This window comes from Bacteroidota bacterium, from assembly GCA_039821555.1.
Lineage (GTDB): Bacteria > Bacteroidota > Rhodothermia > Rhodothermales > Rubricoccaceae > JBCBEX01.
The window spans coordinates 1-50,089 of sequence record JBCBNX010000025.1 but is presented as its reverse complement, the minus strand read 5'-3'; the positions used below and the strand labels follow the sequence as shown (position 1 = coordinate 50,089).

Below are 50,089 nucleotides of genomic sequence, written 5' to 3'. Positions count from 1 at the left end.
TCACCTGGCGTGCGCGGTGATCGTGTGGCGGCGTTGCCCTCTCACGTCCGACGACTACCTATTGGGATAGGCTCTAAGTCGCCTGTTGCGGGATGGCGAGCGGGTAATCGGCCTCGACGTCACCCTCGGCCATGCGGCGGAGGCGGCGCTTGAGGAGGCGCTTCTTGAGCGGCGAGAGGTGGTCCACGAACAGCACCCCGTCGAGGTGGTCGTTCTCGTGCTGCACGACGCGCGCGAGCATGCCGGTGGCGAGGACTTCCTGCTCGGCGAGGTGGCGGTCGAGGTAGCGCACGCGGACCGAGTCGGGGCGCGTCACGTCCTCGCGGAGGTCGGGGATCGAAAGGCAGCCTTCTTCGAACTCGCTCGTCACGTCCGGCTCGACGGGTTCGATCTCGGGATTGATGAACGCCTGCGGGCCGCGCGCCCAGGTCGGCAGGTCAGCGGGGTCGGTCAGGCCGAGGTCCTCCATCAGGTCGTCGGCGAGGTGGCTGAGGTCCACCACGAAGAGCCGCTCCGTACGCCCCACCTGCGGGGCTGCCAGTCCGATGCCGCTCGCGCCATGCATCGTCTCGATCATGTCGTCGATGAGCTGCTGCAGCTCGGGCGAGTCGGCCTCAACGAGCGCGGTTTCCTGGCGCAGGACGGGCTGGCCGAGCGTGTAGATGGAAAGCACCATGGGGTCGAAGTAGGAAGTGCGAGGTGAGAAGTTAGAAGTCGAGAGACTAGAGTGGCTTACGAGAACCACTTCTAGCTTCCTACTTCTACCCTCCCACTTCATCGAGGTAGTCTTGGAGGAGGACGGCGGCGGCGGCGGCGTTGAGGCGGGCCTTGTCGCGGCGGCCTTTCTTCGACGCGCCTGCGGCGAGCAGCGCACGCTGGGCGCGGCGCGACGTGGTCCGCTCGTCGTAGGGCTCCACGCGCACGCTGGGGAGCGCGTTCCGGAGGCGGTTGAGGTAGGGACGCACCTTCTCGACCATCGCGCCTTCCGTGCCGTCAGGCAGCAGCGGCCAGCCGACGAGCACGAGCGTGAGCTCCTCGGTGCCGGTGCCCTGTGCCAGCCGCCGCAGCTCGTCCACCGCGCCCTTCGCGTCGAACGTGCCGATGGGCTGCGCGAACAGGCCGAGCGGATCCGTCACGGCGAGGCCGACGCGCTTGGTGCCATAGTCAACAGCAGCGATACGGGGCATAAGATGGTCCGTTGTTCGTTCGCCTCCGGCTCGCTTGTGGGACGCGCGCTTTGCCCGCTGTGGTTCGTGGAGGAGGTTTACCACAGACGGTGACTTTGCTACCGAGGCGGTGCAGACCTCCGTCTGCTACGGACAGCACACGACAGACTACGGACACCCAACAAGAAAAGGCCGAGGTTGCCCCCGGCCTCTCCGTCGTAGTGCGATCCGTGTCGCCTAGTGCTTGCCGTTGAGGTGCGGCGAGTCGGCGCTGCCCTCGGGGATGGCATAGCCCAGGTCGGCGAGCGGGCGCTGGAGTTCTTCCTTGAGGCGCTTGCTCGGCTTGAAGTGGGTCTTGCGGCGGCTCGGGATGAAGACCGTCTCGTTGGTCTTCGGGTTGCGGGCCTTGGGCTTGGCTTTGGTCTTCTTGACCTCGAAGACGCCGAAGTCGCGCAGCTCGATGCGGACCTCCGGGTCGGCTTCGAGCATGAGCGCGCCCAGCGCTTCGATGACGGCGTTGACCCAGGGCTCGCTCTTGTAGATCGGCTCGTCCATCAACTGGGCGACCCGGCGGGAGACGTCTTTCTTGGTGAGCGTCTCGACACGCTTGGTTTCCATGGGGGATCTCAGTGTGGTGGTGGAAGGGAGATGCCAGCCGGAGAACCGGCGCGGCATATCAGCACGCCAGGGGCAGCTCAGCAGGCCCGCGTGGGGACGCGGTTCGGCATGCTCAGCCGTCGAGGGCGGCGGGAAGGTAACACCCCGGCTCTTGTCCTAAGCAATTGAGTTTGCTGACAGAGGCCGAAGCCCCGCCCCAACCGACGCCCCGGCTGTTGGTTCCAGAGATGCCACCCAGGTGAACGCCGTTCAGCGAAGTTTCACGACATGTGCAGGATATGGAACCAACGCGGCCGGCCTTCTACAGCCTCATGGGCCTTCGAGGCGTCGGGGTTGGATAGGTGAGGACGTGTGGCGCCGTGCGTGTTGGCCTCGCTCCGATACGCAACAGGCAACCCTTTCCGCTCCCGAGTGTGCCTCATCCCGAACCGGCCTCCTCCTCAAACCGCTGGCCTACTCTTCAAACCGCTGGCCTACTCTTCAAACCGATAGACGCCGAAGATGCCGTCGATCTGTCGCATGCGGTCCATCAGCCGCTGCAGGTGCTTGAGGTCGCTCACGAAGAGCACGAGGTTGCCCTCGAACATGCCGTCCTCGCTCTCGACCGTGATCGAGCGGATGTTGGTGCGCTGGTTCTTCGAGATCATCGTGGTGAGGTCGCTCACGATGCCGACGCGGTCCTCGCCGATGATGCGCAGGCCGACGATGAACTGCGCATCCTTTTGGCGGCTCCAGTCCACGGGCAGGATGCGCTCGGGCTGCTCGGCCATCAGGTGGAGCGCGTTGCGGCACGTGCCGCGGTGGATCGTGATGGCGCCCGTCTTGCTCGCGAACCCGACCACCTCGTCGCCGGGGATCGGGTTGCAGCAGTTGGCGTAGCGCGTGGCGAGGTCCGACATCGGCTCGCCGTCGACGATGAGCGCGGGGAGGTTGGCCTCGCGGGCCTGGCGCGTGACGCGCGTGGCCTCCTGGTCGAGGTAGCGCGCCTGCGCCTCGGCGGTCTCGGCGTTAGCCTGTTCGGTTTCGACCCGGGCTGCCTCGGCACCGCGGCGCAGCGCTGTGATAAACGTGTCGGCGTCGTACGCGCCGGTGCCGATCTCGTAGAAGACCTGCTGCGAGTCGGGAAACTTCAGCTTCGCCGCTGTGCGCGCGATGGCCTGCTGGTCGATCTCGACGCCCGCCTTCGCGAGGCGCTTCTCAAACACGGCGCGGCCCTGGTCGACGGCCTTGCGGCGCTTCTCGTTGATGTGCTGCCGGATGCGGGCCTTCGCCTTCGTCGTGACCACGAAGTTCGCCCAGTCTGGGTTGGGCGACTGCTTCTTCGACGTGAGGATCTCAACCTGGTCGCCGGAGGCCAGCTTGTGCGAAAGCGGGACCATCTTGCCGTTGACCTTAGCGCCGATGCAGCGGTTGCCGACCTCGGTGTGCACCTGGTAGGCGAAGTCGACGGGCGTAGCGCCGCGCGGGAGCGTGAGCAGGTCGCCAGCGGGCGTGAAGACGTAGATCTCCTCGGCGTAGAGGTTGAGCGAGAACTCCTGCACGAAGTCGCTCGCCGCGTCGGGCTGCGGGTTTTCGAGCATGTCGCGCACCCACGAGTAGAGCGAGTCGAGGCGCTCGTCGGCGCGCGGGCTGTTCCGGGAGCCGTCGGCGTTCTTCTCCTTGTACTTCCAGTGCGCCGCCACGCCGCGCTCGGCGATCTCGTGCATCTCCTGCGTGCGCACCTGGATCTCGATGCGCCGCCCCTTCGGCCCGATGACGGTCGTGTGGAGGCTCTGGTAGCCGTTCGACTTCGGCAGCGAGATAAAGTCGCGGAAGCGCTCGGGAATGGGCGGGTAGAGGTCCGTGAGGATCGAGTAGACGCGCCAGCAATCCTCGCGGCCCTGGCGGCCTTCGCTCTCCAGGATGATGCGAATGGCGAGCAGGTCGTAGATCTCGTCGAGGTCTTTATCCTGCGCCTTCATCTTCCGGTAGATCGAGTAGATCGACTTCGGGCGCCCGGTGATCTCGAACGTCAGACCCGCGCCTTCGAGCTCCTTCTGGACGGGCTCGATGAAGCGGCGGAGGTACGTCTCGCGCTGCCGCCGGTTGGCCTTCAGCCCCGTCGTGATGTGCTGGTAGCGCTCCGGGTCGATGTATTTCAGGCAGAGGTCCTCCAACTCCGTCTTGATGGCGTTGAGGCCGAAGCGGTGCGACAACGGCGCAAAGAGCGCGAGCGTGTCCGAAGCGATGCGGAGTTGCTTCGCCTGCGGGAGGCTCTCTAGCGTCCGCATGTTGTGCAGCCGGTCGGCGAACTTCACCAGGATGACACGGATGTCGCTCGCCATCGAGAGCATGAGCTTGCGCACGTTCTCGTCGCGGCCTAGCTTTTTGCTCTCGAAGACGTGGTCGATCTTGGTGACGCCGTCCACGACCTGCGCGAGCTCGGCTCCAAACTCAGCCTCCAAGAAGTCGAGCGAGATGTCGGTGTCCTCGACGGTGTCGTGCAGCAGCGCGGCGACCACGGTCACGTCGTCGAAGGCGATGTCCCGCGCGGCGATGGTGGCGACTTCGAGCGGGTGCGCGATGTAGAGCGAGCCGTCGGCGCGGCGGTCGTTTCGGTGCGCCCAGTAGGCCACCTGGAAGGCGCGGCGGAGCAGCTGCTCGTCCACGCTCGGCAGCCGCCGCCGGGCGTGCTCGATCAGTACCCGCAGCCCGCGCCGGTACTTCGCGTCGACTTTGAGTTCGCGAAGCTGCGCGTCGAGGTGGGCGGAGGCCTGGATCATAGCGGGACCTGGTGCAACGGGCTCGCCTAAACGCAAGAGCCGTCCGTCGGTTGCCCGGTGGAAAGTGCTATCCAGTCTGGGCGCACAGAGGCGTGCTACTTGGCGCGGCGGTAGACCTTCAAAAACTCGTCCCGCCCAATGCCACTTTGCCGGAGGATGGCGCGCAAGGTAGAACCTTTGATCGTGCGATGGTTGGGGAGCGTCAGCGGCGTCCGGGTGCCGTCCTCATCCTCATGCAGCATCGCGATGTGGTTGCCTTCGCGCACGATCCGGAAGCCGAGCGCTTCGAGCGACGCCAGTACGCGACGCAGCGGGGCATCCCGGGGAAAGCGCTCCGACATCAGGCGGCTACGGTCGCTTCAGCTACGAACACCTCCAAGACGGGACCGTCATCGCTATCGAGCACCTCCGGCCCGAACGTTTCGATGTGGAACGCCACCGCACTCCGCGCATCCGCAAGCGCCTCCTCATAGCTATCGCCCTGTCCCACGACGACGCCCTTCAACCCAACTGGGTAGGCAACGTACCCATCTGAGTGCTTCTCGACGATGATCTTGATGAGTCTGGACATGCAGTCGTAGGGCTAGAATGTGCTCGCCTAAACGCAAGAGCGGTCAGCGGGTTGCCACGCCGCTCCCATCGTAGCTCGCGAGAAAATCCAGACACCACTGCTTAACGTCACGCTCGTCGATATCCAAACATTCCTCTTCGTTGAGGTGCGTACCGTACCGCTTATAGAAGCGCGCTTTCGAGCGGGCGCAGCGAGCTTCGAGGATGTCTAGTGCTTGGCGGGCGATGGCGAGCGCACGCTCATGGTGCGCCGGATGCTGCGTCCAGTACACTGCTGGGAGCCGGAACGTTGCCTTCAGCAGATCGCCAGGGAAGAACGTCCCGCACACGAGGGGATTCAATTCGAGCACACCGAGCGCTCTGGGCATCAGGTGTTCTGTGCCCATGTTCTGCCCGATCATGAGCCGCAGGTCGCCCACGCTAAACTGATCGATAGGTGTGCCCATCAGCCGCTCAGCGTTGGCTATCAGGCCCTTCACCTCGGGTGGCATAGGCTGAGGCCCGCGCCCTTCAATCTGGTTAAGCGTCTTCGCCATGAGTGCGCTAGTCGTCACCGCGCGCCAGCACATCGCGGATGGCGGCGAGGCCGTCGGTGAGGGCGGCAAGCTGCGCGAGCACCTGCGCCACTTGGTCGCCGTCGGCGAGGCCCGCGAACGCCTGGTTCTTCTGGAACGTCGCCTGCATCTCGGCCCAGCGGGCGGCCTCGTCGGGCGTGAGCCAGCCCATCAGTTCCTTGAGCCGCAGCAGGTTGGCTTCGGCCCCGCTCGTGAGAAGCTGCGCCTCCTGCTCGTAGTGGCTGCGCACGAGCGTGTCGCGCTCGGCGTCGGTCATGGCGGGCAGGACCTTCTCGGCGAGCCGGTTCATGTTGCGGTAGGAGCCCTGGAGCAGGAACGGTGGGCGCGTACGGTAGGCATCGTTCTGCGCGGCGCTGGCGATGTACTCCTGGTTGACGCCCAGCACCACGTCGCGCAGCGCGATCAGGTGGCGCAGCACGGCGAGGATCTCGTCGAGTTCGTCGGGGGCATAGTTGCCCTGGAGGTCGAGTCCGTCGCGGCGGTCGGTCTCGGCAGCCTGGACGAGCGCGTGGAGGTCGTCGGGCGCGCGGCTCGCCACGGCGTCGAGGACGGGGTTGGCGCCCATCGCGTTTTCGAGGTAGGAGCTGGCGAAGGCGTCCGCCGTCTCGCCGATCACGTCGCCGAGGTTATAGGTGTCGGCGCGGTTGGCGAGCATATCCGGGACGCGGAAGCGGGCGCCGCTCTCGGTGTAGGGGTTGCCCGCCATCACCACGGCCACCTTCTTGCCGCGCAGGTCGTAGGTGCGCGGCTGCCCGCGCCACACGCCCTCGACGCGCCGCTGGGCGTCGCAGAGCGCGATGAACTTCTGCAAGAACTCCGGGTGGCAGTGCTGGATGTCGTCGACGTACAGCATCAGGTTGTCGCCAATCTCAAAGGCGAGGTTGAGCTTGACGAGCTCCTCGCGCGCGGCGGCGTTGGGTGCAGACTCCGGGTCGAGCGCCGTCACGTCGTGGCCGATGGCCGGGCCGTTGATCTTGACGAACGTGAGCCCCAGCCGGTCGGCGAGGTACTCCATGAGCGTCGTCTTGCCGTAGCCCGGCGGCGAGATCAGCAGCAGCAGACCTTGCCGGTCCGTGCGCGTCGTATCGCCCGCCGTGCCGAGCTGCTTGGCGAGGTTGTCGCCGATGAGCGGGAGGAAGACGCGGTCGATGAGGCGGTTGCGGACGAAGCCCGAGAAGACGCGCGGCTTGAGTTCGTCGAGGCGCAGTTCGGCCTTCCGCGCCTGGATGCGCTCATGCTTGCGCGCGGCAAACGCAGCGAACGCGGGCACGCGCTCCCTGGCGAACGCGCCGAGCCGGTCGAGGAAGGCCGCGAAGTCGAGGCGGTACGTGCCATCGTCCACGCGCGCATGGCTCCCGCGCAGGTCGGCCAACTCGACACGCGTCTCGGTCGCGCCTACATCCACGTTCTCGCGGAGATCGGCCAGGCGAATCGCGGCGGCTTCGTCGACGAGGTCGGAGTCAGTCCTGTCGGGTTTATGCCCGGCTCGATCCACCACCCCTGTCCCCTCCCCCGCCTGCGCGGGGGCAAGACTCTGTCCAGGAGGGGAACTCCTTTTCAACGTTGAGGCCGTGTGTTGCTGGTTCGCAAAGGTGGAAAGGGCATCGCGGAGGAGCGCGACCTGGCCGGCAGGATCATCAATAAGACGGTCGAGTGCGTCGCCAAACGCCTTCGTTGCCTTTGGCTTGGCGAGCGCCTTGGCGAAGCCGTCGAGCAACGTCACAGCCTCGGGGCTGGCGACGAAGCGGGTCGGGTCGTCCTGCGCGAGTTCGCGGGCGAGGTAGGCCGCAGCTTGCTCCGCGATGCTGACCTCGAACAGTCCGGTGTCGTTGACGAACGCCACGAGCGGTATGGCGAGAGCGGCGGTGGCGGCATCGAGATCGTGTTCGCCATTCGAAAACAGCCGCTGGACGGTGCCGAGGCCGCGCAGCCGCGCCTCGAAGCGGGTCCGCGTCGCGTCGTCGGCGAAGCAGTGCCACCAGACGAGCGCGCAAGCACGGGCGGCGGGGCCATAGCGCAGCAGCCCGGCATCGGCGTGGAGGCGTAGCAGCGCGCGGAGGATCGTCGCGGCGTCGTGGTCGTGCACACCCTTGACGTAGCCCTCGCCGTAGCGCGGAGCCATGAACCGCTGTACAGAGGCGAGCACGGCATCAGGTGCTTCGTCGTCCTCTGGCTCAGCGAGTAGCGCCGTGGGCGGCGGGATCTCCGACTGCCCGACGAGCGATGCCTGGTAGACGAGGTAGGCGAGGTACTCCGCGCGGTAGACGTCGTCCGTCTCGGAGACGACTTCCTGCGTCCAGAGGTAACGCGCGGCCTCAATGGCGGGGTCGTCGAGCGGCTCGAAGAAGCCGGTGCCAGTGAGGTGCAGGTGGAGGCGCTCGTCGCGGAGGACCGTTGTGAGGTCGAGCGGCTGCGTGTTGACGGCGAAGCGGTGCGTGCCGAGGCGCAGGATCGGCTGGCCGTCGACGAACAGCTCTTTCCGGTCCTTGAGCTGGCGGATCGCTTGCTCGCGTGCGGCCTTGAGCGCCGTCTGGAGGCCGTCGGCCTTGGTCGCGTCGCCGAGGTCGCGGAGCTGGGCTACGGTGTCGCGGACCTTCGCCACCATGAGGTCGGCGGCGAGGTAGCCGTTGATCTCCTCGACCGTGTCGAAGCGGTCGAGGCGGCTGCGGACGCCGTCGAGGATGCGCTCGGCGGCGCGTTCGAGCGCGGCGGTGCGCTGGCTGCGCGCCTCCACGAGCGCGAGCCGCTTCTGCTCGAACGCGGCGTAGACCTCCTCGCGGCGCTCGGACAGCACTTCGATGAAGCGGTCGGCCTCGGCGAAGCGGCTCTCCAATTCCGACACCTGCACCATCGCGCGGGTGAGGTATTGCTCGCACGCCTCGGGCGTCTCGGCCACGTCGAGGTAGCTCGTGACGGCCTGTTCGAGGAGCTTGAGCTGCGCGGCGAACTCGGCCGCGCCCTCGGTCTCGGCAAGCTGGTCGCGGCGGCGCTTCAGGCGGGCGCGCTCGGCGTTGAGCGTCGCGTAGAGCCCGGAGACCGCGTCGATGATGCGCGTCGTCTGCGTCGCGTCGTCGATCTGGAGGTTCGAGACGGTTTCGATGAGCAGGTCGAGCGCGCTGGCGGCGGTGTCGAACCGCTCAGCCACACCGCGCGCCTCAGCGACGGTGTCGAGCGCGTCGATGGCCGCGGCGGCCTCGGCGACCTGCGCCTCGTACGGCGCGAGGGCGTCGTCGCGGAGGAGGAACTCGACCATGCGGCGGGCCAGCCGCTCCGACGCCTCGGCGGCCTCGGTTTCGAGCGCCTCGGCGAGCGCCACGTCGGCGTAGCGCACCTCGCGCAGGGCGATCAGCCGCCCGCGCACCGCTCTTAATTCTGCGAGCGCATCGACAAACTGCTCTACTGACTCGAACGTCCGCCGCTCGACGGTTTGGAGGAGCGCTTGCGTCTCGGCCGCAGCGGCCTGCGTGCGCTCCCGAGCCGTCTGGCGGAGGCGGCGCACCTTGTCGAACTCGGCGAGGGCTCGCTGCGCCGTCTCGCGAATGCCGCGCAGCACCTCGGCCACGTTGCCCGCCTCCTCGTGGTCGAGCCAGAACGTCGCGTCGAGCAGACCCGTCGTCTCCTTGACGAGGTCGGCGTAGAGGCCCACGTAGCCGTCGTCGCGGCCGAGGAGGTTGAGGATCGCGTAGCCCTCGCTGAGCGCGCGGACGATGTCCTTGTTGCCCACCTTGAAGAGGTACGCGTCCTGTTGTCTGGGTGCCTCGCCAGCAAGAGGGGCGCCGTTGCGGCTGCGGTAGGGCGAGCGCCAGCGCTGGAGCGTGTGGTGCTTGCTCGGCTCGGGCTCGGGGCGCACGTAGACGAGTTCGCCGTCGGGGCGCAGCGCGTAGCCGCCGCAGCGGACCGGCGTGGCGACCTCCTGCGTGATGAGGTTGTACGACAGCAGGACGTACTCGCCCGTCTGGACGTCGTGGAAAACGAAGAGGAAGTCCTCGCCGTTGGGCGCGGCGATCTGCCGCTCGAAGCGGGTGGCGGCCGGGACGCCGTCGAAGCGCTTGACGCCGCCCGCTGCGAGCGCGAAGCCGTCGGGGTAGACGATGCCGTGGTCTTCGGGCAGCGCTACCGTCGCGTGTGCGAGCGCGTCGAGGCGATGAACGGCCTGCGTCTTCTCGTTGAAGAGTAGCTGCCGCGTCGTCTCCTCCTGGTAGGGCCGAATGCGCATCAGGATAAGCGGCCCCGCGGTGGCGTAGTGCACCTCCGCGTCGTCGAGTGTTTGGTCGGCGTGGTCGACGGGCTCCGCGTAGACGCCGAGGCCGCTGTCGGTGTTGTCCTCCACCTTCACCGTGAGGTCGCCGCCGACGGCCTCCACGAAGACGCGGTCCTCGATGGAGACGTGCGGGTGCGCGCCGTCGCGGTGCATGTCGCGCGTGGTGCGCTGCCAGCGGAAGGCCTGCTGCGTCGGGTAGACGAAGGTGTGCTCGGAGCGGTTGTCGAGGTACTGCAGCCCGTCGTCGCCGCGCAGCCACTTGAAGACCTTGATGTCGTCCGCGCGCTGTCCGACTTGGAAGACCATGAAGAGGTGCGGCCCGCGCTCGGCGAAGCGGGCAAAGCGCGCCTGCTTGTAGTAGCGATGGAGGTTGGCGAAGTCCTCCGCGAAGCGCTCGTCGGCGAGCACGTCGAGCGGGGCCTCGCGGTAGGTCGCCGTGTCGCCGTCGAAGGCATACGCCGCGAACACGTCGTCGAGCGTCGTCTCGGTTTTCAGACCGAGGTGCACGTGGCAGCCGACGAGCAGGCGCGGGCCGTCGGGGCCGGGCACCTCCACGAGGTCGCGCACGACGGCGTTGTGGTGCGTGGCGATCGCGGCCGTGCCGATCAGCGCGAGGTCGGTGCTGCCGAAGACGGCGCGGCGGGCCTCGTCGAGCGTCTGGAGGCGCGTCTGGAGCGTACGGGCGTGCTGTGCGAGGCGGTCGCGGAGCAACTCGTACGTGCCGCCTTCGAGCGCAGGCGTCGCGTTCGGCGCAGTGCCAGCCGGGGCGCCGTCGCCGGACGCGCCGCTGGGCGGCACGTCGTTGCCAGCGACGGGCGCGAGGTCGGGAGCGGAGGGGCGAGCCGGTTCCATACGGGGATGGGACGGAGTGTTGGAGATGGGCTAAGGCTGGCGGCAGCAAGACGCTCTGGACTAGTTCGAGCACCCAGCGCTGCTCGGCTCCCCCCGTTCTCATCGCCTCCGCGTCTGACGACGCTTCGCTCTTCGAACTGTCCCCCTCACGGGTGAGGGGGACAGCTTGACCGCCGTCGAGGCGCGTCAAGCGGGGGGAGCCGTCCGAGCACGCTGCGGCTCGGCGGCTACTTCAGCCCGAGCGTGCTGGCCTTCTGGTCGCCGAGACCGAGCTGGCGCACGGTGCGGAGCATCTGCTCTAGCGCCGTCGCGTCGGCGGCGTCCTCGGTCTGCGCCATCAGCTTCACGAGTAGCGCCGAGAGCGTGAGGTTCTTCACGTCGTCCGTGCCCAGGCCAGTCTGCGCCACGAGGCCGCGCACGCGGGCGATGAGCCCGTCGCCCAGCATCGGGACACCGCCGTCGGCGCCGTCGCCGAGCGCACCGCCGCCGAGCGCGCCCTCGCCGTAGAGGAACGCCTCCTTGACCTCGCTGAGCACGTCCGAGCCGTCCACGAGGCGGTCCACCGACCGGCCTTGCGTGATCGCCCCGACGATCTTCTCGAAGAACATCGACTCCCCACCGACGATGTCGATGTTGGCCGCTTCGAGGCCGGCGCGGAGCACCTCGGCCTGCGCCAGCGCGATGTCCTTCTGGACGGCGATCTGCGCCAGCTCGACCTCCTTGTCCTTCTCCAGGCGGAGCTTGAACTCCTCGTGCTCCTTGCCGACGCCGTCGAGCACCTTCATCGACTCGGCCTTCTGGCGGATGCCGTCGGCTTCGGCGGCGTACTTCCGGCTCATGACCTCCGCTTCGGCGGAGCCCTGCGCCTCCGTAGCATCGGCGAGGGCCTTCTTGCCCTCGGCCTCGGCGAGCGCTTTGGCCTGGATGGCCTCCGCCTCGGCGCTGGCTTTCAGCTTGAGCACGTCGGCCTCGGCGGTGCCCTCCTCGCGGACGGCGGCGGCGCGGGCCTCCATCACGCGGACCTCCGAGAGGCCCACGGTGGCTTCCTCCTCGGCGCGCGCGGCGGCGAGCGTCTTCATAGCGGCGGCCTCCTTCTCGGCGGCCTCCTGCTCAGCCTCGGCCTCGACGACGCGCTGCTGCGCGGCCTCGACGGCGGCGAGGCGCTTCGCCTCGGCGGCTTTCGTCTCCTGCACCTTCGCCTCTTCGGCGAGCTGCTCGGCATACGTCAGCGCGACCGACTTCGTGCGCTCGGCCTCGGCGGTGGCGCGGGTGTCCTTGATCTTTTCCTCCTCCTCGACGACCGACTTCTCGACCATCACGCGCTCGCGGATCACGGTCTGGATCGTCTTGCGCTCCTCTTCGAGCGCCTTCTCCTTCTCGATGCGGGCGAGCTCGACCACGCGCTCGCGCTCGGTGGCTTCGAGCTGGCGGTCCTTCTCCACGCGCTCCGTCTCGACGGCATCAGTGCGCAGGCGGTTCTTCTCCGCGACGAGCACCTGCCGCTGCTTGTTCTGCTCGGCAACCTCGACCTCCTCGTCGGTCTGGATGCGGGCGCGCTCAGCTTTGAGGCGCTCCTCCTGGCGTACGCGCTCCGTCTCGGCAGTCTCGCGCGCCTGTACGGTCTCGACTTCACGGCGCTGGCTCGCCTCTTTTTCCGCAAGCTGGCGTTCCAGTTCGAGGATGGCCTCGCGGGCCTCCACGTCCTGCTTCTTGAGCGTCTTCTCCTTCTCGCGGTTGATCTCGTTGGCGAGCACGGCCTGCCGCGCCGTCAGGTCGGTGATTTTCTTGATGCCCTCCGCGTCGAGGATGTTGTCCGGGTCGAGCGTCTCGACGGGCGTCTGCTCCAGGTAGTCGATGGCCGCGTCTTCGAGCGCGTAGCCGCTCAGGTCAGTGCCGATCACGTTGAGGATGTCCTCCTTGAACGTCTCGCGGCTGTTGTAGAGGTCGACGAAGTCGTAGTTCTTGCCGACCGTCTTGAGCGCCTCCGAGAACTTGGCGTCGAACAGCTCGATGAGCGCCTGCGGGTCCGAGGCACGCACGGTGCCAATGGACTCGGCGACGGTCTGCACGCTCTGCTCGTCCTTGTTGACCTTCACGAAGAAGGCCACCTGGATGTCGGCGCGCATGTTGTCCTTGCAGATGAGGCCGTTCTTGCCCGTGCGCGAGATCTCGACGCGCTTGAGCGAGATGTCCATCAGCTCGGAGCGGTGGACCACCGGGAAGACGTACATCCCCGAGAAGGCGACCTTCGTGCCGCCGACACCGGTGCGCACGAGGGCACGGCCTTGCTCGACCTTTTTGTAAAACTTGGCGACCAGGGCAATTAGCCCAAGGGATATAAGCGCGACAAAGCCGACAACGACCGCGGCGATGTTATAGAATGCTTCCATGACAGAGAGGGTGGGGCCAGAAAAACGTTGAAACTGGAGGGCGGCAGCGAGCCGCAAGGATCAGACCGTGGCCTGCTGGACGGCGACGGGATCTACGAGGTAGACCTGCCCGTCGTCGCTGCGGGCGACCACGAGGGCGCGTTCTCCGCGCGCGACCCGCTCGCCGGGCTGGGTGGTCTTGACGGTGAGCAGCAGCGGCGCGCCGTCGGTGGCGAGCTCGGCCTGCCCGAGCCGCTCGTGGTCGATGGCGGTGAGCGCCGTGCAGACGCGCCCGATAATCTGCACCGGAGCCTCTGCGGCTTTGAGCTTGCGGAAGAGGACCGCGAGCGGCCATGTGAGCACCTTCGTCGCGAGGATGGCCAGCAAAGCGCTGCCGCCTAGCCCGACGAGCGCACCGAGGCCGAGCACGAAGAACCCGATGGCGGCGGCCGTCCACCAGCTCAGCACGAACACGCTGAAGACGACCATGAACGGCACGATGCCGAGGTGCAGGAACGACAGCGCCTGCTGCCACCCCGAGAGTCCGGTATCCACATCCGCATCGACTTCGAAGTCGAGGTCCACGTCCGCGTCCGTCGCGTCGAAGTCCACGTCGAGGAAGTCGAGGTCGAGCGCGCCCAGGATGACGAACAGCCAGTAGACCCCGACGATGGCGAGGAGGACCGTGAGGGGCAGCAGCGGGCCCGAGGATAGAAACTCCAGCATGAGCGGCTCGGCTCGGCGCTACAGACCCTCATTCGGGCGCAGCGCCAGTGGGGGCGACGGCCCGCAAGGATAACGCGGACCCCCTCGTGGAGTCCAGCATCCGCGGGCGTTGCCGAAAGACACCGGTGGTATACGCAACCTACCCGTCTGGTTACGGGAGCGCTTCCGATTGTGCCCTATCCAAGCATTTTAAAGCGCCTAGCATAACCATGGTGTACATCGCCCAGGCGCTGGCTCTCCACCGGGTGCCCGTTGGTCACTGCACCGGGCAGTGTAGGGCGGAGGGTGCCGTCGCCCTCGTAGATGCGCCACGTCCCCACGAGCCGCTTTCGGGCGACGGCACACTCCTCCGCCAAAGTCGTTGCGTCAGCAAGTCGCTACGTCAACGCCGATGCGCCGATGGCATTTGTTACCTACAGGCGAGGGCGCACTCGCGTGCGCGCCAACCTTGCTGAGTAGACACCCACAGGGTAGCCGAGGCTGCGTGGGGCAACCGGCTGCCGTGACCGCGAGCGGTGTTTGTGGGTAGACGAGCGGTCGCCAGCGGCCCCGAGCGGCGACATGGAGGGCACCGATCTGTCTCCGTGAGCCTGCTTCCGTAGCCCCTCCGCACAGACGGCAGGATGTGACAACGACCGCATGCAACGGAGCCGCGCGAACCTGCGTAGTGCTCCGGTCGTCCACGGGCTGCGCGCACACTTCACGCAACCGACACCCCGGTGTGACACATAGAAGCACTGCAGGGTATACCCTTGGAGCTACGAACGTTGCCACGGGTCTCACCGCGCGCCGGTACGTGCCTGTCCACCAGGTGCTCCGCTCCCCTTCTCCTTCGCCCTTCTCCCCTTCGACTCCCCACCGCCATGCGCATCGGTACGCGCCTGCTCCTGCTGCTCCTCGTCGGAGCGCTCGCCCTCCCGGTCTTTGCCCAGCGCCCCGGCGGACGTCCCGGCGGCCCGCCCGGACAGATGCGCGGCGGCGCCATCACCGGCACCGTCATCGACGCCGACACGGGGCAACCCGTCGAGCTCGCCACGGCGACCGTGTGGAGCGCACGCGACTCGTCGCTCGTGACGGGCGCGCTCACCGACGCCGAGGGCGGCTTCGACATCCGCCCGCTGCGGCCGGGGCGCTACTACCTCACGCTCACCTACGTCGGCTACGTCAACCAGCGCATCGACGACCTCGCACTGCGACCCGGCAGCCTCGTCGCCGACCTCGGTACCCTCGAACTCGTCCCGGACGCGGCGCTCCTGGAGGGCGTCCAGGTGGAAGGCATCCGTGACGACATCGAGGTGCAGGTGGATCGCACCGTCTTCAACACCGCCGACCAGATCGCGGCCGACGTCGGCTCGGTGACGGATCTCCTGCGCAACGTCCCGGCCATCGAGGTCGACATCGACGGCAACATCAGCCTGCGCGGCAACCAGAACGTCGCCGTCCAGATCAACGGCCGGCCGGTCCCGATCACGGGTGCGTTCCTAGCGAGCTACCTCCAGCAGCTGCCCGCGTCGAGCGTCGAGCGCGTCGAGGTGATCCCCAACCCGAGCGCGAAGTACGAGCCGGAGGGCCTCGGCGGCATCATCAACATCATCCTGAAGGAGAACACCGACCTCGGCCTCTCGGGCGGCCTCACGGCGGCGGCCGAAACCATCGGCGGCTACAACGTCTCGGGCAACGTCGGCTACCAGCGCGGGCCGTGGACCACGTTCGTGACCTACGGGCTCCGCCGCAACGTCCGCGAGTCCGGCGGCATCAATGACGCCGACTTCACCCTCCCGCTCGCCGAAGACGGGACCCCGCGGCTCGACACCCGATTCACCGACGACGATGGCGAGAGCCAGAGCCTCGGCCACCTCCTGAGCGCCTCGGCGGACTACAAGCTCTCACCCAAGATGACGCTCTCGGCCTCGGGCCGCCTCAGCCTCGGGTTCGGCAGCGACGAAGAAGTCAACTTCCGCAACGAACTCTTCGACGACGGCAACCGCCTGCAGTCCTTCCGCCTCAGCGATGAGGACGAGGATGACCTCAACGGCGACCTGGCGCTCACGTTCTCACGCGTGCAGGCACGCTCTACGGACGAGCTCACCGTCGAGGCCCGCTACACCGCCGACGCCCGCGACGACTTCAGCGTGTTCACGGAAGGCTCAGCCCTTGTCGACGGCGCCGTCGCCTCGCCGACGGTGACCGAGCGCAACACGACCGACCGCTTCAAACAGGAGGGCTCGCTTCAACTCGACTGGGTGAAGCCTCTCGGCGATCTCAGCCTCGAAACCGGCTTCCGCAGCGAGTTCACCCGCACCGACGACGACTTCGTGGTCGACACCCTCGCGCTCGACGCCTTCCAGTCGGTCGGCGAACTCTCGAACAGCTTCGTGTTCGACGAGCAGGTCCACGCCGTCTACGGCCTCCTCAGCCGCAGCTTCGGCCCGCTCAGCCTCAAGGCCGGCGCGCGTCTGGAGCAGGCCTTCACCACGTTCGACCTCGCACAGCCCGCGCCGGGTCAGGACGATTCGGGTGCTTTCGACAACGACTACTTCAGCGTCTTCCCGAGCGCCTTCGCCACCTACCAGTTCACCGACGGCGTCTCCGCACAGGCCAGCTATAGTCGCCGCATCAACCGCCCGTCGACGCGCGCGCTCAATCCGTTCGAAAACCGCGAGGACCCCCTCAACGTGCGCGTCGGCAATCCGGGTCTGCAGCCCGAATACACGGACTCGTATGAGGTCGGCCTCACCTGGTTTACGCCGAAGACGACGCTCACCGTCACGCCGTTCTATCGCCGCACCACGGACGCCATCACGCGCTTCTCTACCCCGCCCGACGACAACGGCCGCACCGTGCGCACGTTCGTCAACTTCGACACGGAGGAGAACTACGGCGTCGAGACCGTCGGCAGCCTCCGCTTTGGCCAGCGCTTCAGCAGCTTCGTGACGCTGAGCGCCTACCAGTTCCAGACGGACGGGCAAAACGCCGACACCGACCTCGCGGCCAACGGCTTCCAGTGGAGCTTGCGCGGCAACCTGTCCTACAACTTCCCGACCGGGACGGCGGTGCAGTTCTTCGGCTTCTACCGCGCACCGCGCGACATCCCCAACGGCCTCATCGAGGCGTTCTCGTTCACGAACCTCTCGGTCCGCCAGAAGCTGCTCGACGACCGCGCGAGCCTCGCCGTGACGATGGGCGACGTGTTTGACACGGCCGGCTTCGAGTTCGCCATCCGTGACCGCTTCAGCGACCGGGTGGGCGAGCGGCGCTGGCAGGCACGCTTCCTGACGTTCACGTTCAACTACACGTTCGGCCAGCAACCACAGCGGCGTCCCGACCGCCAGCGCGGCGGTCGCGGACAAGGCGGCGGCGACGAGTCGACGGACTTCTAGGGCGCGCTGGAGCCCCAAGCGCCCGACCGCGACCAAGTTCCAGAATCGCGCATCGGGTCGACGCTCTCTGAAAATCTAACAGCGAGGCCTGCACGGTATGGCCCTGCAGGCCTGGGAGGCGGTTCTGGGTTTGGCATGGTCCTGGGAATGCCGGGTGGCACCAGGCTCTCCGCCCGCGGTGGAGTCTGCACCCACGCTCACCCACGCTTCCCCGCTCACCCATGCGCCGCTTGATCGCTCGCCTCCGCATCCTCTACGCCTCTCGCTGTCGCCTGCACACATGGGACGAACCGTACCACCCGTACACATCCCCTTCGTGAGAGCGCGGGTCTTTCTGAGTCGCCCCGCGCACACAGGGGCGCTCCTACCGCCGTTGCCCTCCGTGGAGACCGCCCTCTGCTGAGACGCAACGGCGGTATTTTTTCGGATGACCCGGCCCTGGATCCTGCTCGCCCTCCTGCTCCTGACGGGATGCACCCCCGATGGCGCGCGCGAGGGCCAGCGCGGCCTCGACGCCTACCTCGCGGGCGACCTCGAAACAGCGGCGGTCGCCTTCGGCGAGGGCCTGCAAGCCACAGACACGCCCGACGCCGACCTCGACGTGCGCGCGCGGCTGCTCTACGACCTCGGCCTCGTGCGCCACGAGGAAGGCGACGCCGAGGCTGCTATCGACCTCTTCGAGCAAGCGGCGCAGATCGCGCCGACGCGGCGGGCGCAGGCGCGGGCGCGCTACAACGCCGGGACCGCCGCCGCCCTCGCGCAGGACTTCGAGGCGGCACTCGACCACCTCCGCCAGGCGCTCCTGCTCGACCCGCGCTACGCCGAAGCGAAGGTCAACTACGAACTCGTAAAGCGGCAGCTGGACGGCGACCAGCCCGAGCCGCCGGAGGAGCAGCCTCCGCCCGAGCCGTCTGCCTTTGCCGAGGAGGTGAAGGCCCGTGCCGACTCCCTCATCGCGTCGCTCCGCTACGCTGACGCTCTTGAGGCCATGCAGGCGGGCTTGGCCGTGGATTCGACGGTGGAGGCCTATGCTGACTTCATCACGCGGCTCCAGGGCGTCGTCGGAATCGAAGAGACCGCGGAAGGTCAGCCTGCGCCATAGGCCCGATTCCTACAGCGAGGCCCGATCCATACGGCGCCACTTTAACCCAGGATATCCAGAGGCCTTGCCGACACAGGTGTGGCACAAAAGAATGGGGCCGCAGCTTCTCCCCCAAGAGCTGCGGCCCCAGGCGCACCGGCGGAACCGCCGGTGAACGCTAGAAGACCAATCGCACCAGGTGCGACGGGATAAAACATAGGAGGCCACCCTTAGGAATTCAAGGCATTGAGCCATATCGTTTCACCTCATTTATGCGAGCAACATCAGGATCTAAATAAAAAGCGCTTTCTTCTTCGATTTTCCCGTCGAAAAACTGAACATCCCCAACGTTTCTTCACATTACACGAGCCTACAGGAGCACGCCCCATTGAGTGACAGAGTGGTGTCACTCAATGGGGCGATCCTTGGTGGAGTACCTGTTCCATCGACGTGCCCAGCTTGTCCTATGGCTGTCTCTCCAGACGATCTCCGCCGCCTCAGCGCCCCCTTTCCCAACGACGACATTGAGTGGAAGCCCGGGGCGACCACGCGTGACCGCAAAAAAGGTCTAGCGATGGCCTACCTCACGAGTCGCGCCATCCAGGACCGCCTGGACGAGGTGTGCGGGCCAGGCAACTGGCGGAACGAATTCGCACCGGGGCCCGAGGGGGGCGTCCTGTGCGGCCTCTCCATTCTCGTGCACCGCGAGGGAGCTAACGCGCCAGAGTGGGTGACCAAGTGGGACGGCGCCGAGAACACCGAGTTCGAATCGGTCAAGGGTGGCCTATCCGGCGCGCTCAAGCGGGCCGCCGTGCAGTGGGGCATCGGCCGCTACCTCTATTCGATGCCAGCGCAGTGGGTGGCGCTCGACGAGCGCGGGCGGTTCGCATCTCCCCCACGGGTCCCGGCGAAGTACCTCCCCGAGCCCCAGCGCACGACGCGCCAGGGCCCCCACAACGAGCGCCCCCCAGCAGACCCGTTCGGTGGTGTGCACGGGGACGGTTCGCAGCGCGGTAGCGCCCCGAGCAATGGCTCTCAGGGCGACAGTGCACCGCGTAGCCGGGCTTCTAATACGCGCGTCATTCGCAAGGCCAACGGTCAGCGCCCCCGCTAGCCCTGCGCAGACGCTACTCGACGGCCGACGCGCAAGAACGGCGCAGGTAGTAGCCACAGACCGCCGGACGACGGTCGGAAGCCGTGAAGGTCGGAACGACCGACTTCCCATACGGTTTGACTCCTTCCGCAGCGCACGTCTACCTTGGCTGCCCTGTCGCCCCTGCTGACCCACCACCCGCGTTCTTGCGCCGACTGCTACCCCTCTGGCTCGGACTGCGTCTGCGCGCCCTGCTCTTTGGCATGGCGCTCCTCGTGGGCTTGGTTGCAGCGCCTGATGTCCAGGCGCAGTGGGAGGCGGTCGCCCCAGCAGAGCGCCTCAGTGCTGGGCAAGCCGCGACAGCGTTCTTCGACTGGACCGGTTCGCAGCCGTTCGCAGGAGTGCGCACGGAGCTTCCCGTCGGATGGGAACTCCGCGATGCCTGGGCCACCGGCCGCGATGGCGCTCAGATGCCCCTCGCACTCACCACCGATGAGCAAGGGCGCATCCTAGCCACGGCGGCCCGCCCGCTGCGAGGCCGGCTCCGCGTCGCGCTGCGCTTCGAGGTCGGAGTCACTCGCGGTCCCGAGCGCGTTCCCCTCGTACCGCTTGTCCAGGAGAGCGAGCGCGTGCGAGCCCTCGAAACACGGCGGCGCGTCTGGCAACCCTATGTCATCGAGACAAGTCGGCGCAACGCGGCGCTGCGTCCCGCCCGAGAACGCACCCCTCTGTCGCTGCGCCGAGACGCGCTCCCCGCACTCGATGCCGGCATGCCGTTCACGCTCGAACTCTGGATGCAGACGGTCAGCACCGACGAGGTCGTGCTCTCCACCTGGAATGGTCTCGACGGCGCACCCTACCCGCTCGAACTGACTGTGGCCGACGACGGTCACCTCCTCTTCTACAGCGGCGCCCGCGACCGCCATCACGGTATGCGCACCCCCGCGCCCGTCGCCGACGGGCAGTGGCACCACCTGGCCATCGTTCAAGACCCACGCGGAGGCTGGTCACGGCTCTACCTCGACGGAGCGTCGGCGGACTCGCTGCGCATCGCAGCACGCACCGACAACGACCACCCCCTCACGCTCGGCCAGCGCCTCCTAGCACAGGAAGCCAACGCCCAAGCGGCTGGCTACACAGGTCTCTTGGATGAGGTGCGCGTGTGGCCCCAGGCACGCACCGAGACGCAGCTTCGGCGCACCATGCGGCGCCAACTCACCGACGTCCCGCGCGGCGTGGTTCGCCTCGGCTTCGACGCCGTCCCGCCGCCCCGTCTGCTCGCACGCGACCTGGACGCGTGGCCCACCGAGCGCGGCGACCTGACGTTCTCGTTCCCCATCGAGCGCCTTGACGCTCAGGCGCAGGATGGCTTCGTCAATCTGTCGTGGGAAACGCAGGACCGCGAAAACGAAGCCTTCGTGGTCGAACGCTCGCCCGACGGCGAGACGTTCACCGCCGTCACGCGCCTTGAACTGAGCGACCGCATCGCGGAGGCAGCCAACGGCGCGATGCGCTTCGGCTACACGGACCTACCTCCCGCTGGGCAAGTGCTCTACTACCGCGTTCGGCAGGTCTTCGGCGAGGGTCCGGATCGCATCTCAGGAGCAGTCAAGCTAGGCCTCGGCGCGACCGATGGCGAGTTGCCCCTCACGCTCGTGAACTCGCCCAACCCCTTTCCCGACCGGACGCTCATCCGCTTCGAAGTCCCTTCGGCACAGCGCGCGGAGCTCTCGGTGTGGGACGTCTCGGGCCACCAGGTCGCGCTGCTGGTCGACCGCGAGGTGGCCGCAGGGGCGCATGAGATTCCATTCGACGCACGCGATCTGCCGAGCGGCGTCTACTTCGTGCGCCTCTCGACGCCGCAGACGAGCATCACGCACAAGATGACGCTGGCGCGGTAGCACGCAGGCCTCGCGTCGGTGCTGGCCGGACCCAGGCGGATCTGTGATCCTCGACGCGCACGGCTTGCGCGGATACGGGCAGCGGCGCTAGGATGCCGCTGGCCTTTCTCCTCCGTCCCCGCGCCCCAATGCTCCGTCGCCTCTCGCTTTTCGCCTTGCTGCTCACCGTTGTCGCGCTCAGCGTGCCGCCTGTGGTCGCACAAGACCTCGATGCCGCACTCGCCCGGCTGCGGCTGCTCGCGCCGCCCCTTGACGGGATGATGGCGCGGGTCGATGGATGCTCAGCCGCCACAGGCAACGGGGTGTGGAGCGCGCTCGCCCTCATCGAGGCGGAAGAGCGCCAGCAGCGCGCTCTCTCCGGTCGGGCCCGGGCCAGTTTCGCCAGCGACGCCACCGACGAGCGCTCCCTCTACCGGCTCGCCGTCGGCGTGAGCCTCGACCGCGGCGAATATCCCGGCGAGATCAACTTCAGCGCGGCCACCGACGTCACACTTCAGGATGGGACCGTCCAGGAGAATGTCTCGTCGCTCACGCTCTCCTACGACCACCACCTCTCGCCCAACTTCGAGACCTACGCCTTCGTCAAGCGCGACACCGACAACTTTCTCGGCATCGACCAGCGCTACGAAATCGGAGGGGGGCTGATCGGGCAGACGTACACGTGGGACACCCGCAAGCGGACGGCCCTGCGCAAGCGCCTGGACAACCTGCCGAGCTACGTCACGGCCGAGGGCGATAGCGCGCGGGCAGCCGCCGCCGCCGCCCTTGCCGAGACCGACTGGTTCCGCTGCCTTGCTGCCGCCCACGCCGACTCGACCACGCAGGGCGCGCTCCTGGCAGGCGTCCTCGCCGACCTCGATGCCCTTCGGCCCTATGCGACGTTTGCCGAGCGTGTGGTTCGGAAGCGCCACACCATCCTCCGGCTTGGCCTCCTCGCCGGGCCCTTCTTCGAGTTCGAGCAGTCGACCGTCACGGCTCGCCGCGTGCTCGGGATGGACACCACCAGCGTCGACGTGGAGTTAGGCGGCAGCACGATTCCACGCTTCGAGGTGCGCCCGACGCTCACGCTACGCGACGCCTTTGAGCGCGTCCGCTTCGACCTCCGGCCCTACTTCAAATTCCCACTCTACGACTTCGACGGCTGCGGCTCGGGCGAAGGGCGGTGCAACTATCGCATCGACGCGACCGCGCGCCTGACCTTCCGACTCGCCGACATCGGGTCGAGCGGCTCGGTGAGCATCGCGCCCGTCTACACGATCGCCTATGACAACGACCCCCCGCGCCTCCCCCAGAGCGTGATCGACGCAGCCATTGCCGAGGGCGCCCAGTTCGTCAACACGGCGATGCCCAAGACGCACCACATCTTCCGCTTTGCCCTCGTCGTCGGGTTCGATTGACGGCGATGGCTCCCTAGCAGTCCAGAGGCGTCTCTGGTCAGGCCGAAGAGTAGGCCATCTACAGGCCGCGCAACCCGGTCACGGATCGTCCGTTCCAGAACACGAACGATGTCACGAGCCTGCCTGCGTCCGCCATGCCCCGCGCCAAAGCCTTCGACGAAGCCGCTGTCCTGGAACGCGCCGCAGCCCTCTTCTGGGACCGGGGCTATGAGGCCGTGTCGATCCAGGACCTCGTGGACCACCTCGGCCTGAGCCGCAGCAGCCTCTACGACACGTTCGGCGGCAAGCAGGCACTCTACCTCGCCGCGCTCGACCGCTACCGTGGTACTGAGGTAGACCCGCTCCAGCAGTTGGGCGACGCACTCGGCTCGCCCCGCGCAGGCATTGAAGCCTACCTCCGCGCCGTCGTGGACGATGCTGCCGCAAACTGTCTCGGCTGCTTTGTAGTCAACGCCACCGCTGAGCGTGCCCCGCACGATCCGGAGACGGCCGAGCGGACGGCTGAGAGCCTCACGGTGCTCCAGGCCCGCTTCGAACGCGCCGTCCGGCAGGCGCAGGCGCAGGGCGAGATCGGCGCCGACCGCAACCCAACGGCGCTGGCGCGGCTCCTCGCCAACACGGTCTACGGCCTCCGGGTGACCGCTCGCGTGAGCCCCGACCGCGCGGTCCTCGACGACGTGGTGGACCAGACGATGCAGTTGCTCGGCTGAGGGGTCGAGGGTCGAGGGTCGAGGGTCGAGGGTCGAGGGTCGAGGGTCGAGGGTCGAAAAGGTGCAGCGCTGGGTGTGGTATGTCCAGTCAAAATGCCGTAGCTCCGGGCTGCCTCCGTAACCGCTCAGATTTTCTCCTGCTCCATTCTGGAACATTCGTTCCGATACATGTTTCAACGGGCCATCACGCTTTTCAATCAGCCCAACCCACTCCTCTCATGGCCTCCCTCTCTGGCAAAGTCGCCCTCGTCACCGGTGGCAGCCGCGGTATCGGCGCCGCGACCGCCCAGCGTCTCGCCGCCGACGGCGCGACCGTGGCGATCTCCTATAACTCCTCGCCCGACCGCGCTAACCAAGTCCTCGCGACCATCGAAGCGGCCGGTGGTACCGCCGCCGCATTCCAGGCCAACGCCGCCGATGCCGACGCGGCCAATGCCCTCGTCGCGCAGGTCGTCGAGCGCTTCGGCGGGCTCGACATCCTCGTCAACAACGCGGGCGTCTACCTCGTCGGCCCTATCGCCGAGTTCTCGGACGCCGAGTTTGACCAGAGCATCGACGTGAACGTGCGCGGCGTGTTCGCCACGCTCCGGGCTGCCGCGCCTCACCTCCGTGAGAACGGCCGCGTCATCAACATCGGCAGCGTCGTCGCCTTCGTCGGCTTCCCGGGCGCGTCGATCTACAGCGCCACGAAGGCCAGCGTCGGCGCGATCACAGCTTCGGCGGCGAAGGAGTTCGGCGCCAAGGGCATCACCGTTAACACAGTCCACCCCGGCCCCATCGACACGGAGATGAACCCCGGCGATCCCGACGTGAACCCGGCTGCGGGCATGATGGCCGGCGCGACCGCCCTCGGCCGCTACGGGACCGCCGAGGAAATCGCCAGCGTCGTCGCGTTCCTCGCCTCGCCCGAGGCCAGCTACGTCTCCGGCGCGCAGATTGCCGTCGACGGCGGGATGACCGCGTAGCGAAGTGCGACGGCTGAAGTGCGAAGGCTGAAGTAGCACGTCCGACACCGCACTGGTCTGAGCGGCGGGGTGATCTTAGGGTTGCTTCGCCGCTTCCCTTTCCTGTCAACCAACCGTCTCGCTGACCGATGCCGACTCCGTCTGATCCTGCTTTCTGGAACGTGCGCTTCGGCGCTGAGGCGTTCGCCTACGGGACCGCGCCCAACGCCTTCGTTGCCGAGGCCGTCCCGACGCACGTCGCTCCGGGCTCGACCGTCCTCGAACTTGCCGCAGGCGAAGGCCGCAATGCGGTGTGGATGGCAACCCGGGGCTATGGCGTCACCGCCCTCGACTTTGCCGCAGAGGGCCTCGCCAAAACCAACGCGTTAGCAGCTGAGCATGGCGTCACGGTCGCCACCGCACAGGCGGACGTGACGGCGTGGGACCCGCCTCAGGAGTGGGACGCCGTCGTGGCGACGTTTCTGCATCTTCCCGAGGCTGTTCGCCCGGCGGTCTATGCCCTTGCCCGTCGCGCGCTGCGGCCCAGCGGCCTGTTCATCGCGGAGTGGTACCGCCCCGAGCAAATCACTGGCGGCTACACGAGCGGCGGGCCAAGAGACGTGACGATGACGGTGTCCTCGGACGAGGTGCTCGCCCACTTCGGGCGCGATCCGCGCGACAATGCGGGGCTCCTCGTGCTCGATACGGTCGAGGCCGTGCTCGACGAGGGGCCGTATCACCAAGGTCTCGCCGCGCTCACGCGGGTGGTGTGGAAGAAGCCAGGGGCGTGACGGTCAGTCGTTCACTGTGCTCTCGCGAATCGGCACGTCGAAGAACGTGTCCGGGAACGGCTCGTCGCGGAGGGTGAAGTGCCACCACTCGCGGGCGTAGTTGCGGAAGCCGTGGCGGTCGAGCAGCGTACGCAGGAGCAGCCGGTTGCGCCGCGCCTCGGTGTTGGCCTCCGGGTTCTCGGTATGGGCGAGGGCGTCGAAGAAGTCGTAGCGTGTGCCCATCGGGAGCGGTTGGCCGGTAGCGGCGTCCGCGAGCGTGAGGTCGACGGTGCTGCCGCGACTGTGGCCCGAGCGCGCGGCGATGTAGCCGTAGGCGAAGAGCGAGTCCTTCGGCACGGCGGGGTAGTAGCGCGCCTTCATCAGCGTGTCGGCGGGCACGGACGCCCAGCGTACGAAGTGGTCCACGGCGCGCTGCGGGCGGTAGCAGTCGAACACGACCAGCGTGAGCCCGAACGCCGCTGCCTCGGCCTGCGCCGCTGCGAGCGCCTCGGCCGCCGGACGCGTCAGCCAGCACGACGGCGCCTCGTAGCCGTCTATGCGGGTGCCGACGAAATTCTCGCTGGTCGCATAGCGCACGTCTTGCACGATGCTCGGCGCGACCTGGGCGAGCGGCACGAGCGGCATGTCGTCTGATGCGTCGTCCTGCGCCCACGCTGGGACTGTGAGCAGAAGGGCAAGCAGGGGGCTAGGCAGACGCATCGGCTGTCATCGTCAGCCCTCCTTTGGATAGAGTAAGCGGATGCGACCTGACCTACCAGGAGCGCTAGGCCGCTGAATGCTAGCGATGAACGGGAGTTGGTGCTCAATGAGAAGCTGCTTCACCTTCGGATAGGAGTCAATAAACGCGCGAGCTAATTCGTCCGTCTTTGCGTTGGCGCTCAGCACGAAATACGCAAGCCTGGCCCGAAGTACTGCCTCGCGTTGTGCAGGCCGACGGTACACGTTGCGATCGTTGGAGAGAGCCACATAGCCATGCTCTGCTACCCACGCTAACCACTCCTCGTCGGGAGCTGTGTCTACGAAGTGGTCGCGATGACGCACTACGCGAATGCCTGCAGCTTCGAGCATGCTGGGAAAGCGCGCACCAAGGCATCGATCAATGAAAAAGGTCGGCTCAGTATCGCTCACCCTACGGCCTCTCGTAGAGGAGCGCGTCTTTGACCTGTTTGATCGAGACCTGGTAGTCCTCAGCTAACTCCTCTACGGTCTCCCCGATATCGATCCGGCGTTTAACCACCTCAGTACTAATGCCCGTCCCGGACAGCGTTGGATGTCCAAAGGCAACGCGGGGGTCAACTACCACTGACTTCGTAGCAACGCCTGCGTCTGGTAGCGGAAAGAAGCGAGTCGGCAGGTTGGTCTGTTCGTCCCATTCAATACGTTCGAGATAGCTTTCGAGAACGTGTCGAATGGCCAACTGGCCAGACTGCGACAGGTTAATGAGCTGCCCCAGCCGATCCCAGAACAGATCTCCGGACACACGCAACTCTCGGCGGAGCAGGAGGTGCTTTACGTCCAACTCAGCCTCTGCGTAGGCTACCGCCTGACGGATGGCCTTCATGGGAACACGGTAGCGCTCACGAAGCGCTCGGAGCACGAACGCTTCGACAAGGTTGCTGAACGAGAGACGCGAGTCTGCTTCATCGGGTCGACGAATTAGCGGAGGCATCATGCCTTCGGAGTCGGTCTGCTCCTGCACCCAGCTTCGAAGCGTAGAGTGTGATACGCCTACGATGTGAGCGGCCTCCCGCTGCGCGTAAAGCGGGATGTGCCGAGGGTCGCGGCCGCCGTATAGGTCAAAGGGAGGCATGGAGAAAAGCCGACTGTATGGAAGAGGCGAAACGTACCGAAGACTCGAAAGTGCCTCAACGTCAGCAAAATGAGGTAGACTATCTGACCTCAGCAACAATCAAACCTAGGCACAGTCGGTGTCATCTGTGCGTCGCTACGCAGCCACATCGGCCGTTGTTGTGTGCGTGCGCTTCATCACGATGGGCATGCGGCGACCGAGGCCGAACGCCTTCGTGGTGACGCGGAGGCCCGGCGCAGCCTGGCGGCGCTTGTACTCGTTGCGGTCCACCATGCGCAGGATGCGCCCGACGAGCGCGGCGTCGTAGCCCGTCTGCGCCACGATGGTGTCCAGCGGGAGGTGGTCCTCGATGTAGCAGCGTAGGATGTGGTCGAGGACGTCGTAGGGCGGGAGGCTGTCGGAGTCCTGCTGGCCCGGCTTGAGTTCGGCGGACGGCGGCTTCGTGATCGTGGTCGACGGGATGACCTCGCGGCCCGCGCGCTCGTTGATGTGCCGCGCGAGGGCATAGACCTCCTGCTTGAACACGTCCGAGAGCACGGCCAGCCCGCCCGACATATCGCCGTAGAGCGTCGCGTAGCCGACCGCCATCTCCGACTTGTTGCCGGTCGTGAGGAGGAGGTAGTTGAACTTGTTCGACACCGCCATCAGCGTCAGCCCGCGCGCGCGCGCCTGGATGTTCTCCTCGGCGACGTTCTCCTCCGTGCCCGCGAAGACGTCCGTGAGCATCGTCCCGAAAGCGTCCACGGCCGGGCGGATCGAGACCTCGTGGAACTCGATGCCGAGCGCGTCGGCGAGCGCCTGCGAATCAGAGACCGAGCCCGACGACGAGTAGGCCGACGGCATCGTGATCCCGACGACCCGCTCCGGCCCAAGCGCGTTCGCCGCGAGCGCGCACGTCACCGCCGAGTCGATGCCGCCGGAGAGCCCGATGAGCGTCTTAGCGAAGACCGGCGTCTTGGCGAAGTAGTCGCGGATGCCGAGCACGAGCGCGTCGTGGAGGTCGGCGATGGAGGCCTCCGCGTGCGGCTGTTCTGCCGTGTGGCCGTTCTGCCGTGAGGGGGCTGCACCGTTCTCCGCCGCACTCGTCCAGTCCCAGACAGCATAGCCTTCCGCAAAGCTGGAGAGCGTGACGAGCGGCGTACCGTTGGCATCGAGTACGCGGCTGTCGCCGTCGAAGATGATCTCGGTGTTCGCGCCGATCTGGTTGACGAACACGAACGGCAGGCCGTGCTCGCGGCAGGCGTCGACGAGGATCTGGCGGCGCGTAGCCTGCTTCGTCATCGAGAACGGGCTCGCGCTGATGTTGACGAACAGTTCGGCCCCCTGCTCGGCGAGTTCGTCGATGGGGTTCTCGTCGTAGAGGTGGTAGTCGGCGTGCTCCTCGTTATTCCACATGTCCTCGCAGATGTGGAGGCCAAGCCGTCGCCCGCGCCACGTCACCACGCGTCGTTGCGGGGCGGGCTCGAAGTAGCGGTACTCGTCGAACACGTCGTAGGTCGGCAGCAGCGTCTTGTTGACCTGCGCCACGATGGCGCCGCCGTCGAAGAGCAGCGCGGCGTTGTAGAGCCGCTTGCCGGTGTGGTCGGTGTTCGGCACCGGCGCGCCCACGATCACGCCGAGCTCGGGCGGCAGGTCCACAGCGAGGCGATCGAGCGCGGCCTGCACGTCGGCGATGAACCCGGGGCTGTCGAGAAGGTCGAGCGGGGGATAGCCGGTGAGGCACAGCTCGGGGAAGACGGCAAGGTCGGCCCCGTCTTCGGCGGCACAGCGCGCCCAGCCGAGGATACGCTCGACGTTGCCGTCGAGGTCGGCGACCGTGGGGTTGATCTGGCAGAGCGCGATGCGCATAGCTACGGGTCGGAAGGACGGAATGAGAACGGAGCAGGGACGCTGCTACGTCGGAAAATCGCGCGGGTTTGGTTGGGCCAGCAGGCAGCTTTTTTCTTCGTCGCCGGTCGAATTGGCCGTATTCAGATTGCGCTGATTCGTCGGTCTCGGGTAGCCCGGCACGAGCCTTGCAGGTTTCCCCGATATCTTAAGGGCGACACGTAGGCCGTCTCGCGCCGTTCTCTTTCACCGGATTCCGCGTCCCATGCAGGTCCCGACTGACCCCGTTGCCGCTACGAAACTCCGCAGCGCCACCCTGGCGAGCGAGGCGGTCGAGCGGGCCTTCGGGCACCGCGTTCGCGTCCGCGCCGCTGGGCTGCTCTTCGACCGCGCCGAGAACCCGGAGCGCGTGCTGCTGCTGAAGCACGACGGGCTGTGGGACGACGGGCCGTTCTGGTCGCCCCCGGGCGGCGCCATCGAGTTTGGCGAAGCGCTCAGCGAGGGCGTCCGCCGAGAGTTCGAGGAGGAAGCGGGGCTCTCGGTGCGCGTGGGCGAGCCCGCCTACGTGCTCGACTTCGTCCGCCCCCCGCTGCACGCGGTGTCGTTCTACTTCCGCGTCTACCCCGCCGATGGTGACTACGCAGACCTCGAAAGCCGCCTTCGCACCGGCACCGACCCCGAGCTCCTCGCCGACGGCGTACAGCTGCTCCAGGAAGCGCGGTTCATCCCACTCGACGACCTAAGGCACCTCCGGCTCTATCCCGAAGGCCTTGCGGACCGCCTGCCCCGCGACGCCCGTGCGGGCTTCCCCAACGGTACACAGTACCTCGGCACGCTGCGGTAGAGAATCGCGTGAGGAAATGAGGCGAACGAGGTAACGCGGCGCCTCGTCGCGCGTACGTTCGTGCTTCCCCTAGCACGCGCCCTCTCTCATGGCCTATCCCATTCCTGCGACGCCCTCAGCCCGCTGGGCGATGCTGGCGTATCTCGGCGTCGTAGCCGTGCTCGCCTACGTCGCGGCGCTCGCAGTCGAAGGCGCGGACCTCGCGGCGCGGGCGTATGCGTTGCGGTACGTGGGCTTGCTCGTCGCAGGTGGCGTTGCGATCGCGGTACCCCACGTGCTCTTCCCGGACCCCGAAACGGAAGCGCTCCACCTCGCCAACCCATCGCCTGCGGCGCTGCTCAGGCGGGTTGTGCGTCGCTGGGGTGCGGTCGTAGTTGCCACGGCGGTGCCGCTGGCGGTGCTGCCGCTCGGGGCACTCGGTACGGCACCGGGCAGCCTCGTCGCCGTGAGGGTGGCAGAGGCGATACTATTTGGGGTCGGGCTCGGACTCTACGCCCTCGGGCGCTATGCAGACCTCGGTGCTCGCTCGCAAGCCTGGGGCGAAGGGCAAGCCGGTCACCTCTACCGCCGGTACAAGGCCGCTGCGCCGGGTTTCGCTTTCCTCGTGCCCAACGGCGTCGTGCCGGGCCTCTTCACCACGGGGCGCATCTTCCTCGTCGGCTCGGCGGCGGTGATCGTGGCGACGGCGCTCGACGGGCGCGGCCTCGGCCTGTGGTCGTGGACGCCGAGCCTCGTCCTGCTCGCGCTCGCGCTCGCCCGGCTTCTCCGGCTGCGGGCCGCGTTCGACGCGGCGTTCTACCACACGCATGCATTCTACGCCGAAGCGTTCGCCGAGCCAGACGTAGTGCTCGCTGAGGGGCGCGCGGCGGCTCCCTATGACGCGGTCTACTGGATGCCCTCCGCGCTGCGCCCGCCCACCTGGGCCACGCTCACGCAGCTCGACCGGACGCTGCCGCTGGGGCGGTTCGTCTTTCTCGCGCTCGCGCTCCTCGCCGTGCTCTTTCTGATCGACGCGCCGGCGCAGACGCTCACCGTTGCGCTCGGCGCGTTCGTGGTGCTCAAGAACGCGGCGCTGCTGCGGGTGGTAGGGCGCGGCATCGCCCCGGCCCCGTTCGACTTGTGGATGCAGCAACCGTCGGCGTGGGTGTGGGTGCGCTTCGGGCTGAGCGCGCGGTGGGCCTTCCCGCTGGCGCTGCTGCTCGTCCTCGCGGTCTGGCTCGACCCCAATACGACGTGGGCGATGACCGGCGGCTGGATCGCACTCGACTTGCTTGCGGCGGCGGTGTTTGCGCTCGCTGCTACGCTCCGCACCGAGGTCGCGTACCGGCGGCAGTTTCGGTGAGGCGTTGGGCGTATCCAGGCGGACGCCTACTTTGCATCGCTCCCAGCTTCTTCTGGCCTGCCTTTCACGCCCATGGCCTTGGTCCCCCCACCACCGGATTCGTCTGACCCCACCTCGGCACCGTCGCCAGAGCCCTCGGTCGAGGAGCGTTTGGCGCGTCTGGAGGCGCGCGTGGACCGCCTCGTGGACGTGGTGCGGGACCTCCACGACCGGCAGGAGGGGCGACGCTCGGGACGGCGGCGCTCCGAGCCTCGCCGCTCTGATCCTGAACGTTCGCGACCGGCAGAGCGGAGCCCCGAACGCCCGCGCCTTCGTGAGGAACGTGCACGTCTAGCCGTGTCCGACGAGCGACGTGCATCCGGCAACGAGTCTTCGCTGATCAACGAGTCCTCCCTGATCAACGAGGTGCGCGAGCGAGCGTCGTTCGTGTTTCGGAGCGAGGACTGGCTCAACCGGCTCGGCATTGCGCTGCTGCTCATCGGGCTGGCGTTCCTCTTCCGCTACAGCATCGAGCAGGGTTGGGTGGGGCCGCTCGTGCGCGTCGGATTTGGTGTCGCGCTCGGGGCGGGGCTGATCGTGCTCGGCTTGCGGCTGCGGCCGAAGCGGCTGCGCTATGGGCAGGCGCTCATGGGCGGCGGCCTCGCCGTGCTCTACACGACGCTCTTCGCCGCCTTCCAGCTCTACGACCTCCTGAGCTACCCCGTCGCCTTTGGGGCGATGCTCGGCGTGACGGCACTCGGCTTCGTGCTCGCCTACCGCTGCGGCGACGTACTCGCGGCCGTCGTCGCGACGCAGGGCGGGCTGAGCACGCCGTTCCTGCTCCACACCGGCAGCGGCGACATTGCCGCGCTCGTCGGCTACACGTCCGTGCTCCTGACGTGTGCCTTTGCGCTCTACGCGCTACGTGGCTGGCGGACGCTCCTCGTCACCGCCATCGTGGGCGGCTGGCTGGTGCTCGGCATCGGACGGGCGGAGTTAATCGACCTCTTCGTCACGCAGCCACGCGGCTTGGACCACACGGTGCTGATTGTGGGCGTCGTCTACGCGGGGCTGCTCTTCGGTGGCGTGCCACTCTGGCGAGCCGTCCAGTACCACCGCGCACCGGAGCGCTGGCCGCGTCCCGCGATGAGCTGGTTCCAAGGCCGCGCGTGGGCCGAGGAGCCAGCGCGCCTGCTTGCGGTGCTCGTGCCGCTCGTGACGTGGGCGTTCATCGAGGATCTCTTCGAGGCACCAGAGTGGGGCCAGGGGCTGATCCTGCTGGGCACGGCGGCCGGCTACGCGGGGGCGCTCGGCTGGCTGCGCAGCCAGGAGCAGCCCGGGCTCGGCTCAGCGCACGGCGTGGCGGCGGTGTTGCTGGCCGCGATAAGCTGCGGCTATTTCTTCGACGACGACACCGGCGGGCTCGTTGCGTTCTCGCTGGTGATGGCGGCCACGCATGCGGCGGCCTACCGGCTGGGGGATCGGGGGCTCCGCGTCACCGGGCACGGCTTCGGCGCGTTGCTCGTGCTCTTCCTCGTCGTGCGTCTGGAGCGTAGCCTCGCCCCGCCGCCGTTCGTGACCGGCTACGCGCTGGCCGACCTCGCGGCGCTGGCGCTGCTCGGGGCCGCTGCCGCCACGCTCAAAAAAGGGCGTGCCCGGACGGCGTACCTCCTGGGGACGTATGTCCTCGGCCTCGGCTGGCTCTGGCGCGAACTGGAGCCGCTCGGCAACGGGCAGGCGCTCGTGAGCGTGGCCTGGGGTGCGGTGGCCCTCGGGGCGCTCGCGCTCGGCTGGCAGCGCCGCAGTGAGTTTGTCCGCCGAGTCGGGCTGGCGACGCTGCTCGTGGTCGTCGGCAAACTGTTCGTGGTCGACCTCGCCGAGTTGGACGCGATCTGGCGCATCCTGCTCTTCCTCGGCTTCGGCGCGCTGCTCATGCTCGTGAGCTACCTCGTCCCGAGCCTCTGGCGCAGCGACGACGAGGACCACAGCAAGGCAAGCAACGACAACACGTCCGGCGATGACGCCGCCGCAGCCTCGCCCTGACCGCGATTCCGGCCATACGTGTTGGACGCGGATCCTTAGTCCCGAGCCAGACCGCTTCGACGTGATCTCGCTCGGCATGGCGACTGGATCGACGATGGGTTAGCCAGACGCTTTTTTCTCTGCGTTGTAGAAAAAAGCGTAACCCACTGACGAGGCCTCCGTAGCGGCGCGCACCTCGTTGCTCTATATCGTAGAGAAAACACCCCACGCCGCACGAGTCCCCGAAGCTGGATGGAGACGATCACCCGCACCGAAGAGATGCTGCTGCTGGCCGCCTGCCGCCTCGGCGACGACGCCTACGGCGCCGACATCCGCGCCGAAATCGAGGCTGTCACGGGGCGGCGCTACTCCGTGGGCGGGGTCTACGTCCCGCTCGACCGGCTCGTCCGCAAGGGGCTGCTGGAGACAGAGGAGGGCGCGCCGACGGCCAAGCGCCGGGGCCGCCCGCGCCGACGCTACCGCGTCACCTCTGCCGGGTTCGCCGCGCTGCGCGCCGCCCGCGACCTCCACGAGGCGATGTGGGCCCGGCTCCCCGAGCTCGCCTGGAAACGCCTCGGGCTCTCTCTGTCTGGCCTGGGCCTTTCCCGATGACGATGGACCCGACACCGAACGCCGACCAGCACCCGCCAGAGCCTCCTCGCTGGGCTGAGCGGCTCGTCGCCGTCTTCGCGCCCCTGCCCGACCGCGAGGTTGTCCTGGGCGACTTCGCCGAGGGCTTCGCCGACCGCGCGCTCGACGACGGGCCCGCGCTGGCGACGCGGTGGTATGTCGGCCAGTTCGTCCGCTCGCTCCCCTCCTTCCTCCTCCGCGGCTCACTTACCCGCTCGATTATGCTTGGCACCTACGTACGTCTCGCGCTGCGCCATATCCGCAAGCGCCCGTCCTACTCCGCGCTCAACATCGGCGGGCTCGCCATCGCCATGGCGGTGTGCCTGCTCATCTTCCAGTACGTCGCCTTCGAGCAGAGCTACGACCGCCATCACCCCGAGGCTGAGCGGCTCTACCGCGTCGACGCGCAGCGCACCGTTGATGGCGAAACCGGGCAGGGGCAGCACTCGCCGTATGCGCTCGCGGTAGAGATCAACGCAACCGTGCCGGAAGTCGACGTGGCGTTCCGCGTGCACCCCAACTACGGCCCGATGACGGTCATCCTACAGGACGAGGCGGGCGAGCGGCGCATCATTCGCGAGGAGGAGTCGGCCTACTACGTCGACTCGGCGTTCGTGGACCACTTCGCTCTCGATGCGCTCCACGGTAACCTCGGGTCGTTCGGCACGCCAGGCACGCTATGGCTCTCCGAGACGCTCGCGGCGAAGTATTTCGACATGGAGAACCCTGTGGGCGAGCCGCTGGAGATCCGCTCGTGGGTGCGACGCGACTATACCGTCGGCGGGGTGTACGCCGACATGCCCGGCAACTCGCACCTCCAGGCGGAGATGCTGCTGCCCCTGTACGACTTGCTCACGACCAACCCGCAGTACGCCGAGAACGACGGCTGGGGCTGGACCAACTTTATGACCTACGCGAGCCTGGAGCCGAACGCGAGCGTTGCGGAGGCTGCCGCCAAGGCGACCGACATCGCAATGGAGGTCTACGGCGAGGACCTCGCTGAGAACGGCACCGAGATGCGCTACGTCTTCCTGCCCGTCGCCGACGCGTACCTCACCGAGTCCAACGGCTGGCTCCCGACGGGCGACCCCGGCATGCTACGGGTCTTCGGCCTCGTGGCGCTCTTCATCCTCGTAATTGCGTGGGTCAACTACGTCAACCTGACCACAGCGCGGGCGATGGAGCGCGCACGCGAAGTCGGCGTGCGCAAGGCGTCGGGGGCGTTCCGGCGGCAGCTCGTGAGCCAGTTCCTCGTCGAGGCGACGCTCGTGAACAGCATCGCGCTCGGCCTCGCGATGGGACTCGCAGCGCTCGGACTGCCGCTGCTCAACCGGCTCGCGGGCACCGAGATCACATTCGCCATCTGGGCGCAGCCGTCGTTCTGGGCCATAGCGCTCCTCGTGCTGGTCCTGGGGGCGATCCTGGCGAGCCTCTACCCGGCGTTTGTGCTCTCGTCGTTCCGCCCGATCACGGTGCTCAAGGACGGCCTCGGCACGGCGTTCTCGAAGGACCGACTGCGGCGGGCGCTCGTGGTGTTCCAGTTCGCGGCGTCGCTCGCGCTGCTGATCGGGACCTATGCCGTCTACCAGCAGGTCCAGCACCTGCGCACCATCGACCTCGGCTATGAGGCAGACCGGCTACTGCTGGTGAGCGGTCCGAGCGCCGTGGAAACGGATAGCGTGAACACGCGCACGGGGATGATGCAGGCCCTCGCCCAGCGCATCGAACAGCAGAGCGCTGTGCAGGGCGTGGCAATGTCGGACAACGTGCCCGGCAACGGCTACAACTGGGGCACGAGCATTCTCCGCAGCGGCGCGCCTGCTACCGAGGAAGTCTACGCCACTGGCGTGTGGATCAGCGCCGAGTTCGCGGAGGTGTACGGGCTCACGTTTGTCGCCGGGCGCAACTTCGGGGACGCGTTCAGCGAGAGCGACCTCGTCCTCAACCGCGCCGCCGTTGACGGGTTGGGCTTTGAGTCGCCTGAACTCGCCATCGGCCAGGTCATCTTGATGGGCGGCGCAGGCTCGGACAACGAGGCCACCATCGTGGGCGTCGTCGAGAATATCTACTGGGCGTCGGCGCACGAGGAGATCGCGCCCTTCTTTTTCTTCCCGAGGCACGGTGGTGCATGGTTTACCCTCCGCGTCGCTTCAGAGGACCTCGGTGGCACCATCGCTAGCGTGCGCGCCTCCTTCGAAGAGGTGTTTCCTGGCAACCCGTTCGAGTACCGCTTCGTGGACGAGCAGTTCAACCAACTCTACGAAGCCGACCGGCGCTTCGGGACGCTCTTCGGCGTGTTCGCGGGCTTCGCGCTCGTGGTGGCGTGCCTGGGCCTGGTCGGGCTGGCGGCGTACACGGCCGGGCAGCGCACGAAGGAGATGGGCGTCCGCAAGGTGCTCGGCGCCAAGCCGACGGAGATCGCGCGGCTGCTCTTCACCGACATTGGCAAACTCGTGGCGCTCGCGCTTGTGATCGCGGTACCGCTGATGGCGTGGGGCGTCGGGCGGTGGCTGGAAGACTATGCGGCGCGCATTGACCTGAGCGTGGGGCTGTTCCTGTGGCCCGCGATCGCGGTGCTCCTGCTGGCGCTCGGCACGGTGAGCTACCACACCGTCCGGTTGGCGCTCATCGACCCCGCGCGCGCGCTGCGGCGGGACTGAGACCTCGCCCTGCTCCCGGGCGCGGAGGCCTGCAGGACTAAGCGTGTGGACGAGGCCCTTCTTCGCCCACACGCTCATACGTCCACGCCTTCACACCGCCGTCCTCCGCCGTTCGTCGATCGCTCCTGCATGAACCTCCGGGAGGTCGTATCGTAAACGGAACGCCCCCCTCTGCCCTGCCTCCTCTCGCCGCCCCGATGGCCGACTACGACGACGCCTCAACCGAGGACGTGCCCTCCGATGCGCTGCCCGAGGCGTCGCTTTCGCAGCGGCTGCGCGATGCCCGGCGTACCCGCGCAAACGAGAAGATTCTCCAGGAGAAGAGCCTCGCCGAGCGCGCCACGGAGCGGCTGCAGGCGTCGCAAGCCAACGCCTACGGCCTCCTCGACCAAGCGGGCGACTTCTTCGCGTTCGGCTGGCACTTCTTCGCCCGCTTCTGGCGGCGCCCCTTCGAGTGGAAGGAGTTGCTCAAGCAGATGGACGAGGTCGGCGCGAAGAGCTTCCTGCTCACCGGCACCACGGGCTTCGCCATCGGCATCGTGCTCTCGATGCAGAGCCGCGGCACGATGGCCCGCTTCGGCGCGGAGATGTTCCTCCCGAGCATGCTCGCGCTCTCCGTCGTCAAAGAGATCGGGCCGGTGCTTACCTCGCTCGTGCTAGCCGGGCGGCTCGGCGCGGGCATCGGGGCCGAGATTGGCTCGATGAAGGTGAGCGAGCAGATCGACGCGCTGGAGGTGGCAGCGCTCAAGCCCTACCACTACCTCGTGGTGACGCGCGTGCTCGCCTGCGTGATCATGTTTCCGATCATGACCGCGATGACCGACTTCCTGGCGCTCGTCGGCGGGTTCATCGAGAACAGCTTCGCCACCGGCATGGACTACCGCATCTTCATCGACGAGGCGTTTTCCAGCCTCCGCTTCGTGGACATCGTCGTCGACACGATGAAGACGAGCGTGTTCGGCTTCCTGGTCGGCATCACGTCGTGCTTCCTGGGCTACACCGTGCGCGGCGGCACCCGCGAAGTCGGCCAGGCCGCGATGCGCGCCGTCGTCGTCTCGTCGCTCCTCATCATCCTCGCCGACGTGGTCATCGTCCGCCTCTCCCTGATGATCTTCGGCGACGTTAGCGAATCCGTCTAGCAGAAGTGAGCAGGTCGAAGTAGGAAGTGAGAGCTAGCGCGTTGCGTGATCGTTCTCTTCGACCTTCCAAGATGGCCGCCACTTCGAACTTCTCACCTCCAACTTCCCACCTCGGCTGTGCTTGCTAAAGCCAAAGACGTTGACCAAGCTCCGGTGACGGGGGGCTCGCCGCCACCGTCGGATCACCTCATCGTGGCGATGCGGAACGTGCACAAGGCCTTCGGGACGAAGGAGGTGCTGCGCGGCGTGAGCGTGGAGTTGGAGCGCGGCACGTCGGGCGTGATCCTCGGCGGCTCGGGCACGGGCAAGAGCGTGCTCACGAAGCACATCGTCGGGCTGCTGCGGCCCGACGCCGGCGAGGTGTGGGTCAAGGGCGAGCGCGTAGACCTGCTCACCGGCGACGCGCTCGACCGAAACCGTCTCGCCATCGGCTACCTCTTCCAGGGCGGCGCGCTCTTCGACTCGATGACGGTCTACGAGAACATGCGCTTCTTCCTCGACCGCCACACGAAGATGTCGAAGGGCGAAAAGGACGACCGCATCGACGAGTTGCTCACGGCGGTGAAGCTGCCCGAGAAGGGGGCACAGTATCCGGCCGAGCTCTCCGGCGGCCAGAAGAAGCGCATCGGGCTGGCGCGCGCGCTCATCCTCAAGCCCGAGATCATCCTCTACGACGAGCCGACGACGGGCCTCGACCCCGTGAGCGTGCGCGTCGTGAGCGAGCTCATCGTCGAGCTGCGCGACACGCTCGGCATCTCGTCGCTCGCGATCACGCACGACCTCCTGGCGGCGAGTATCATTACCGACCGCGCCCACTTCCTCTACGACGGCCAAATCGCCGAGAGCGGGAGCCTGGACCAACTCAAACACTCGTCGCACCCCGCCCTCCGCGAGTTCTTCGGCAACGAGCCTTGAGGTGAGAAGTGAAAAGTTTGAAGTGAGAAGTACGGTTCCTCGACGCGTCCTACCCACCTCGAACATCCAAACAGTCTTCCACTTCTAACTTCCTACTTCTTCCTTCCCTCATGTCTCGACAGGCTCGGCTCGGACTGCTCATGATCGCGGGGATTGCCGCGTTCGTGCTTGGTCTGTTCATCATCGCCAACCGCACGTTCCTCTTCTCGGACACCTTCCGCGTGCAGGCCGAGTTTGGCCGCGTGGCGGGCCTGCTCAGCGGCGGGCAGGTGTTGTATCAAGGCATCAACGTTGGGCGCGTGGAGCGCGTACAGCTTCCGGCACGTCCCGGGGGGCCCATTACGGTGATGATGGAGATCCGCGAGGACGCCCAGCACCTCATCCGTGAGGACTCGCGCGCGCTCATCCAGACCGACGGCCTCGTCGGCAGCGTGATCGTCTCGATCACGGCGGGCTCTGAGCTAGAGCCCCCGGTGGCGGAAGGCGGGAGCATCGCGGGCGTGGACCCGCTCGACCTCAGCGAGGTCTCCGACCGGCTCTTCGACTCGGTGTCGCGCTTCGACTCGGTGACGGTCACGCTCACGAGCATCATGCAGGACATCCAGACGGGCGAGGGCACCCTCGGCCGCTTCATCTACGATCCCGCTCTCTACGATGGCCTCGTGGCGACGGCCCAGGAGACGCGCGTCTCGCTCCGGGGTATCACTGCTCAGGCCGACACGCTCGTCACGATCGCCGCGACCGCCTCGGCCAACATCGAGTCGATCATCAGCAAGGTCAACGAGGGCGACGGCACGCTCGCGCGCTTCATCAACGACCCGAGCGTCTACGAGAACGTGGAGGACGCCACGGCCCGCCTCGGGTCCATCGCCAACGACCTCATGCTCGTGCTGGAGCGCTCGGAGGACGCAGCCAACTGGGGCAACCTCGCCATGTTCAGGCTCGCCGAGAACATGGAGGCGCTCAAGCACAACTTCCTGTTCAAGGGCTACTACGAGGACCGCGGCTACCTCGAACTGGCGCCCTTCGAGATCCGCGAGCGGGCGCTCTCGGAAACCTACGAGTCGCTGGAGGAGCGCGCGCGCGAGTTGTACGAACTCGAACAGCGCCTGGAAGCGCTGCGCCAAGAACTCGAAACCCGCCAGGCGAGCGACAACGCGTCCGCCGACGGGGTCTCTGCCGAGGCAGCCATGCCTACGGAGGAAACGCCATCCAGCGCGGCGCCACCCAGCGCGGCGTCATCCAACGGGGTGCCGACCGAGCCCCCCGCCGAGCCTACGTCGGGCGAGGGGGACGCAGACGGCCTGTAACCGTTGACCGCCTCGGTCGTGTCTAGGGACCGTTCGATCTCGTCTAGGCACCAGACTCGACGCCAGGTGTGAACGTATGCACATGTGCACGTTTCTGACGTCCACACCTTCATACTTTCAAACGCACACACCGCAATTCTACGCGCGGAGTTGCACCTACTTGTAGCGGTAGACGATGCGGCCTTTCGTCAGGTCGTAGGGCGACATCTCGACCTTGACGCGGTCGCCGGGGAGGATGCGGATAAAGAACTTCCGCATCTTGCCGGAGAGGAGGCCGAGGATCTCGTGGCCGTTCTCCAGCTCCACGCGGAACTGCGCGTTCGGCAGCGCCTCCGTGACGACGCCTTCTTGTTCAATCGGTTTTTGCTTGGGCATAGGGTTGAGCGTTGGTGACACAGGTCAGAGGGGCGCACAAACTGCACGACAGTCGGGCGCGGCAATACGCGGTCCAGAGCGTATGTATACGAGCCAGGTTCCGGCGAGGGTCCGCGTGTACCTTCCGGCTGTCCCCGAGTCGCTGCCTTTCCTCCCCATGTTGATCCGCTTTCGTGCTCTCGGCTTCCCCCGCCTTCTCACGCTGCTTTTGCTAGTGTCCGCCTGTGACCAAGCCGAGCCGGACCCCGAACCCGTCGAGGCTGGTCTCGACTTCGTGACAGCGCTAGCGGTCACGCTCAACCCGACCGGCGTGGCCCCGCTCGCCGCGGAAGTGGCCGTGACGACGACGCAGCCGACGTCCGTGGAGGTGCGCATCGCCGGGCGCGGGCCGACGGGGATCCCGCTGCAGCACCGCTTCGACGACCTCGCGCAGACGCATGCGCTGCCCGTACTCGGCCTCTACGCCGCCACCGAGAACGCCGTCACGCTGCGCTTCTTCGACGCCAACGGGGCCGTCCTGGGCGATACGACCGTCACTGTCACCACCGATCGCGTCGGCGACGCGATGCCGCAGATCTTTATCGACGTACCCGCGAGCGGAGGACGCCCAGGGCTCAATCTCGTCAGCTACTTCGGCCACAACGGCGACGTGGTGCCTCAGCGCCCCTTCATGTTCGACGCCACCGGCGCAACGCGCTGGCTGCTCGACTTCACGGACGACCCGGTCCTCGGCAACCTGTTCTACGACAACGGCATCGAGCGCCTCGCCAACGGCAACCTCTACTTCGGCAGCAACAGCACCTCGCTGATCTACGAGATGACGATGCTCGGCGAGATCGTGCGCACCTGGGACATGCCGGGCTTCAGCTTCCACCACAACGTCATCGAGAAGCCGGACGGCAACTTCATCGCCACGGTCAACAAGGTGGGGCTTGGGACCATCGAGGACCACGTCATCGAGATCGACCGCGAGAGCGGAGCCATCGTGACGGTGTGGGACCTCAACCAGTCGCTCGACAACCGACGCCGCGCCTGGCCCAGTGACTTCGCCGACCTCGAGGTGGACTGGTTCCATGGCAACGCCCTCGCCTACGACGACGACGACGACGCGATCCTCGTCTCAGGACGGACGCAAGGCGTCGTCAAGCTGACGCGCGACAACGAGGTAGTGTGGATTCTGGCACCGCACCGCGGCTGGAACACCTCGGGCGACGGCACCAACCTGCGCCGCAAGCTCCTCCAGCCGCTCGACGCTTCGGGGCAGCCCATCACGGACGGAGCCGTCCTGGACGGCGCCACTCCTCACCCCGACTTTGAGTGGGCCTGGTATCAGCACGCGCCCACGCTCCTCCCGGACGGCACGCTCGCTCTCTTCGATAACGGCGACAGCCGACACTATCTCCCCGACGGGCAAGGCCCGCGCTACAGCCGCGCCGTCCTCTACGACATCGACGACGACGCGCGGACGATCCAGCAGGTGTGGCAGTACGGCAAGGAGCGCGGCACCGACACCTTCTCGCGCATCGTCTCGGACGTGGACATCCACCCGGAGGTCGACCGCGTGATGTTCATGCCGGGGGCCGTCATCGACACGGGCACGCCCTACGGCAAGATGGTAGAAGTCGACCGAGCGAGCGGGGCTGTCCGCTTCGAGGTGACGATCGTCCCGCCGCAGCCCGCCTTCGGCTTCATCACGTTTCACCGCATCGAGCGGATACCGCTCTATCCGTAGCTGCGGCATCGATGGGCGGCGCTCCTACAACGATGAGCGCCGGCCCCCCTCCCACGAGAAGACCGGCGCTCGGAGCTACCCCTGTTACGGAGGTAACTATCTAGAGGCGCACGAAGCGCCATGTTCGCTTACTTGACGAGCGACACCTTCTGGATGGCGGAGCCCGCCTCGGTGCGCACGCGCACGAAGTAGACGCCCGACGGCAGGCTGTGGCCCTCGAAGGTTACTTCCTGCGACCCAGCGGCCATCGTGCCCGCAGCGAGCTGCGCTACGCGGCGGCCGAGCATGTCGAACACCGCGACGTCCACATCCTGAGCGCTCTCGACGCCGAAGCGGACCGTTGCCTGCTGCGCGAACGGGTTCGGATAGACCTCGAACACCGACACGTCCTCGGGCAGCGCGTCCTCGTTGGCCACCTGCACGACGGAGATGTCGCCGAGGTAGTTGGCGTCGCTCAGCGCGGTCCAGCCTTCGAGCCAGTTGGTGCTGCCGAAGGCGCCGAGGTAGGCGACGTTGTCGAAGAAGCCGTCGTTGGGCGGCGTGGCGCGAGCGCCCGTCACGAGCGGGCTGTCGTTGTTGAGCGGCCGCGGGTCGAGCCCGTTCGACGGCACCGCCGCGCGATCCACCCCAGCGATGGCCGGGTCGACGAGCGTGTTGCCGTTGGCGCCGAGCCCAGCGACGATCGCGTCGCGCGCGCTGTCTGAGTCGGAGCGCACGAGCGAGGTCAGGTCGGTCGTCGGGGCGGCGTCGTTGCCAAAGTCCCACCACACGTTGTTGCCCAGTGTGAGGTCGCCCGCCTGGAAGCGGTCGAACGAGTCCGGCTCCAGGTCGTCGCGGATGCGGACGGCGAAGCCACCATCAGCCGTCTCGAACTGGGTGATGACCGAGTTGTAGTAGCTGCCGCCGAAGTTCTCGCGGAAGTAGAGCGCCGAGCCGCGGTCGGTCTCTGGCTGATTGCCAACGCCGGCGCCGATGAGCGTGAAGTTGTAGAACGTCGGCGTGGCGAAGGGCGTGTTGCCCGGCGTGGAGCCCGAGGCGCCGTCTTGCTCGGCGAGCGCGCCTGCCTGGTCTGGAGCCTGAATGGCGAACCAGTACTGGCCGCGACCGCGGAAGCCCCGGTCGAAGTCGAACGAGTCGTCCGAGCAGAACGCGGCGACAAGCCACTTGGCGTCGACGGTGCCGCCGAAGAATTCGAAGCCGTCGTCGGCGGAGGCGTAGCTCTCGACGAAGGCCAGTTCCGTGCCTGAGCCTACCGAACCGAGCGTGAGGCCCTGGATCTCGTTGCCGTCCGTCTGGCCGATGTTGATGCCGGTGTGGCGGATGGAGACATAGCGGAGCGAGCCCGAGGAGTCGCCGTCGTTGCAGTCATCGCCCGTGCACCCGTAGACGATGCGCGGGTCGCCGGAGAGGATCTCGTTGACGCCCTCGATGTCGGAGATGCCGCTGGTGTTGTTGTTGCGCGCGTAGCCGAGCAGGATAATGCCGCCCCAGAGCCCGCGGTCCTGATAGGTCAGGAAGTCAGCCGTATCGAGGTTGTCCTGGATGGACGTGAAGATGACGGGCTCGACGGACGTACCGGAGGCGATGAGCTGACCACCGCGCGCCACGACGAGCGCCGTAGCGTCCGTGCCGGTGCCGGCTTCCGCCTTGAAGCGGGTGCCCGCCGGAGCGCGGAGCACGGCCCCGTCTTCGACGATGACGATGCCGCTGAGGATGTAGGTGGTCCCTGCGTCGAGTTGATAGTCCGTGCCGGGTTCGAGGCTAGCATCGGTGAGGGTGCACGAGGGGCGCCCTTCGTCGGTGCCGGTTGCTTGGCAGGTCGGCGCGACCTGTGCCCAGCCCGCCGGCGCGAGCAACGCGGCGAGGAGAAGCGTAGCGAAGAGTCGATACATGAGAGGAGAAGTGAGTGGGTTGGTAGGACGCACCCGCAGCGGGCGCATGCACGAAGTGAGGATCTGCGGGAGTGTGGGAGGGCACCTGGGAGACATCCTCACGCCTCCCAGGTGCCGAGCTTGTGGGCTTAGAGCGAGTAGGTCACGCCCAGCGAGAAGCGGCGCGGCAGCTCATAGCTGCGGTAGACGTACGTTTCGCCGCGATACGTCTGCGTCTCCTCGAAGTCGGAGCCGAGCAGGTTGCTCACGCCTGCTTTCACGGTGAGGCCGATGCTGTCGAAGGCCTGCGACGCCGTCACGTCGAGCTGCGGACGCGGCTGCTCGAACACGTCAGGCGTGGCGTTTTCAGCGATCAGCGCGAGGCGCTCGCCGAACACGTTGAACAGGACCGAGAGCGTCGTGCCCCGGTCGATGTTCTGGTAGGTGGCGTCGAGGTTGATGATGTACGGCGACTGTCCCACGAGCGGACGCGAGCCCTCAGCGTCTGGGTCGATGGCGATGATGTTGCCGAGCTCCGTGTTGAGATCGTCCGGGGCACCGGGGATGTCGGCCACCGAGTAGACGAGCGAGAGGTTGCCGCCGAACTGCATGTTGCGGAGCACAGGCAGCGCCGTCACGCCGTCCATGCGCTTGCGCATCTCGAACTCGGCCCCGTAGACCTGAGCACGATCCACATTGCGGACGGTGATGAACTGCGACTCGCCGCCCGTATTCTGGCGAATCGTCCGCTCGATGGGGCTGTCGAAGTTCTTATAGAAGGTGCTGATGGCGAACAGTTCGCCCGGGCGCGTGAACCACTCCCATCGCAGGTCATAGTTGGTGATGAGCGTGCGCTCAAGGTCAGGGTTGCCGCCGAAGAACTCGTTGCGCTGCAGCTCGAAGCTCTCGTAGGGCGCCAGTTCGCGGAACGTCGGACGCGCGAGCGTCTGCGTCCAAGCGGCACGCAGGTTCATGTTGTCAGCCAGCGCATAGACCACATTCGCTGAGGGCAGCAGGTCCGTGTAGGACTGGTCCGCGCGGAACAGCGAGTCGAGTTCGGTGGGCTCGAACTGATCGCGCTGCGCTTCGAAGCCGTCGCTGATGAGGTTGAGATCCGTCGTCTCGAGACGGGCGCCACCGACGAACCGGAATTTCTCCGTGATCGGGAGGTCCACCATGACGTAGCCAGCGACCACGCTTTGGTCCGCGTCGTAGCTGTTACGCGGCAGCGACTGCTCTTCGAGGAAGAGCCCGAGGTTGTAGGCGCTGAGGTCGCCAAACTGCTGCTCCTCCGGCACGTTGCCCTGGTTGAAGTAGGCGGCGATGTCGCCGTCGAACTCCGAGAAGGGCGTTGCAGCGCGGCCCTCGCGGTAGATGAACCGCCGCTCGGTGAACCGCCGCTCGCTCTGCACGAACGCACCACCGGCCTTGGCCGTGGCTCTCAGGCCGTCCCAGAAGCCGAAAGGCACCGAGAGGTCGAGGCTCGCGTTGCGGGTGTCGTCGTTGAGGTCGCGGAAGAAGCGCGTGGGCTCCTGGCCGCCCGCTCCGGTGAGGGCGAAGGTCGTATCGATCACCCCCTCGTCATTGACGACGCGGTTGGAGCCGAACGTGAAGAGCCGCAGGTCGGGCTCGTCCTGCTGGTTGTTGCTGAGGGCGCCCTTCCACTCGGCGCGGAGTACACCGAAGAGGTGCTCGCCGCGTAACTGGACGCTGGAGAGCGAACGCTCCGTATAGCCCTGGGCCTGGCTACGCAGCGCGCGCGTGCTCGACTGGATGTTGATGCCCCCGAGGTCGAGCGCTTCTTTCGCGCCGGACTGGGTGCGCAGCATCGTCAGGCCGAACTCATGGTTGCGCACCGGACGGTAGCTGACCGTGCCGGAGCCACCCCAGTTGACTTCCTCCACCGAACGGGTATTGCGGAAGAGCGCGGCGTCCAAAGAGTCGAAGTCGACGGCCTCGAAGGCCGCGAGGTCGTTGGAGTAGATCGTGCCGTTGTTGAGCCGGTCGGTTTCGGTGATGTCGCCCGGGTCGCCGAAGCGGCTCGCTGCGAGCACCCAAGCTGCGTTGGTGGCGTCAGGAAACCAGGAGAACGAGCGGCCATAGTTGAAGCTGCCCGTGTAGCCGAGTTGACCGCCGAGGAACGTAGCCGGGCCGCCGAGGGAGAGCGACACGCTCTGGTTGAACGGGACCGTTTCCTGGCCCAGCGCCCAGTCTTGGCTAAACGCCTCCGTCAGCCGCTGCGATTCCTCGGCAGCAGCCAGGCGCTCCTCGTTGGTGAGGTTGATGTCCCGCGCCTCAACCTGGCCGGGGACCTCTGCGCTCGGGTCGGCCAGCGCGTCCGGGAGCGAGCGCTGCCCGTCGTCGTAGCCGAGCCAGTCGGTGCCGCTGCCACCGTAGGTGAGCACGTCCGAGAAGCTTGACTGCGCGTCGTAGGTGGCGGAGAGGCCGAACGAGAACGTGAACTGCTCGGGGAACGACTTCGTCGCCACGTCCACGAGGCCACCTGCGAAGTCGCCCGGCTTGTCCGGCGTGAAGGTTTTCAGCGTGACGATGTTCTCGATGAGGCCCGAGGGCAGCAGGTCGAGCTGAAACGCCTTGCGGTCCGGGTCGGCGCTGGGGAGCGTCGAGCCGTTGAGGGTCGTGTTGGAGTAGCGGTCGCCGAGGCCGCGGACGTAGACGTACTTGCCGTCTACGACGCTCGCGCCCGTGACGCTCGCCATCGCCTCGGCGGCATCGCCTGCGCCTCGGCGGCTGATCTCTTCGAGCGAGATCGCGTCGCTCACCTGAGCGGCACGCGCGCGGTCCGCCAATAGGGCAAACTCATTGTCGCGGATAAGCCGAGCCTCCACGACGACCTCCTGGCCGTCGCCAAGTTCGAGCGGCTCCTCGCCCATGGCGAGGTCGACTGTAGTGACTTCGTTTGCAGTTACCTCAACGCCCGTGACGCGCTGCGTGGTGAAGCCGATGTAGGTAAAGACGAGGGTGTACGTTCCGGGTGTGACGGAGCCGATACGATAGTCGCCGTCGAGACTCGTCGATGAGCCTTGTGTGGTGCCGTCGATGACGACGTTGACGCCCGGGAGCGTCTCGCCCGTGCTCTGTTCGACGACGGTACCTGCGATGACGCCGGTCTGCGCGAGCAACGCCGGGCTACCGAGTAGGGCGATGCCTAACAGTAGCGCGCTGTATACCAGGAGGCTGCGCCAGCGGCGCACCTGTGTGGTGGTGTCCATGGATGCCTGAAGTTGTGGGTGTGGGGAGAGGGGCCAGGGCGCCAAGGCGCAACTGGTCTTCAGGTCGCCAAGCTAGAGGGCGTCTATTACCTCGCTTTTACCGCCGTATTACCTCATCGTAACCTCGGCGTTCTTCACAACCCCTCCTCGCTTCCTTGTTTCGACATACATTTTGGCTGGGCACGGTGTTCGTGATAGAGACCATCGTGCGCATTCACTGACGAGGACGCACGCCCGTTGCTCGTCATTTTGCGCGTTGCGCACCCCCGACCTCACACCAGCGTGCTACGAACCGCCGCTATTCTCTTCCCGCTCTGGCTCATGGTGTTCACCGCCGCGAGCCAGACCATCATCATCACGCCGATTCTGCCCATTCTAGGCGAGGCGCTCGAAGCGGAGGTCGCCCAGCTCGGCTGGCTTGTCTCCGTGTATTCCTACGCGCTCGCCTTCGCCGCGCTGGTGATGGGTCCCATCTCAGACCGGATCGGGCGACGACGGGTGCTCCTGATCGGCTCAGGCGCAATCGCGGTCGTGCTGGGGCTGCACGGCCTGGCGACCTCGTTTGCGTCGTTCGCCTTGGTGCGTGTACTTGCCGGTATGTGCGGCGGGATGCTCAGCGGGGCTGCTGTCGCCTACTGCGGCGACTACTTCCCCTACGAGAAACGCGGGTGGGCGACAGGCCTCGTGATGAGCGGCGTTCCGTTCGGGCTCGTCATCGGCATTCCAATCGGTCGTGTGCTGGCCGCATCGCTGGGCTATCGCATCCCCTTCATGGCCTTTGCTGTCATCATGGCGGTCGCGTTTCTGATGATCCTACTACTCGTCCCTCAGCCCGATGTCCAGCGCGACACGGGCGAGATCACACTCAAATCTGGGTTGCAGCGCTACGGACGACTTCTTAGCGACTCGGATGTACGCGTTGCGTCGCTTACGTATTTCCTGATGTACATGAGCTTGAGCTTGCTCGTGGTCTTGCTGCCGCAATGGCTCACAGACAATTTCGCACTCGATGTGTCGCTATTCGGGCGCCCTCTCCAGTTCGGCGAGGTCCAGATCGACTTCATCGCGACGTTGTTCCTCGTGGGCGGGACGGTGAGCGTACTCATAGGGCCTACTGCGGGGACGCTTTCTGACCGAATCGGCCGCAAGCCGTTGATCCTCGCGTCGTGCCTGGGTCTTGCCGCCGTGTCGATGTTGCTGACCGAGCTCGTGATCGTCCGGTGGGTCGCCTACCCTGTTTATATCGCCATTATGGGCCTGTTCTCTATGCGAATGGCTCCGCTCCAGGCGCTACTCACCGCACTTGTCCCTGCTCAACAGCGCGGATCGTTCATGTCTCTCACCATCGCCATCGGCCAGATTGGCACAGGCTTCGGCGCGACGCTCGCTGGCTGGCTCTACGCTCGCTATGGCTATGTCAGCGACACCCTCGCTTCAGGCGTCGTTATCCTGCTGATGGCGTGGCTAGTGTGGAAAGCGTTGCCAGAACCCACTGAAGACGCACAAGCACCAGTTGGTTGACCACAGGCGACGTGATCAGCCATCTACTTCATCCAAGCCAGGCTTCACTGCTTCGTTTCCCCATATGTGCCTACTGTTCCATCGCTCGTGTTTTAGGATCGCTTTTCTTTGTCTCCTTGTCGGAGTGTCTTCGTGCAGCTCTGGTCCATCTCCGTCGGAGCAGGCGCTAGCCGATGGCAATCAGGCTCTCGCTGCGCTAAGGCTTGCTGACGCCGAAGAGCACTTCAGCATGGTCATCGAAGTCGACTCAACCATAGTGGAGGCCTTTATTGGTCGAGGGCAGGTTCGCTACATGAGCCAGCAGTACGAGCAGGCAGCGGCGGATCTTGGCCGCGCTCTGGCACTCGATCCGTCGGTGGATGTAGCATCTTTCCTCCGCGGACTTAGCCTTCTTGCAACGGACACTCCAGAGCGGGCGCTTCCCGACCTAGAACGAGCTGGCCTTTCCGAATCGCTGGATATGCAGGACCGCGTTCGTGCTCACCGGATGCGCGCAATCGTCTTTATGAGCATGGAGCAGTTCGAGAGCAGCATAGAAGCACTTACTCAAGCTATTGCGCTTGACCCTGGGAACGGGGCATTTTACTACGAGCGCGGACTCCTCAAGGCTCGGGTTGGTCAGTCTAAAGCTGCAGCAGGAGATCTAGAGCGGTTTCTTACGCTGCAAGAGGCGCTGCCTGTGGCGAACGCTGACACGGTGGCTGCGATGCAGGCACGTCAGACGCTCGACAGCTTGCGCGCCCCTAATCCGTGATCGCAGGTCCCGAAAGGCACGGTACTCCAAACAAAAAGCCCGACCCTCTTGCTGAGGATCGGGCTGAAAGGAACTTGGCGACGACCTACTCTCCCACCTAGTGGCAGTACCATCGGCGCTGCAAGGCTTAACTTCTCTGTTCGGAATGGGAAGAGGTGTACCCCTTGCGCTGCAGTCACCAAGAAATGGATGACATATGGTAGCCGAAGTAGAATCACATGGGGCCACGAGCACACTGTGCTCTGAATAACTCCTCCCTTTCGGGAGGTATGCTCAAGGTCGGTGTGTGGGCGTTAAGTCTCATGGGTTATTAGTACAGCTCGGCTACACGTGTTGCCACGCTTCCACCTGCCGCCTATCAACGTCCTCGTCTCGAACGACCCATAAGGGAAACCTAATCTTGCGGTGGGCTTCGTGCTTAGATGCTTTCAGCGCTTATCCCTTCCCGACGTAGCTACCCTGCGATGCAGCTGGCGCCACAACAGGTACACTAGAGGTCAGTCCATCACGGTCCTCTCGTACTAATGATAGATCCGCTCAAGTTTCCTACGCCCGCAGCAGATAGAGACCGAACTGTCTCACGACGTTCTGAACCCAGCTCACGTACCGCTTTAATGGGCGAACAGCCCAACCCTTGGGACCTTCTCCAGCCCCAGGATGCGATGAGCCGACATCGAGGTGCCAAACCTCCCCGTCGATGTGAACTCTTGGGGGAGATAAGCCTGTTATCCCCGGCGTACCTTTTATCCTTTGAGCGACGGCCCTTCCATTCGGAACCGCCGGATCACTAAGACCAACTTTCGTTCCTGCTCGACCTGTGTGTCTCGCAGTCAAGCGTCCTTGTGCCTTTACACTCTGCGCACGATTACCGACCGTGCTGAGGACACCTTTGTGAGCCTCCGTTACAATTTAGGAGGCGACCGCCCCAG

General features: G+C 66.5%; 35 protein-coding genes and 2 rRNA genes. 19 read left to right on the top strand and 18 right to left on the bottom strand.

What is annotated here, in order from left to right; all coding sequences use genetic code 11:
• Nucleotides 1–73 precede the first annotated feature (73 nt).
• The 10 genes from def to AAFU51_17325 form a co-directional block, all read right to left on the bottom strand.
• Entirely contained in the window at nt 74–676 is a 603-nt protein-coding gene (gene def, locus AAFU51_17370) for a peptide deformylase (protein ID MEO1573024.1), read from the bottom strand.
• Between the two features lie 85 nt (nt 677–761).
• The gene (ruvX, locus tag AAFU51_17365) at nt 762–1,187 is read right to left on the bottom strand and encodes a Holliday junction resolvase RuvX (GenBank protein ID MEO1573023.1); all 426 of its coding nucleotides are present in this window, start codon (nt 1,185–1,187) and stop codon (nt 762–764) included.
• Between the two features lie 216 nt (nt 1,188–1,403).
• A complete protein-coding gene (locus AAFU51_17360) occupies nt 1,404–1,784 on the bottom strand; it encodes an HU family DNA-binding protein (GenBank protein MEO1573022.1) in 381 nt (126 codons plus the stop codon).
• Between the two features lie 473 nt (nt 1,785–2,257).
• The gene (locus AAFU51_17355) at nt 2,258–4,546 is read right to left on the bottom strand and encodes a bifunctional (p)ppGpp synthetase/guanosine-3',5'-bis(diphosphate) 3'-pyrophosphohydrolase (GenBank protein ID MEO1573021.1); all 2,289 of its coding nucleotides are present in this window, start codon (nt 4,544–4,546) and stop codon (nt 2,258–2,260) included.
• A gap of 95 nt (nt 4,547–4,641) precedes the next feature.
• Nucleotides 4,642–4,887 carry a type II toxin-antitoxin system HicA family toxin gene (locus AAFU51_17350; GenBank protein MEO1573020.1) on the bottom strand — a complete coding sequence of 82 codons (246 nt, stop codon included), beginning with the start codon at nt 4,885–4,887 and terminating at the stop codon, nt 4,642–4,644.
• Nucleotides 4,887–5,117: a type II toxin-antitoxin system HicB family antitoxin gene (locus AAFU51_17345; GenBank protein MEO1573019.1), complete on the bottom strand. Its 231-nt coding sequence runs from the start codon at nt 5,115–5,117 to the stop codon at nt 4,887–4,889. Before AAFU51_17345 ends, AAFU51_17350 begins: the two co-directional genes overlap by 1 nt.
• A 43-nt stretch (nt 5,118–5,160) precedes the next feature.
• Nucleotides 5,161–5,652, bottom strand: coding sequence for a contact-dependent growth inhibition system immunity protein (locus AAFU51_17340; protein MEO1573018.1), 492 nt, complete (start codon nt 5,650–5,652; stop codon nt 5,161–5,163).
• 7 nt (nt 5,653–5,659) lie between these two features.
• On the bottom strand, nt 5,660–10,804 hold the full coding sequence (locus AAFU51_17335) for a DNA repair ATPase (protein ID MEO1573017.1): 5,145 nt from the start codon (nt 10,802–10,804) through the stop codon (nt 5,660–5,662).
• A 227-nt stretch (nt 10,805–11,031) separates the two neighbouring features.
• A complete protein-coding gene (locus tag AAFU51_17330) occupies nt 11,032–13,194 on the bottom strand; it encodes a flotillin family protein (GenBank protein ID MEO1573016.1) in 2,163 nt (720 codons plus the stop codon).
• 60 nt (nt 13,195–13,254) lie between these two features.
• Nucleotides 13,255–13,899, bottom strand: a complete 645-nt coding sequence (locus AAFU51_17325; protein ID MEO1573015.1) for a hypothetical protein — start codon at nt 13,897–13,899, stop codon at nt 13,255–13,257.
• A gap of 863 nt (nt 13,900–14,762) precedes the next feature.
• On the opposite strand from AAFU51_17325, the gene AAFU51_17320 reads away from it, so the two are divergent.
• From AAFU51_17320 to AAFU51_17285, 8 genes are all read left to right on the top strand, one after another.
• Nucleotides 14,763–17,279 carry an outer membrane beta-barrel family protein gene (locus tag AAFU51_17320; GenBank protein ID MEO1573014.1) on the top strand — a complete coding sequence of 839 codons (2,517 nt, stop codon included), beginning with the start codon at nt 14,763–14,765 and terminating at the stop codon, nt 17,277–17,279.
• Nucleotides 17,280–17,706: 427 nt separating this feature from the next.
• Complete coding sequence (locus AAFU51_17315) at nt 17,707–18,381, top strand: tetratricopeptide repeat protein (GenBank protein ID MEO1573013.1); 675 nt, start codon at nt 17,707–17,709, stop codon at nt 18,379–18,381.
• Nucleotides 18,382–18,826: 445 nt separating this feature from the next.
• Nucleotides 18,827–19,474, top strand: coding sequence for a Rad52/Rad22 family DNA repair protein (locus tag AAFU51_17310; protein MEO1573012.1), 648 nt, complete (start codon nt 18,827–18,829; stop codon nt 19,472–19,474).
• Between the two features lie 185 nt (nt 19,475–19,659).
• Nucleotides 19,660–21,354: a LamG-like jellyroll fold domain-containing protein gene (locus AAFU51_17305; GenBank protein MEO1573011.1), complete on the top strand. Its 1,695-nt coding sequence runs from the start codon at nt 19,660–19,662 to the stop codon at nt 21,352–21,354.
• Nucleotides 21,355–21,482: 128 nt separating this feature from the next.
• A complete protein-coding gene (locus tag AAFU51_17300) occupies nt 21,483–22,751 on the top strand; it encodes a DUF481 domain-containing protein (protein MEO1573010.1) in 1,269 nt (422 codons plus the stop codon).
• Nucleotides 22,752–22,885: 134 nt separating this feature from the next.
• On the top strand, nt 22,886–23,461 hold the full coding sequence (locus AAFU51_17295; GenBank protein ID MEO1573009.1) for a TetR/AcrR family transcriptional regulator: 576 nt from the start codon (nt 22,886–22,888) through the stop codon (nt 23,459–23,461).
• 218 nt (nt 23,462–23,679) lie between these two features.
• On the top strand, nt 23,680–24,426 hold the full coding sequence (locus AAFU51_17290) for a 3-oxoacyl-ACP reductase family protein (GenBank protein MEO1573008.1): 747 nt from the start codon (nt 23,680–23,682) through the stop codon (nt 24,424–24,426).
• 128 nt (nt 24,427–24,554) lie between these two features.
• Nucleotides 24,555–25,196: a class I SAM-dependent methyltransferase gene (locus AAFU51_17285; protein MEO1573007.1), complete on the top strand. Its 642-nt coding sequence runs from the start codon at nt 24,555–24,557 to the stop codon at nt 25,194–25,196.
• A gap of 3 nt (nt 25,197–25,199) precedes the next feature.
• Here AAFU51_17285 and AAFU51_17280 read toward each other — a convergent pair whose 3' ends face one another.
• The 3 genes from AAFU51_17280 to AAFU51_17270 all read right to left on the bottom strand — a co-directional run bounded on the left by AAFU51_17280 (nt 25,200) and on the right by AAFU51_17270 (nt 28,854).
• The gene (locus tag AAFU51_17280) at nt 25,200–25,895 is read right to left on the bottom strand and encodes a M15 family metallopeptidase (GenBank protein MEO1573006.1); all 696 of its coding nucleotides are present in this window, start codon (nt 25,893–25,895) and stop codon (nt 25,200–25,202) included.
• 430 nt (nt 25,896–26,325) lie between these two features.
• Nucleotides 26,326–27,006, bottom strand: coding sequence for a DUF433 domain-containing protein (locus AAFU51_17275; protein MEO1573005.1), 681 nt, complete (start codon nt 27,004–27,006; stop codon nt 26,326–26,328).
• A 135-nt stretch (nt 27,007–27,141) separates the two neighbouring features.
• Nucleotides 27,142–28,854 (bottom strand): NAD+ synthase, encoded by a 1,713-nt coding sequence (locus AAFU51_17270; GenBank protein ID MEO1573004.1) that lies wholly within the window; start codon nt 28,852–28,854, stop codon nt 27,142–27,144.
• 244 nt (nt 28,855–29,098) lie between these two features.
• Here AAFU51_17270 and AAFU51_17265 point away from each other — a divergent pair, with 244 nt between their 5' ends.
• The 8 genes from AAFU51_17265 to AAFU51_17230 all read left to right on the top strand — a co-directional run bounded on the left by AAFU51_17265 (nt 29,099) and on the right by AAFU51_17230 (nt 39,674).
• Nucleotides 29,099–29,677, top strand: a complete 579-nt coding sequence (locus AAFU51_17265) for an NUDIX domain-containing protein (protein MEO1573003.1) — start codon at nt 29,099–29,101, stop codon at nt 29,675–29,677.
• Between the two features lie 88 nt (nt 29,678–29,765).
• Complete coding sequence (locus tag AAFU51_17260) at nt 29,766–31,019, top strand: hypothetical protein (GenBank protein ID MEO1573002.1); 1,254 nt, start codon at nt 29,766–29,768, stop codon at nt 31,017–31,019.
• Nucleotides 31,020–31,091: 72 nt separating this feature from the next.
• On the top strand, nt 31,092–33,041 hold the full coding sequence (locus AAFU51_17255) for a DUF2339 domain-containing protein (protein MEO1573001.1): 1,950 nt from the start codon (nt 31,092–31,094) through the stop codon (nt 33,039–33,041).
• 231 nt (nt 33,042–33,272) lie between these two features.
• Nucleotides 33,273–33,632, top strand: coding sequence for a helix-turn-helix transcriptional regulator (locus tag AAFU51_17250; protein ID MEO1573000.1), 360 nt, complete (start codon nt 33,273–33,275; stop codon nt 33,630–33,632).
• Nucleotides 33,633–33,634: 2 nt separating this feature from the next.
• Nucleotides 33,635–36,310, top strand: coding sequence for an ABC transporter permease (locus AAFU51_17245; protein MEO1572999.1), 2,676 nt, complete (start codon nt 33,635–33,637; stop codon nt 36,308–36,310).
• 197 nt (nt 36,311–36,507) lie between these two features.
• Nucleotides 36,508–37,449, top strand: a complete 942-nt coding sequence (locus AAFU51_17240) for an ABC transporter permease (GenBank protein MEO1572998.1) — start codon at nt 36,508–36,510, stop codon at nt 37,447–37,449.
• 117 nt (nt 37,450–37,566) lie between these two features.
• A complete protein-coding gene (locus AAFU51_17235; protein ID MEO1572997.1) occupies nt 37,567–38,364 on the top strand; it encodes an ATP-binding cassette domain-containing protein in 798 nt (265 codons plus the stop codon).
• A gap of 110 nt (nt 38,365–38,474) precedes the next feature.
• Nucleotides 38,475–39,674 (top strand): MlaD family protein, encoded by a 1,200-nt coding sequence (locus tag AAFU51_17230; GenBank protein ID MEO1572996.1) that lies wholly within the window; start codon nt 38,475–38,477, stop codon nt 39,672–39,674.
• A 156-nt stretch (nt 39,675–39,830) separates the two neighbouring features.
• Here AAFU51_17230 and infA read toward each other — a convergent pair whose 3' ends face one another.
• On the bottom strand, nt 39,831–40,049 hold the full coding sequence (gene infA / locus AAFU51_17225) for a translation initiation factor IF-1 (GenBank protein MEO1572995.1): 219 nt from the start codon (nt 40,047–40,049) through the stop codon (nt 39,831–39,833).
• A 157-nt stretch (nt 40,050–40,206) separates the two neighbouring features.
• Here infA and AAFU51_17220 point away from each other — a divergent pair, with 157 nt between their 5' ends.
• Nucleotides 40,207–41,781, top strand: coding sequence for an aryl-sulfate sulfotransferase (locus AAFU51_17220; protein MEO1572994.1), 1,575 nt, complete (start codon nt 40,207–40,209; stop codon nt 41,779–41,781).
• Between the two features lie 128 nt (nt 41,782–41,909).
• On the opposite strand, the gene AAFU51_17215 is transcribed toward AAFU51_17220, so the two are convergent.
• Nucleotides 41,910–43,673: a T9SS type A sorting domain-containing protein gene (locus AAFU51_17215; GenBank protein ID MEO1572993.1), complete on the bottom strand. Its 1,764-nt coding sequence runs from the start codon at nt 43,671–43,673 to the stop codon at nt 41,910–41,912.
• Nucleotides 43,674–43,801: 128 nt separating this feature from the next.
• Nucleotides 43,802–46,885 carry a TonB-dependent receptor gene (locus AAFU51_17210; GenBank protein ID MEO1572992.1) on the bottom strand — a complete coding sequence of 1,028 codons (3,084 nt, stop codon included), beginning with the start codon at nt 46,883–46,885 and terminating at the stop codon, nt 43,802–43,804.
• A gap of 282 nt (nt 46,886–47,167) precedes the next feature.
• On the opposite strand from AAFU51_17210, the gene AAFU51_17205 reads away from it, so the two are divergent.
• Complete coding sequence (locus tag AAFU51_17205) at nt 47,168–48,406, top strand: MFS transporter (protein MEO1572991.1); 1,239 nt, start codon at nt 47,168–47,170, stop codon at nt 48,404–48,406.
• Nucleotides 48,407–48,635: 229 nt separating this feature from the next.
• Nucleotides 48,636–49,160, top strand: coding sequence for a tetratricopeptide repeat protein (locus AAFU51_17200; protein MEO1572990.1), 525 nt, complete (start codon nt 48,636–48,638; stop codon nt 49,158–49,160).
• A 72-nt stretch (nt 49,161–49,232) separates the two neighbouring features.
• On the opposite strand, the gene rrf is transcribed toward AAFU51_17200, so the two are convergent.
• Nucleotides 49,233–49,343: ribosomal RNA gene (rrf, locus tag AAFU51_17195) — 5S ribosomal RNA — on the bottom strand.
• Between the two features lie 106 nt (nt 49,344–49,449).
• Nucleotides 49,450–50,089, bottom strand: a 23S ribosomal RNA gene (locus AAFU51_17190); the annotation flags it as partial.

What these genes read in the sequence shown, in the direction of transcription:
- AAFU51_17200 (MEO1572990.1), top strand. Translation starts at nt 48,636, where the DNA reads ATGGTCATCGAAGTCGACTCAACCATAGTGGAGGCCTTTATTGGTCGA.
- AAFU51_17295 (MEO1573009.1), top strand. Translation starts at nt 22,886, where the DNA reads ATGCCCCGCGCCAAAGCCTTCGACGAAGCCGCTGTCCTGGAACGCGCC.
- AAFU51_17310 (MEO1573012.1), top strand. Translation starts at nt 18,827, where the DNA reads ATGGCTGTCTCTCCAGACGATCTCCGCCGCCTCAGCGCCCCCTTTCCC.
- AAFU51_17315 (MEO1573013.1), top strand. Translation starts at nt 17,707, where the DNA reads ATGACCCGGCCCTGGATCCTGCTCGCCCTCCTGCTCCTGACGGGATGC.
- AAFU51_17270 (MEO1573004.1), bottom strand. Translation starts at nt 28,854, where the DNA reads ATGCGCATCGCGCTCTGCCAGATCAACCCCACGGTCGCCGACCTCGAC.
- AAFU51_17345 (MEO1573019.1), bottom strand. Translation starts at nt 5,117, where the DNA reads ATGTCCAGACTCATCAAGATCATCGTCGAGAAGCACTCAGATGGGTAC.
- AAFU51_17275 (MEO1573005.1), bottom strand. Translation starts at nt 27,006, where the DNA reads ATGCCTCCCTTTGACCTATACGGCGGCCGCGACCCTCGGCACATCCCG.
- AAFU51_17280 (MEO1573006.1), bottom strand. Translation starts at nt 25,895, where the DNA reads ATGCGTCTGCCTAGCCCCCTGCTTGCCCTTCTGCTCACAGTCCCAGCG.
- infA (MEO1572995.1), bottom strand. Translation starts at nt 40,049, where the DNA reads ATGCCCAAGCAAAAACCGATTGAACAAGAAGGCGTCGTCACGGAGGCG.
- def (MEO1573024.1), bottom strand. Translation starts at nt 676, where the DNA reads ATGGTGCTTTCCATCTACACGCTCGGCCAGCCCGTCCTGCGCCAGGAA.
- AAFU51_17230 (MEO1572996.1), top strand. Translation starts at nt 38,475, where the DNA reads ATGTCTCGACAGGCTCGGCTCGGACTGCTCATGATCGCGGGGATTGCC.
- AAFU51_17215 (MEO1572993.1), bottom strand. Translation starts at nt 43,673, where the DNA reads ATGTATCGACTCTTCGCTACGCTTCTCCTCGCCGCGTTGCTCGCGCCG.
- AAFU51_17350 (MEO1573020.1), bottom strand. Translation starts at nt 4,887, where the DNA reads ATGTCGGAGCGCTTTCCCCGGGATGCCCCGCTGCGTCGCGTACTGGCG.
- AAFU51_17260 (MEO1573002.1), top strand. Translation starts at nt 29,766, where the DNA reads ATGGCCTATCCCATTCCTGCGACGCCCTCAGCCCGCTGGGCGATGCTG.
- AAFU51_17300 (MEO1573010.1), top strand. Translation starts at nt 21,483, where the DNA reads ATGCTCCGTCGCCTCTCGCTTTTCGCCTTGCTGCTCACCGTTGTCGCG.
- AAFU51_17265 (MEO1573003.1), top strand. Translation starts at nt 29,099, where the DNA reads ATGCAGGTCCCGACTGACCCCGTTGCCGCTACGAAACTCCGCAGCGCC.
- AAFU51_17240 (MEO1572998.1), top strand. Translation starts at nt 36,508, where the DNA reads ATGGCCGACTACGACGACGCCTCAACCGAGGACGTGCCCTCCGATGCG.
- AAFU51_17335 (MEO1573017.1), bottom strand. Translation starts at nt 10,804, where the DNA reads ATGGAACCGGCTCGCCCCTCCGCTCCCGACCTCGCGCCCGTCGCTGGC.
- AAFU51_17255 (MEO1573001.1), top strand. Translation starts at nt 31,092, where the DNA reads ATGGCCTTGGTCCCCCCACCACCGGATTCGTCTGACCCCACCTCGGCA.
- AAFU51_17220 (MEO1572994.1), top strand. Translation starts at nt 40,207, where the DNA reads ATGTTGATCCGCTTTCGTGCTCTCGGCTTCCCCCGCCTTCTCACGCTG.
- AAFU51_17285 (MEO1573007.1), top strand. Translation starts at nt 24,555, where the DNA reads ATGCCGACTCCGTCTGATCCTGCTTTCTGGAACGTGCGCTTCGGCGCT.
- AAFU51_17290 (MEO1573008.1), top strand. Translation starts at nt 23,680, where the DNA reads ATGGCCTCCCTCTCTGGCAAAGTCGCCCTCGTCACCGGTGGCAGCCGC.
- AAFU51_17320 (MEO1573014.1), top strand. Translation starts at nt 14,763, where the DNA reads ATGCGCATCGGTACGCGCCTGCTCCTGCTGCTCCTCGTCGGAGCGCTC.
- AAFU51_17360 (MEO1573022.1), bottom strand. Translation starts at nt 1,784, where the DNA reads ATGGAAACCAAGCGTGTCGAGACGCTCACCAAGAAAGACGTCTCCCGC.
- AAFU51_17325 (MEO1573015.1), bottom strand. Translation starts at nt 13,899, where the DNA reads ATGCTGGAGTTTCTATCCTCGGGCCCGCTGCTGCCCCTCACGGTCCTC.
- AAFU51_17355 (MEO1573021.1), bottom strand. Translation starts at nt 4,546, where the DNA reads ATGATCCAGGCCTCCGCCCACCTCGACGCGCAGCTTCGCGAACTCAAA.
- AAFU51_17340 (MEO1573018.1), bottom strand. Translation starts at nt 5,652, where the DNA reads ATGGCGAAGACGCTTAACCAGATTGAAGGGCGCGGGCCTCAGCCTATG.
- AAFU51_17245 (MEO1572999.1), top strand. Translation starts at nt 33,635, where the DNA reads ATGGACCCGACACCGAACGCCGACCAGCACCCGCCAGAGCCTCCTCGC.
- ruvX (MEO1573023.1), bottom strand. Translation starts at nt 1,187, where the DNA reads ATGCCCCGTATCGCTGCTGTTGACTATGGCACCAAGCGCGTCGGCCTC.
- AAFU51_17250 (MEO1573000.1), top strand. Translation starts at nt 33,273, where the DNA reads ATGGAGACGATCACCCGCACCGAAGAGATGCTGCTGCTGGCCGCCTGC.
- AAFU51_17330 (MEO1573016.1), bottom strand. Translation starts at nt 13,194, where the DNA reads ATGGAAGCATTCTATAACATCGCCGCGGTCGTTGTCGGCTTTGTCGCG.
- AAFU51_17210 (MEO1572992.1), bottom strand. Translation starts at nt 46,885, where the DNA reads ATGGACACCACCACACAGGTGCGCCGCTGGCGCAGCCTCCTGGTATAC.